The 57671-nt window shown below is 61.1% G+C and carries 47 protein-coding genes and 2 tRNA genes (1 of these 49 cut by a window edge); 31 read left to right on the top strand and 18 right to left on the bottom strand.

Annotated features, from left to right (window positions below; all coding sequences use genetic code 11):
- Nucleotides 1-72 precede the first annotated feature (72 nt).
- From ACQY1P_RS08120 to ACQY1P_RS08140, 5 genes are all read left to right on the top strand, one after another.
- A complete protein-coding gene (locus tag ACQY1P_RS08120; RefSeq protein WP_430255992.1) occupies nt 73-1794 on the top strand; it encodes a methyl-accepting chemotaxis protein in 1722 nt (573 codons plus the stop codon).
- Nucleotides 1795-2051: 257 nt separating this feature from the next.
- Nucleotides 2052-3149, top strand: coding sequence for a polyamine ABC transporter substrate-binding protein (locus tag ACQY1P_RS08125; protein ID WP_430255994.1), 1098 nt, complete (start codon nt 2052-2054; stop codon nt 3147-3149).
- Nucleotides 3150-3225: 76 nt separating this feature from the next.
- Nucleotides 3226-4383, top strand: a complete 1158-nt coding sequence (locus tag ACQY1P_RS08130; RefSeq protein WP_062453769.1) for an ABC transporter ATP-binding protein — start codon at nt 3226-3228, stop codon at nt 4381-4383.
- Nucleotides 4384-4394: 11 nt separating this feature from the next.
- Nucleotides 4395-5306 carry an ABC transporter permease subunit gene (locus ACQY1P_RS08135; protein WP_430255996.1) on the top strand — a complete coding sequence of 304 codons (912 nt, stop codon included), beginning with the start codon at nt 4395-4397 and terminating at the stop codon, nt 5304-5306.
- Nucleotide 5307: 1 nt separating this feature from the next.
- Complete coding sequence (locus tag ACQY1P_RS08140) at nt 5308-6126, top strand: ABC transporter permease (RefSeq protein WP_430255998.1); 819 nt, start codon at nt 5308-5310, stop codon at nt 6124-6126.
- A 16-nt stretch (nt 6127-6142) separates the two neighbouring features.
- Here ACQY1P_RS08140 and ACQY1P_RS08145 read toward each other — a convergent pair whose 3' ends face one another.
- Nucleotides 6143-8026, bottom strand: a complete 1884-nt coding sequence (locus ACQY1P_RS08145) for an AsmA family protein (RefSeq protein WP_430256000.1) — start codon at nt 8024-8026, stop codon at nt 6143-6145.
- Nucleotides 8027-8160: 134 nt separating this feature from the next.
- Here ACQY1P_RS08145 and ACQY1P_RS08150 point away from each other — a divergent pair, with 134 nt between their 5' ends.
- Nucleotides 8161-10137, top strand: coding sequence for an acetoacetate--CoA ligase (locus tag ACQY1P_RS08150; protein WP_430256002.1), 1977 nt, complete (start codon nt 8161-8163; stop codon nt 10135-10137).
- A 230-nt stretch (nt 10138-10367) separates the two neighbouring features.
- Here ACQY1P_RS08150 and ACQY1P_RS08155 read toward each other — a convergent pair whose 3' ends face one another.
- Nucleotides 10368-14420: a PAS domain S-box protein gene (locus ACQY1P_RS08155; RefSeq protein WP_430256004.1), complete on the bottom strand. Its 4053-nt coding sequence runs from the start codon at nt 14418-14420 to the stop codon at nt 10368-10370.
- Between the two features lie 238 nt (nt 14421-14658).
- Between ACQY1P_RS08155 and ACQY1P_RS08160 the strand changes: the two genes are divergently transcribed.
- Both ACQY1P_RS08160 and ACQY1P_RS08165 read left to right on the top strand, forming a co-directional pair.
- Nucleotides 14659-15105, top strand: a complete 447-nt coding sequence (locus tag ACQY1P_RS08160; protein WP_430256006.1) for a phasin family protein — start codon at nt 14659-14661, stop codon at nt 15103-15105.
- 141 nt (nt 15106-15246) lie between these two features.
- Nucleotides 15247-15323 (top strand) — tRNA-His (locus tag ACQY1P_RS08165).
- Between the two features lie 22 nt (nt 15324-15345).
- Here ACQY1P_RS08165 and ACQY1P_RS08170 read toward each other — a convergent pair.
- Entirely contained in the window at nt 15346-15810 is a 465-nt protein-coding gene (locus tag ACQY1P_RS08170; protein ID WP_092661249.1) for a hypothetical protein, read from the bottom strand.
- Nucleotides 15811-16054: 244 nt separating this feature from the next.
- Between ACQY1P_RS08170 and ACQY1P_RS08175 the strand changes: the two genes are divergently transcribed.
- Nucleotides 16055-16300: a helix-turn-helix domain-containing protein gene (locus ACQY1P_RS08175; RefSeq protein WP_062579161.1), complete on the top strand. Its 246-nt coding sequence runs from the start codon at nt 16055-16057 to the stop codon at nt 16298-16300.
- 63 nt (nt 16301-16363) lie between these two features.
- Here the strand turns inward: ACQY1P_RS08175 and ACQY1P_RS08180 are convergent, their stop codons facing one another.
- Nucleotides 16364-17269: a LysR family transcriptional regulator gene (locus ACQY1P_RS08180; RefSeq protein ID WP_062453760.1), complete on the bottom strand. Its 906-nt coding sequence runs from the start codon at nt 17267-17269 to the stop codon at nt 16364-16366.
- 123 nt (nt 17270-17392) lie between these two features.
- On the opposite strand from ACQY1P_RS08180, the gene ACQY1P_RS08185 reads away from it, so the two are divergent.
- The 6 genes from ACQY1P_RS08185 (at nt 17393) to ACQY1P_RS08210 (ending at nt 22362) form a co-directional block, all read left to right on the top strand.
- Nucleotides 17393-18889, top strand: a complete 1497-nt coding sequence (locus tag ACQY1P_RS08185) for a CoA-acylating methylmalonate-semialdehyde dehydrogenase (protein WP_062579163.1) — start codon at nt 17393-17395, stop codon at nt 18887-18889.
- A 108-nt stretch (nt 18890-18997) separates the two neighbouring features.
- Complete coding sequence (locus tag ACQY1P_RS08190) at nt 18998-19129, top strand: hypothetical protein (RefSeq protein ID WP_256413688.1); 132 nt, start codon at nt 18998-19000, stop codon at nt 19127-19129.
- Nucleotides 19130-19251: 122 nt separating this feature from the next.
- A complete protein-coding gene (rirA, locus tag ACQY1P_RS08195; protein ID WP_062453758.1) occupies nt 19252-19728 on the top strand; it encodes an iron-responsive transcriptional regulator RirA in 477 nt (158 codons plus the stop codon).
- 143 nt (nt 19729-19871) lie between these two features.
- The gene (locus ACQY1P_RS08200; protein ID WP_430256008.1) at nt 19872-20942 is read left to right on the top strand and encodes an AbrB family transcriptional regulator; all 1071 of its coding nucleotides are present in this window, start codon (nt 19872-19874) and stop codon (nt 20940-20942) included.
- 57 nt (nt 20943-20999) lie between these two features.
- Nucleotides 21000-21521: a gluconokinase gene (locus tag ACQY1P_RS08205; protein ID WP_430256010.1), complete on the top strand. Its 522-nt coding sequence runs from the start codon at nt 21000-21002 to the stop codon at nt 21519-21521.
- Between the two features lie 196 nt (nt 21522-21717).
- Nucleotides 21718-22362: a TetR/AcrR family transcriptional regulator gene (locus ACQY1P_RS08210; protein ID WP_174196027.1), complete on the top strand. Its 645-nt coding sequence runs from the start codon at nt 21718-21720 to the stop codon at nt 22360-22362.
- Between the two features lies 1 nt (nt 22363).
- Here the strand turns inward: ACQY1P_RS08210 and ACQY1P_RS08215 are convergent, their stop codons facing one another.
- From ACQY1P_RS08215 to ACQY1P_RS08225, 3 genes are read right to left on the bottom strand one after another with little or no spacing between them, the layout of a single operon-like run.
- Nucleotides 22364-23662 carry an NAD(P)/FAD-dependent oxidoreductase gene (locus tag ACQY1P_RS08215; protein WP_430256012.1) on the bottom strand — a complete coding sequence of 433 codons (1299 nt, stop codon included), beginning with the start codon at nt 23660-23662 and terminating at the stop codon, nt 22364-22366.
- A gap of 1 nt (nt 23663) precedes the next feature.
- The gene (locus tag ACQY1P_RS08220; protein ID WP_092661257.1) at nt 23664-25022 is read right to left on the bottom strand and encodes a glutamine synthetase family protein; all 1359 of its coding nucleotides are present in this window, start codon (nt 25020-25022) and stop codon (nt 23664-23666) included.
- Nucleotides 25023-25077: 55 nt separating this feature from the next.
- Complete coding sequence (locus tag ACQY1P_RS08225; protein WP_430256014.1) at nt 25078-26325, bottom strand: NAD(P)/FAD-dependent oxidoreductase; 1248 nt, start codon at nt 26323-26325, stop codon at nt 25078-25080.
- A 286-nt stretch (nt 26326-26611) separates the two neighbouring features.
- Here ACQY1P_RS08225 and ACQY1P_RS08230 point away from each other — a divergent pair, with 286 nt between their 5' ends.
- From ACQY1P_RS08230 to ACQY1P_RS08255, 6 genes are all read left to right on the top strand, one after another.
- Nucleotides 26612-28078, top strand: coding sequence for an MDR family MFS transporter (locus ACQY1P_RS08230; RefSeq protein WP_430256016.1), 1467 nt, complete (start codon nt 26612-26614; stop codon nt 28076-28078).
- A gap of 94 nt (nt 28079-28172) precedes the next feature.
- Nucleotides 28173-28463 (top strand): hypothetical protein, encoded by a 291-nt coding sequence (locus ACQY1P_RS08235; protein WP_062579170.1) that lies wholly within the window; start codon nt 28173-28175, stop codon nt 28461-28463.
- Nucleotides 28464-29070: 607 nt separating this feature from the next.
- On the top strand, nt 29071-29829 hold the full coding sequence (locus tag ACQY1P_RS08240; RefSeq protein WP_113166244.1) for an ImuA family protein: 759 nt from the start codon (nt 29071-29073) through the stop codon (nt 29827-29829).
- The gene (locus ACQY1P_RS08245) at nt 29747-31261 is read left to right on the top strand and encodes a Y-family DNA polymerase (protein ID WP_430256018.1); all 1515 of its coding nucleotides are present in this window, start codon (nt 29747-29749) and stop codon (nt 31259-31261) included. The genes ACQY1P_RS08240 and ACQY1P_RS08245 overlap by 83 nt, the downstream gene beginning before the upstream one ends.
- 10 nt (nt 31262-31271) lie before the next feature.
- Nucleotides 31272-34532, top strand: a complete 3261-nt coding sequence (locus ACQY1P_RS08250) for an error-prone DNA polymerase (RefSeq protein WP_430256020.1) — start codon at nt 31272-31274, stop codon at nt 34530-34532.
- 247 nt (nt 34533-34779) lie between these two features.
- Complete coding sequence (locus ACQY1P_RS08255; protein WP_062453746.1) at nt 34780-35085, top strand: hypothetical protein; 306 nt, start codon at nt 34780-34782, stop codon at nt 35083-35085.
- An 84-nt stretch (nt 35086-35169) separates the two neighbouring features.
- Here ACQY1P_RS08255 and ACQY1P_RS08260 read toward each other — a convergent pair whose 3' ends face one another.
- The 3 genes from ACQY1P_RS08260 to ACQY1P_RS08270 form a co-directional block, all read right to left on the bottom strand.
- The gene (locus ACQY1P_RS08260; RefSeq protein ID WP_092661266.1) at nt 35170-36936 is read right to left on the bottom strand and encodes a putative bifunctional diguanylate cyclase/phosphodiesterase; all 1767 of its coding nucleotides are present in this window, start codon (nt 36934-36936) and stop codon (nt 35170-35172) included.
- A gap of 48 nt (nt 36937-36984) precedes the next feature.
- The gene (locus tag ACQY1P_RS08265) at nt 36985-37641 is read right to left on the bottom strand and encodes a GGDEF domain-containing protein (protein WP_430256023.1); all 657 of its coding nucleotides are present in this window, start codon (nt 37639-37641) and stop codon (nt 36985-36987) included.
- Between the two features lie 473 nt (nt 37642-38114).
- Nucleotides 38115-38188 (bottom strand) — tRNA-Gln (locus tag ACQY1P_RS08270).
- A 223-nt stretch (nt 38189-38411) separates the two neighbouring features.
- Between ACQY1P_RS08270 and ACQY1P_RS08275 the strand changes: the two genes are divergently transcribed.
- Together ACQY1P_RS08275 and ACQY1P_RS08280 are read left to right on the top strand one after the other, a co-directional pair.
- Complete coding sequence (locus tag ACQY1P_RS08275) at nt 38412-40112, top strand: Ppx/GppA phosphatase family protein (RefSeq protein WP_430256025.1); 1701 nt, start codon at nt 38412-38414, stop codon at nt 40110-40112.
- Nucleotides 40109-40912: an RlmE family RNA methyltransferase gene (locus tag ACQY1P_RS08280; RefSeq protein ID WP_430256027.1), complete on the top strand. Its 804-nt coding sequence runs from the start codon at nt 40109-40111 to the stop codon at nt 40910-40912. The genes ACQY1P_RS08275 and ACQY1P_RS08280 overlap by 4 nt, the downstream gene beginning before the upstream one ends.
- Before the next feature lie 2 nt (nt 40913-40914).
- Here ACQY1P_RS08280 and ACQY1P_RS08285 read toward each other — a convergent pair whose 3' ends face one another.
- Complete coding sequence (locus ACQY1P_RS08285; RefSeq protein WP_430256029.1) at nt 40915-42336, bottom strand: MFS transporter; 1422 nt, start codon at nt 42334-42336, stop codon at nt 40915-40917.
- Between the two features lie 211 nt (nt 42337-42547).
- Between ACQY1P_RS08285 and ACQY1P_RS08290 the strand changes: the two genes are divergently transcribed.
- The 4 genes from ACQY1P_RS08290 (at nt 42548) to ACQY1P_RS08305 (ending at nt 46245) form a co-directional block, all read left to right on the top strand.
- Nucleotides 42548-43564: an MBL fold metallo-hydrolase gene (locus ACQY1P_RS08290; RefSeq protein WP_425503192.1), complete on the top strand. Its 1017-nt coding sequence runs from the start codon at nt 42548-42550 to the stop codon at nt 43562-43564.
- 187 nt (nt 43565-43751) lie between these two features.
- Nucleotides 43752-45236, top strand: a complete 1485-nt coding sequence (guaB, locus tag ACQY1P_RS08295) for an IMP dehydrogenase (protein WP_062579261.1) — start codon at nt 43752-43754, stop codon at nt 45234-45236.
- Nucleotides 45237-45369: 133 nt separating this feature from the next.
- Nucleotides 45370-45741, top strand: coding sequence for a hypothetical protein (locus ACQY1P_RS08300; RefSeq protein ID WP_062453741.1), 372 nt, complete (start codon nt 45370-45372; stop codon nt 45739-45741).
- A gap of 84 nt (nt 45742-45825) precedes the next feature.
- Nucleotides 45826-46245 carry an MAPEG family protein gene (locus tag ACQY1P_RS08305; protein ID WP_113167801.1) on the top strand — a complete coding sequence of 140 codons (420 nt, stop codon included), beginning with the start codon at nt 45826-45828 and terminating at the stop codon, nt 46243-46245.
- A 24-nt stretch (nt 46246-46269) separates the two neighbouring features.
- Here ACQY1P_RS08305 and ACQY1P_RS08310 read toward each other — a convergent pair whose 3' ends face one another.
- A complete protein-coding gene (locus ACQY1P_RS08310; RefSeq protein WP_430256031.1) occupies nt 46270-47217 on the bottom strand; it encodes a LysR substrate-binding domain-containing protein in 948 nt (315 codons plus the stop codon).
- Nucleotides 47218-47429: 212 nt separating this feature from the next.
- On the opposite strand from ACQY1P_RS08310, the gene ACQY1P_RS08315 reads away from it, so the two are divergent.
- Entirely contained in the window at nt 47430-47717 is a 288-nt protein-coding gene (locus ACQY1P_RS08315; RefSeq protein WP_062579265.1) for a DUF1127 domain-containing protein, read from the top strand.
- 98 nt (nt 47718-47815) lie between these two features.
- Here ACQY1P_RS08315 and ACQY1P_RS08320 read toward each other — a convergent pair whose 3' ends face one another.
- From ACQY1P_RS08320 to ACQY1P_RS08340, 5 genes are all read right to left on the bottom strand, one after another.
- Entirely contained in the window at nt 47816-48607 is a 792-nt protein-coding gene (locus ACQY1P_RS08320) for a DUF937 domain-containing protein (RefSeq protein ID WP_430256033.1), read from the bottom strand.
- An 88-nt stretch (nt 48608-48695) separates the two neighbouring features.
- On the bottom strand, nt 48696-50069 hold the full coding sequence (locus ACQY1P_RS08325; protein WP_430256035.1) for a glutamate--cysteine ligase: 1374 nt from the start codon (nt 50067-50069) through the stop codon (nt 48696-48698).
- A gap of 152 nt (nt 50070-50221) precedes the next feature.
- On the bottom strand, nt 50222-50959 hold the full coding sequence (locus ACQY1P_RS08330; protein WP_113109536.1) for a 16S rRNA (uracil(1498)-N(3))-methyltransferase: 738 nt from the start codon (nt 50957-50959) through the stop codon (nt 50222-50224).
- Nucleotides 50960-50976: 17 nt separating this feature from the next.
- Nucleotides 50977-52485, bottom strand: a complete 1509-nt coding sequence (locus ACQY1P_RS08335) for an inorganic phosphate transporter (RefSeq protein WP_430256677.1) — start codon at nt 52483-52485, stop codon at nt 50977-50979.
- Nucleotides 52486-52526: 41 nt separating this feature from the next.
- Entirely contained in the window at nt 52527-53033 is a 507-nt protein-coding gene (locus ACQY1P_RS08340) for an NUDIX hydrolase (protein ID WP_174195683.1), read from the bottom strand.
- A gap of 292 nt (nt 53034-53325) precedes the next feature.
- Here ACQY1P_RS08340 and ACQY1P_RS08345 point away from each other — a divergent pair, with 292 nt between their 5' ends.
- The 3 genes from ACQY1P_RS08345 to glcF all read left to right on the top strand — a co-directional run bounded on the left by ACQY1P_RS08345 (nt 53326) and on the right by glcF (nt 57392).
- On the top strand, nt 53326-54759 hold the full coding sequence (locus tag ACQY1P_RS08345) for an FAD-linked oxidase C-terminal domain-containing protein (RefSeq protein WP_430256037.1): 1434 nt from the start codon (nt 53326-53328) through the stop codon (nt 54757-54759).
- Nucleotides 54760-54799: 40 nt separating this feature from the next.
- A complete protein-coding gene (locus ACQY1P_RS08350; protein ID WP_430256039.1) occupies nt 54800-55996 on the top strand; it encodes an FAD-binding protein in 1197 nt (398 codons plus the stop codon).
- A gap of 79 nt (nt 55997-56075) precedes the next feature.
- Entirely contained in the window at nt 56076-57392 is a 1317-nt protein-coding gene (gene glcF, locus ACQY1P_RS08355) for a glycolate oxidase subunit GlcF (RefSeq protein ID WP_430256041.1), read from the top strand.
- Between the two features lie 205 nt (nt 57393-57597).
- Here the strand turns inward: glcF and ACQY1P_RS08360 are convergent, their stop codons facing one another.
- Nucleotides 57598-57671 carry the 3' portion of a L,D-transpeptidase gene (locus ACQY1P_RS08360; protein WP_244473998.1) on the bottom strand. 628 nt of this gene lie beyond the right edge of the window, so the window shows 74 of its 702 coding nt (coding positions 629-702); the start codon falls outside the window, past its right edge — the gene reads right to left on this strand; it ends in the stop codon at nt 57598-57600.

Genomic DNA, 57671 nt, shown 5'->3' on the forward strand with positions numbered 1-57671 from the left:
TGCCTTTTTCTCGTTTCCGTGGCAGCGGCTACTCTTTCCGGGCTTGCCTATGTCAATCTTCGGAACGACGTCATGTCGAGTGCACGTGCCGATGCCTATAAGGCGATGCGCACGCTGGGGCTTCTTTATGAGCTGGAACTGCCCGGTGCGAAGACAGAGATCCGCGACGAAGTCGTCAACAAGGTTCTCCAGGGCGAAGGCGCTCTGAAAGGCCATGACGTGGTCGACCGTGCCGCTGCTGCCATCGGCGGCGTTGCAACGATCTTTGAAAAGCAGGGCGCAGACTACGTCCGCATCTCCACCAACGTGAAGACGGAGAAGGGTGAGCGCGCCATCGGCACGAAGCTTGCTCCCGAACATCCGGCGCAGCCGAAGCTCGGCAAGAGCGAATCCTATTTCGGAAACGCGGTTCTGTTCGGCAAGGACTACATGACCGGGTATTACCCGATCACCAATGCCGTAGGTGCAGTCACCGGCGTCCTCTTCATCGGTGTTCCGATGGAAGTCTATTTCGCCCATATCGCGTCGTCTGCTTATATCCTCATCGGCACGTCGGCGATCGCGCTTCTGGTGCTCGGCTTCTTCAGCTTTTTCGCCATCCGGGCTCTCGTGCGCCCGCTCGGCGTGCTGACCGGCAGCGTCCGCGCCATTGCGCAGGGCGATAACAAGAGTGCGATCCCCTATCTCCAGCTGCCGAACGAATTCGGCAACATTGCCAGAGCCCTTGAGGTTTTCCGCGATAAGGACCGCGAAAAGCAGCTGATCGAAAGCCGCAGCGCCGCAGAGCGTGCCGAAGCGGAAGCGGATCGCCATCGCAACGATACCGAAAAGCAGCATGTCGACGCCCAAATCGAGCACGCCGTCACGCAGCTTGGATCGGCCTTGTCGCGTCTGTCCCAGGGCGATCTGTCCGCATCGATCGACACGCCGTTCTCCGGTCGTCTTGAAGGCCTGCGGACCGATTTCAACAATTCGATCCTGCGGCTGCGTGAAACGATGACGCATATCCGCACCAGCACGCTCTCGATCCAGAAGAGCAGCTCCGATCTCAGCCACTCGTCGACGGACCTGTCACGCCGCACCGAAAGCCAGGCCGCTTCGCTCGAAGAGACGGCGGCCGCCGTGGACGAGATCACCGTTACCGTACGCTCCTCCGCCGAACGCGCTCGCGAAGCCAATGACGCCGTGACGCAGACCAAGAAGAGCGCCGACAGTTCCGGCACCGTGGTCCGCAATGCCGTCGAAGCGATGGGCAAGATCGAGGAAGCGTCCAAGAAGATCGAACTGATCATCGACGTCATCGACGACATCGCCTTCCAGACCAACCTTCTCGCCTTGAACGCCGGCATCGAAGCCGCGCGGGCAGGGGATGCCGGCAAGGGCTTTGCGGTCGTTGCCCAGGAAGTCCGTGAACTGGCCCAGCGCTCCGCCGATGCGGCCAAGGAAATCAAGGGCCTGATCGACCAGTCCAGCCACGAGGTCCATTCCGGATCGACGCTGGTGCAGGAAGCGGGCGAAGTGCTGGCCACGATCAGCAGCGACATCACCATCATCAGCAAGCATGTCGATACGATCGCCACTGCCAGCCGCGACCAGGCCGCAGCGCTTCAGGACATCAACAGCTCCGTCAACAAGATGGATCAGATGACCCAGCAGAACGGTGCCATGGTGGGCGAAACCAGCGAGGCGAGCCGTCGCCTTGCTGAAGAGGCGGATATGCTGCTCGGCCTTGTCCAGCAGTTCAAGATCGACAGCCAGAGATCAATGGCCCGTCAGGATAGCCGGGCAGCCTGAGCGCGGGAAGATGAAATGACAAGGGGCGGCTTTCGGGCCGCCCTTTTTTGTGAACGATGAGCCGGTTGCGATTTCGGCTTGGCACAAGGGCATGGGTTCGGGCGGCGTCGATTTCCGGTAACCGCTGCTGCATTGCACATTCCCCCTTGTGGCCTGGGGAATTCCTTTCTACTCTCCTCAAAATTATAGGGAAATTCGCGCGAACCGTCCTGCCGCGCAGGGGCGGTGGCTGCAGGTGCTGCAACAGGAGAGAATTGATGAAAGCCCATTTGCTCAGCATAGCCGCCGCTTTGGCTGCGACCGCTTTCAGCGTGTCTGGTGTTTCCGCCCAGGAACGCACTGTGCATGTCTACAACTGGTCCGACTACATCGATGAATCGATCCTGCAGGACTTCACCAAGGAAACCGGCATCAAGGTTGTCTACGACGTCTTTGACAGCAACGATATCCTGGAAACCAAGCTGCTTGCCGGCGGCTCCGGTTACGACGTCGTGGTGCCGACCGCCCCGTTCCTCGCCCGCCAGATTCAGGCCGGCGTCTTCCAGAAGCTCGACAAGTCCAAGATCCCCAACCTTTCCAACCTGTGGCCGGAAATCTCGGCGCGTCTTGCCAAATACGATCCCGGCAACGAATACGCCGTCAACTACATGTGGGGCACGACCGGCATCGGCTACAATGTCGATAAGGTCAAGAAGGCACTCGGCGATACGCCCCTCGACAGCTGGGACGTGCTGTTCAAGCCTGAAAATGCTGCAAAGCTCAAGTCCTGCGGCGTCAACATCCTCGATGCATCCGACGAGACCTTCGCGATCGGCATGAACTATGTCGGCAAGGATCCCGACAGCAAGGAAACGAAGGATCTCGAAGCGGGCGGCAAGGTCTATTCCGACATCCGCTCCTCGGCAAAGACGTTCAACTCCTCGTCCTATATCGATGATCTCGCCAACGGCGACATCTGCATCACCATCGGCTGGTCGGGCGACATTCTGCAGGCAAAGACCCGCGCCGAGGAAGCCAAGAACGGCGTCAACGTCGAGTTCTCGATCCCCAAGGAAGGAACCTATATGTGGTTCGACAACCTTGCGATCCCGGCCGATGCAAAGAACGTGGCCGAAGCGCATGAATTCATCAATTACTTGATGAAGCCCGAAGTGATCGCCAAGGCATCGAACTACGTTCAGTATGCCAACGGCAACCTGGCCTCGCAGAAGTTCATCGACAAGGAAGTCCTGGAAAACCCGGCGGTCTACCCGACCGAAGAGGTCACCAAGAAGCTCTTCACGATCTCGCCTTACGGGCCCAAGGAACAGCGCGTGCTGAACCGGCTCTGGACCCAGATCAAGACCGGCAAGTAACCATCGGCTTCGGGGCAGGCAAAACCTGCCCCGATCTGTTTCTGGCAATATTTCTTGAGGGCAGGCGGGGCAGGCGATGGCAAAGACACTCGGACCGGTAAAACGAAAATTCTCTCCGTGGACCGATCCGGCGTCGGTGCCCTTCATCCGCTTTGAAAACATCACCAAGCGCTTCGGCAATTTCACCGCCGTCGACAATCTGACGCTCGATATCTACGAGAGGGAATTCTTTTCGCTGCTCGGGCCGTCCGGCTGCGGAAAGACGACGCTGATGCGGATGCTGGCAGGCTTCGAGGAGCCGACGGAAGGCCGCATCCTTTTGCAGGGCAAGGACATTTCCGGTGTTCCGCCCTACAAGCGCCCGACCAACATGATGTTTCAGTCCTACGCGCTCTTCCCCCATATGTCGGTTGAAAAGAACATCGCCTTCGGCCTCAAGCAGGACAATTTGGCCAAGGGCGAGATCGATACCCGCGTCGAGGAAATGCTGAAGCTGGTCAAGCTGGAGCAGTTCGCCAAGCGCAAGCCGGCACAGCTTTCCGGCGGCCAGCGCCAGCGCGTGGCGCTGGCAAGGTCGCTCGCCAAGCGTCCCAAGGTGCTGCTGCTCGACGAACCACTCGGCGCGCTCGACAAGAAGCTGCGCGAGGAAACCCAGTTCGAACTGATGGATATCCAGCAGACGCTGGGCCTCACCTTCCTCATCGTCACCCACGACCAGGAAGAGGCGATGACCGTGTCCGACCGTATCGCGGTCATGGACAAGGGCATCATCATGCAGGTGGCAACGCCTGCCGAAATCTACGAGGCCCCGAACAGCCGCTACGTGGCGGACTTCATCGGCGATATCAACATCCTCGAAGGCACGGTGACGCAAACCGATAGCGCGCTCGGCGCCCCCGGTCTGGTGCGGATCGACAGCGACGGTCTGAGCGTTGCCGCAGAACAGGAATGCCAGGCCGTCAAGGGAGATCACGTCGCCTACGCGGTCCGCCCGGAAAAGGTGCGCATTTCTCAGGAACAGCCCGCCGATACGTCCCTCAATGCGGCCTATGGCGAAGTCTGGGACATCGGCTATCTCGGCGACTTCTCGGTGTTTCTCGTGAAGATGGAGGATGGCCGTATCGTCCGCGCCGCGCAGGCCAACGTCTCGCGCCTGGTCGATCGGCCGATCACCTTCGGCGACATGGTGTGGCTGACCTGGTCACGCGATGCCGGCCTTGTGCTGACACGATAGGGAGCGCGATCATGGCCGATACGACAGCCGACAATCCGCATGCCAACCCGGCCCGCTGGCTGGTCGTCGCAGTGCCCTATCTCTGGCTGCTGCTGTTCTTCGTCGCGCCCTTCCTGATCATCTTCAAGATCTCGCTGTCGGACACGGCCATTGCCATGCCGCCTTATACGCCGGTCTTCGGCGGCTGGAGCGCCCTCAGCGATTTCGTCTCCGAGCTGGACATCGAGAACTACCTGTTCCTGACCGAGGACCCGCTTTACTTCCAGGCCTATATGTCGTCCCTGCGGATCGCGGCGATCTCGACGATCCTGCTTCTGCTGATCGGCTATCCGATGGCGCTTGCCATGGCGCGCGCACCCAATTCCATCCGGCCGATCCTTCTGATGCTGGTCATCCTGCCGTTCTGGACCTCGTTCCTCATCCGCGTCTATGCCTGGATCGGCATCCTGAAGCCGGACGGGTTGCTGACGCTCGCCTTGCAGACGATCGGGCTGATGGGACCGGATCAACAGGTGGAGATCTTCAGAACCGACACGGCCGTCTTTATCGGCATCGTCTATTCCTATCTGCCCTTCATGGTCCTGCCGCTCTATGCGGCGCTCGAAAAGATGGACAATACCCTGCTCGAAGCCGCCAACGATCTCGGCTGCCCGCCGTGGAAGGCGTTCTGGAAGATTACCTTTCCACTGTCGCTGCCGGGCGTCATCGCAGGCTCGATGATCTGCTTCATCCCGATCACAGGCGAATTCGTCATCCCGGATCTGCTCGGCGGCGCCGATACGCTGATGATCGGCAAGACGCTGTGGACGGAGTTCTTCAGCAACCGCGACTGGCCGCTTGCGTCGGCCGTAGCAGTGGTCTTGCTGCTGATGCTGGTCGTGCCGATCGCCATATTCCAGAACCAGCAGAAGAAGGTGGCGTGAGATGACAAAGAACCGCCTTGATGCCACCGTCCTGACGCTTGGCTTCGCCTTCCTCTACATCCCCATCATCATTCTGGTCGTCTACTCGTTCAACGCCTCGCGGCTCGTCACGGTCTGGGGCGGCTTCTCGCTCAACTGGTACGTCTCGATGTGGTCGAACCAGGGTCTTATGGATGCCGCCTGGGTCACGGCCCGCGTTGGTCTGTTGAGCGCCACGTTCGGTACCATCCTCGGCACGCTGGCCGCGCTGACGCTGGTCCGCTACCACAAGTTTCCGGGAAAGATGCTGTTCTCAGGCATGATCTATGCGCCGCTGGTCATGCCAGAGGTCATCACCGGCCTGTCGCTGCTGCTTCTGTTCGTGGCGATCGGCGTCGATCGCGGGTTCTGGACCGTCATCATCGCCCACACGACCTTCACCATGTGTTACGTGGCGATCGTCGTTCAGTCGCGGCTTCTCACCTTCGATCGCAGTCTGGAAGAGGCAGCGCTCGATCTTGGCTGCCCGCCGGTCAAGACGTTCTTCCAGATCACCCTGCCGCTGATCCTGCCCGCCGTCATCTCCGGCTGGATGCTCGCCTTCACCCTGTCGTTGGACGACCTTGTGATCGCAAGCTTCAACACCGGGCCAGGTGCCACCACGCTGCCAATCAAGATCTATTCGCAGGTGAGGCTCGGTGTGACGCCGGAAATCAACGCAATCTGCACGATCCTGATCGCGCTGGTGACACTCGGCGTCATCGCCACCTCGATCGGCACCAAGCGGGCCGAGGTCCGGCGCATCCGCGACGAGCATATGGCGCTGCGGACCGGGGGCTGAACCGTCAGGGCGTGTGTTATTCGGTGATCTTCGGCGTGGGCTTTGCGACCGGCCAGATCACCGGGTTCTGCCAGGATCCCCCGATGAAAAAGTGGGTGGCATCCGGGCGGCGAGCGGCAGCGTCCCCGCTGGTTGTCCCGCTGGAATCTGTGAGTACGCCGGCAGAAAGCGCGAGGCTGTTATTGGCATAGGGCACGATGCCGTTGAGCGTAATACGCTCGTTGGTTCCAACGATCAGCCCGTTGCGGATATCGGCTAAACCATCAGCGACGGTGACGTTAATATCGACACTCTGGAATTCGTAAGCTCCTGTCCCTGCTTCGCTCAGCGTGAAATAGGGTTTTTGGGTCGCCAGCCGTCTTATGCCTGCCATGTCCACACCGGGCAGAGTTCCGCTGCCGGCACGAAAGCGCAGAGATCCTTTGGCGTTGCGCAGCGTTTCCGCCGTCACCGGTCGCGCCACGTCCAGCGCCAGTTCGAGCGAGCCCGAGGCGCCGGGTAGCGGGGCCGTCAGGCCAAGCCGGCTGATCACGCTGGCGAAGTCGGCGTCCTGTACGGAGAGCCTTATTGCAACGCCGCCCGTTTCCCCGTCCTTGATCGTCGCGATGCGGCCGGTCAGTCGTCCGTTTTCGAAATCGCTGTCGAGAATATCGATCCGTGACTGGTCACCGATATTCATGATGCCGACGGCAACTTCGCTGAGTTGGAAGGGGCCGATCTCGACGCTTTGTGCGGATAGCCTCAAATCCAGCTCGAGCCGGTCGCGCAGTCTTGCGGCGGGATCGCTTTTGTCGAGAAGTCGCGGCGCGATCTCGGCCAGCATCGGCAACACGTCGCGGGTGTTGAGGGCGAGCGTCCCGGTCAGCCGCGGGGGAGCATCCGCCGGCATGGTCAGGTCCAGAATGCCGCTTGCCGTGATGTCGTCGATACCGAGCGACAGGCTTTCGAACCGCATCGCCGTATCGTTGGTGATCAGCCGGGCCTTCACGGAGAGCTGCTTCAGCTTTTCCGTGCCTGGCAGGTCGAACCCCATCCACTGCATGGCTTTGGCGCCATCCGCCGTTGCAAATTCGGCATCTCCGGACAAAAAGCCGTGGCTCGCGAGGTTGACGACGCCGCTGAACTTGGCGTTGAACAGGTCCGACTGGATCGAGCCCGAAGTGCTACTGCTGCGGCCCGAAAACAGAAGCAGAGGCTGGCGCGAGGTGATATCGGCCGTGACCCTGCGGCCGGCAATCGTTGCCTGGCCCTTGAAGCTCGCGCTGCGTGAAAGATAGGACCAGTCGATCTCGCTGTCGATCCGGTCGACCCGGACGATGCGGCCATCCTCTTCGTTGGTAATCTGAAGCGTGCCGTTCTCGATCAGGACATCGCCGATCGGCGCATCATTCGAATTGTCCAGCAACTGACCGGTGCCATCGCTTTTGACAGCGCGAACGGCGCGGCTGAGCAATCCGTCATTGGTCCAGTCCAGTCGCCCATCCGGTTTGCGCAGCACGAAAAGCTGCGGGTCCTTGAGGTGGAAATCCTTGAATTCCGGCTGACCCACCAGCGCGCCCAGAAGATCGAACGACGCCGACAGTTCACGGACGCTGCCAAGCATGCCTTTCTTGCCATGATCGATGTTGCGAACCATTACATCGGAGAATGTGATGCGCGGCTCCGGCCAGAAGGCAAGCGACGGCTGTCCGCCGATCGACACGTCGTGGCCGATCCATTCCTCGACGGCGCGCTCCATTCGTTCCCGTACCAGCACGGTCGAAACAAGGAAGGGTGCCGCGAGCTGGAAGGCGACGAAGAGGCTCAGCAGCGAGACCAGAACGATCAAGGCGATGCGCGTCCGCTTCCCTAAGGGGCGTCCGAAGGTCCTACGCAGCTTTCCGTCTGTCTCGTTGGGCATGGCTCACGCGAATATAGGAAATGCCGGCGTCGCGCAAATGCAGCAAGCGCGCGCTCCAGTGCTTTATCCCCCTCGATCGCATGATATACAGACGGTCAGGGACGCGCCTGTGAACGGCATAGGAGGAGAATTGCATGAGTGAGCAGCAGCCGCTTTGGTCGCCATCGGAGGAGACGTTGCGGACAGCACCGCTTGCCCGCTTCATCGTCTGGTGCAGCGAGCGGTATTCAATCGGTTTTGAGGATTACGACGCATTCCACAGCTGGTCGATCGAACAGCGCGGCGATTTCTGGTCCGCCGTCTGGGATTTCTGCGGCGTCAAGGGCGACAAGGGCGACGTCTACCTGGACGACGATGGCGAGATGCTAGCCGCCCGCTTCTTTCCCCATGCACGCCTGAACTTCGCCGAAAACCTGCTTGCCGGCAGCGGAGCCGACGCGAAGACCTCGGACGCTCTGGTCTTCTGGGGCGAGGACAAGGTCAAGGACCGTTGGTCCTGGGAAAGGTTGCAGGGCGAGGTGTCGAGGCTTCAGCAGGCATACCGCGCACTCGGCATCGGCAGGGGAGATCGCATCGCCGCGATGATGCCGAATATGCCTGAAACGATCGCCTGCATGCTGGCAGCAGCCTCTATCGGGGCAATCTGGTCTTCCTGCTCACCGGATTTCGGTGAACAGGGCGTGCTGGACCGGTTCGGACAGATCGGCCCAAAGCTGTTCATCACCTGCGATGGCTACTGGTACAACGGCAAACTGCAGGATGTGTCGGCAAAGGTCGACGCGGTTTCAAAGACGCTCGGCGTACCGGTTCTGGTCGTGCCCTATGCGGGGTCGCAGCAAAAGGATGCCGCTCCGCTCGCAAAGACCCTCTCCGACGGCCGCGCGCTTGCCGATTTCCTGGCGCCATTTACGGCACGGACCGTCGAATTCGAGCCGCTGCCGTTCTCGCATCCGCTCTACATCCTGTTTTCGTCAGGCACGACCGGCGTCCCGAAATGCATCGTCCACTCGGCCGGCGGCACGCTTCTCCAGCATGTGAAGGAACATCGGCTGCATTGCGGCATCGAGCCGGGTGAAAACCTGTTCTATTTCACCACATGCGGCTGGATGATGTGGAACTGGCTGGTCTCCGGTCTCGCAGTTGGCGCCACACTCTGCCTCTATGACGGTTCGCCCTTTGCTCCGGATGGCAACATCCTGTTTGACTATGCGGAACAGGAGCGGTTCGCCGTTTTCGGCACGTCCGCGAAATATATCGACGCCGTGCGCAAAAGCGGCATCGTGCCTGCGCAGAGCCACGATCTGTCCACCCTTCGCCTCGTGACCTCGACGGGCTCGCCGCTGTCACCGGAAGGCTTTTCCTTCGTCTATCAGGGCATCAAGAACGACGTCCATCTCGCCTCCATCTCCGGTGGCACGGACATCGTCTCCTGCTTCGTGCTGGGCAATCCGCTGAAACCGGTCTGGCGCGGCGAGATCCAGGGGCCGGGCCTCGGCCTTGCCGTGGATGTCTGGAACGACGAGGGCCAGCCGGTGCGTGGCGAAAAGGGCGAACTCGTCTGCACCAAGGCATTCCCATCCATGCCGCTGATGTTCTGGAACGATCCCGACGGCCAGAAATACCGCGCCGCCTATTTCGAGCGGTTCGACAACATCTGGTGCCATGGCGATTTCGCCGAATGGACGTCCCATGGCGGCATCGTCATCCATGGCCGTTCCGATGCAACGCTTAATCCCGGCGGGGTTCGGATCGGCACGGCTGAGATCTACAATCAGGTCGAGCAGATGGACGAGATCGCCGAAGCGATCTGTATCGGCCAGGACTGGGACGAGGATGTGCGCGTCGTGCTGTTCGTCCGGCTGGCGGACGGACTGACGCTGGACGACCGACTGACCAGGGAGATCAAGGCGCGTATTCGCGCAGGCGCCTCGCCACGGCACGTGCCGGCAAAGATCATCCAGGTCGCCGATATTCCCCGCACCAAATCCGGCAAGATCGTCGAACTTGCCGTGCGCGATATCGTTCACAATCGGCCGGTCAGAAATCGGGAGGCGCTTGCCAACCCGGACGCGCTGGAGCTGTTTGCCAATGTCGCGGAGTTGCGGAATTGACGGCCATCAGGTGCCCTGTGCCATTGCGGGTCGCCGTTCCTGCATTGCCGGAACTGGTATTGGTTTTTAACGGCGTGTTAAGCCTCGCCCGCCAAAACTGATCCGGCATGATACTTTTCGTGTAGGGAAGATGAGCAAGGCTCAGGCTTTGCTGATTAGGAAGTCTTCCGTCACTTTTCGAACAGCATCAATTCCAGGCAGCCTCAGGGCTGCCTTCTTTTTACGTGCGTTCAGTTGGCAAGCACCCGCTGCGGCGGAAAGGTGATTTCCACCAGCGTTCCCTCGTTCGGCGCCGAGCTGATCGAGAAGGCTGCCTTGTTTGCATCCACCATCGCCTTGGTAAGCGGCAGCCCCAGACCTGTTCCGTCGCCACGCTTGCGGGCAGCACCGGCAACCTGCCGGAAAGGCTTCATCGCAAGTTCCAGTTCCGCCCGGGTCATGCCGATCCCTGTATCGCGGATACGCAGCGCCACGCTGCCATTCGGCTCATAGGCGGTCGACACCACGATCTGCCCGCCCGATGGTGTAAACCGGATCGCATTCGACAGAATGTTGAGTGCGATCTGCTTGACCGAGCGCAGATCGGCCACGACCTGCGGCACAGCCTGCGACAGCGCGGTGCGGATGATCACCCGTTGGCCGTTTGCCTGCGGCTGCACCAGCGACACGGCTTCCGATATCGTCTCGTTGAGGCCGACTGCGACGAAATCTAGTTCCATCTCGCCGGCTTCGATTTTCGAGATGTCGAGAAGGTCGTTGACGATGTCGAGTACGTGGCGACCGGACCGACCGATGTCGTTGGCATATTCGATATAGCGCGGATGGCCGATCGGCCCAAACCGCTCGCCGGCCATCATGTCTGAAAAGCCGATGATGGCGTTAAGCGGCGTGCGGATCTCGTGGCTGACATGCGCCAGGAAATCGCTCTTGTGCGCGTTGGCTGTCTCGGCGGCGCGCTTTGCCGTGCGAAGCTCGTCTTCGGTGCGCTTCCACTGGGTAATATCGCGGATCACGGCGCAATAACCGTTCGACGAGGTCAGCTTGCCGATCGTCATAAACAGCGGCAAGAACCCGCCGGACGCTTCGCGACCGATCACCTCGCGGCCATCGTTCAGCACGCTGGCAACGCCATGCCCGGCAAGTCCGGAAAGATAATCGACGATCGCCCGCTGGCTTTCATGGGCAAACAGCATCACGAACGGTTTGCCGTCGATTTCTTCCTGATCGTAGTTGAACAGCGCGCTTGCCGCCCTGTTCACCGAACGGATCTCGCCATCCGCACCGATCAGCACGACGCCATCGGTCGCAGTTTCCAGGATTGCACGCAACTCTTCGACTTCCACCTGCAGCCGGACCAACTGGTCGGCAGGGCGGACCGTGCGGGCAACCGTGCGGATTTCCTCGCCCGGGTGATCGGACAGCGAGTTTGCTTCCGACGCGTCGGATGTCGTCGGCATCAGCGCCAGCATCAGGGCCGTCGTGTCGTCCCAGCGAACCGATTGCAGACGTGCGGTCACCGGCAGGATCTCGTCGTCGGCACGCACCACCACCATGCCGCTTGGTCTCGCACCATCGCCATCGAAGTCCTGGCGCTGCAAGAGGGCATCCAGACCGCCGACCTCTTCCAGTTCCTCAAGTGATGCATAGCCGGTCAGCTTGAGGAATTCCGGATTGCAATGGATCAGCGTGTCGCCGTTGTGAACGAGCAGTGCCACCGGCATCTGGTCGACAATCTCGGCGGAGAGGCCGATGCGCTCGCGCACCGGGATCATGCTCAGCAGAGGGACGTCGGATGGCTCGACATGCTCTGGCTCCGGCGCAACATCTGCGGGCTCAAGCATTGCTGCAGCCGGGATTTCCGTGCCAGCGTCGTCCTCGCTGTCGCTCTGGTTCTCGTTTGCAGCGACAGGCGGGAAGTCCGAGGCGAAGTGGTCGTCAACAGCGCTGCCGTCGAGATCCGTTTCGGATGCCTCGATGCTCTGGCCTTCGTCTTCCGCCTGAGCGACAATCTCGGCCTCATCCGACACGTGGTCTTCTGCGGCCGGTGCCTCTTCGGCGGAAAGCACCTCTTCTTCTGATGCCACGTGCGAAGCAGGCTGCTCCTGCCAAGCATTGGTCACATCAGTCTCATCTGCCACTGGCTCTGAAACGTCAGTATTCTCTGCGGAAATCTCGCTTGCGGCGGAAGCTTTGCTCGGCGCTGGTTCAGCCGGCGCAGTCTCGGCGTTTGCTGGCGTTTCTTCCGTTGCGCGGTCGAGCTGGCGCCCAATCTCGCGGAAGGCCGCCTGTTCGACCGGCGTCAGGCGGGCGCGGTGTTCTTCGAGCTGGATGACCTTGTCGGACTGGCGACGGCCGGGATTCTCGACCAGCCGCAGCGCAGGACGCTCACCGGCCGGCCACTCGAGCGGGGCAGCGTCGGAACGGTCGCTATCGGAATAGGTGGTTCCGTAGATGGCGCTATCAGACGGGGACGTTGCTTCCGGCTCCGCCGGTTGAACTTCCGTCTCTACCGGGCGGTCTTCCAGAACGTCGGAGACCTGCTCCGCGTCATCGGATAGCAAACCGGCGGCGTTTACCGCGTCCTCGATGCCCGGTTCGTCAGTCTCCTTGACCGCTTCATCCTCGACCGTCGTTGGCGAGAGCGTCAGGCCGGTGGCGTCAGGATCATCCTTGGCGTCGGCGATCCGCACGATGCCGAAGCCGCGGAAGCCGTCGAATTCGCGACTGCGGGTATAGGTGGGCAGTGCCGCCAGATCGACCGGCACGACAAGTGCCGTGCCCTCTACCGGCCACCAGATAGTTTTGCCCGACCAGGTGTCGCGCTTGCCGAGCAGTTCGGTGATGCGCCCCTCGGGATCGAGATGGAAGAGAGCGGCGAGGTCGGAAAACGCCATGCCGACAACATCTGCCGCATGCGGTCCCACGGCCTTGGCGAATTCGCCCGAGACCTCTGTAAACTGCCCATCGGCATCGATCTTCCAGACGAAACGCACAGCGCGTGAATCGCGGCTGAACACAAAGCCTTCGACGTCGCCGGATGCATCGGGTTCAACGACCGTATTTTCGGGAGCCGCGACCGATGTCAGAGCCTGCTCGCTCCGTGTTTCGGCCGGCTCGGATGCTTCCGCAGCTTCCGGTGCCGGAAAGAGGTTTTCCGCGATCTCGTCCGAGGCTTCCGCGATCTCATGCGCCGGAATGTCTTCGACAACATCCTCCGACACGATGTCTTCGGCAACTGCTTCCGGAGCCGGCTCCAGATCGACTTCTTCACTCTCCGGCTCTACCGCCGCAGCTTCTTCAACTGGTACGTCGCCATCGACCGGCGCGTCAGCAACCGTAGCTGCGTCGTTAACCGCGCTTACCGCAGCCTCTATTTCCGCAACCGGCTCCGGCTGCTCGGCAGGCTCGGAATTTTCTTCGTCCGCCGCAGTCTCTTCAATCGCGACCGTGTTGATCTCGGTTGCCTCTGCCGCCGTCACGGTTTCAGGAAGCTCGAACTCTTCCTGAGCCTCAACGTCGTCCTCGATCGCGGCAAGGGCGTCGATGACGGCAGTCTCGTCATCGGGCACCATCGCAACGACGCCGGGATCAACCAAGGTTTGCGGGGTAACCGCGTCATCGGTCGCCATATCGACAGTGAACAGAATGTAGAGGGCAGGGGCGTCCGAAAGCTTGCCGATGGCAGCCGGAAGGTTGCCCTTGGCGGTCATGATCGGCCGTTTGGCAAGCCGGCTGGGATCGGCGGATGCCGTCGCCGAAAGTGTCGTGATCGCCGCTTCCGATATGTCGAGACTTCCAAACCGCTCGGAGGCAGCAGCAACCTTGCCTGCCGCGTCAACGATAGCGATATGGGTGTCTGCTTCCTCGAAGCCCTCGATCATCCGCTCCGCACGCTCGGCGATCGTTGCAAGCTCCCGCTCGGGTGCTGCCGAAAACAGAATGGCCCGCTCGCCATGGACTTCGACAAGTTCACAGGCCCCGCGAAGCACGACCCGTTGGAAACCGGAAATAACGCGGACTGCGAGGCCTCTTGTATCGCCGACCTTGGCAAGCTGGCGTGCGGTTGCCTCGACTTGGCGAAAGGCCACGTCGGCGCGGTTCGGCCCCTGATCGATCAGGTCGTAGATCGAGCCAAATCCGAAGAGCGCTGCACCGCGTCCGTTCGCCCACAAAGGCATGCGCATGTCGGAGGAAAACAGCACTATACCGTCGCCCGCTGCAAAGCGTTCCCTGACGCGCTCGTGGACGGCGATGTCGATGAAAGGGTACTGTACAGAGGACATGAACGACCTGTCGGTTAACTACCGGCATTCCTGAGAGACTTAATCCTTCGTTAATACCTTGCCCCCCTTCCGGGGTCCACAGGCCGACCGGTTAAACCTCCGTCAGGGTTAACGGCGGCGCTTTTGTGCGCCGCACAAATTCGTTGCGCGGCACAACGTTTGCGATTATATTTCAGGCATCCAACTCCGGCTTTTGCCCATTTAAAAGTCGGGGTAGGGCCTTGGAGGAGCTTTCGCGATGGCACACGGCACAGAAGAGATGTTTTCGTTTTCCGCTTTCGATCCCATGAAGCTTGGCGAACGCCTTCGCGACTTTGCCGGGCAGGGCGCAAGCCAGTCCAGTGAAGCCTATGCTAGGATGAAAGCCGCGACAGAGGAAGCCACCATGGCGGTGGAATCCACAGTTCACACGGCTCAGTCCGGTTCCGTTGAACTCGGGCTTAAGGCAATGGAAGCGTTCCGGTCCAATGCGGATCTGTCGCTCTCGCACATGCAGGCGCTGCTCGGCGTCAAATCAGCGTCGGAATTCTCCGAATTGCAGACCTCGTTCATCCGCCGTCAGGCAGAGGCGGCGGTCGAGCAGGCAAAATCCATGCAGGACATAGCCCGCCAGCTCGCAGAAGACGTGTCGAGGCCGGGCAAGGAAGCTGCCGAAAAGGCAATGGCAAATTTCCGGACCGCTTGATAGCAACCAGCGCATCACGCCCATATTCCATGGCCGCCGACTGGGCGGCCATTCCATTTTTGGCTTCGTTCTCTCAAAAGGGGCTTGCCAAACGCTGCCGATGGCAGTATCTGCACCGGCGACGCGATTTAGGCGTCTCGTGCGGTTGTAGCTCAGTTGGTTAGAGCGCAGGCTTGTGGCGCCTGAGGTCAGTGGTTCGACCCCACTCAACCGTACCACTTTTTTTCCTGGAATTTCAGATCAGTGAAGCGGCTTGTCGCCGGCAATCCGCATGGCGTCCTGAAACACACGGCCGAGCCTGGCGCGTTCTTCGCCCAGTTGGACCAGGGCCTTGTTGAACCGCCGCGCTACGGCAGCATCGATATCGCTCCGCCGGACCTGGTTTGGTTTCTGGCCATCCTGCGATTTGACAATCATCGGGCGACCGATGTTTTCCTGAAACTGCGCCAATGTCATGCCCGCCTTCAGCAACAGCGTGCGCATATGAGTCCTGTTTTCGGTCGCTAGCGTCAACCGGAAAGCATTGACCAGCGAGTCCTTGGAGGCCGGCAGGTCGCGCACGTCGAAGAGGTCGTTCTTCGTCTCGTGTTCGCGCAAATAGGTCAGGTGAAGCTCCACAAGGCGATGCGCCGCCTCGAGAATGTCAGCATCGGTGCTTCCGGGTATACCCAGATTTTCAAAACGTTTCGAACTCGACTGATGCATATTGACGTCCCTATTCGAGCAGAGAACGCGCGAAGACTGTTTTTGTTCGAAAAAGCGGCAAACAACGGGCTCGGATCTGCGACGACGCTCAACACTTTTTGTTGCAGTGCAGCGAATGCCCTTGCCGTGGGGGCATCAATGCATATCTATTGTGCTCTGGCGGCACCAAAATTGTGCAGTCGAACTTCGGGCTGCTTGCCCCCTTCACTGCCTAACGGCAGATTTTGACGGAAGGAAGATTACCATGACGGTTTCCATTAATAACTTTCGTGCCTCGACAGAACAGGTTCTCGCACCGGATCAGGTGGCTGGGTTGATTGCCCAGGCGCGCCAGGCTGCCGGCTACAGCATCGACGATCTTGCCGTTACGACCGGATTGGTCACGGACGAGATCGTGGGTATGGAGAACGGCACGGATTTCGATCCTGCCAAGTTGAAGCGCATCGCAAATGCCCTCAAGATGCCGATGTCGGTTCTGAAGGCGTCGTAATCGCAGACGTCCGGCCTATCAGGCTGGACGCTGTGAATGCTTAAGGCCCGCTTCTCGCGGGCTTTATTTTTGTCCGGACGGCGGTTTCCACACGAAGATCCGCGCTTCCTCCTGAATGACTTCCCGCAGGAAATCCGCGACGGTTCGAACCCGCACCAGGTTCCTGGCCGTCTCGTGATAACTGCTCCAATAGGCCCGGCGAATGGAGATGTCCGGAAGGATGCGGGTCAGGTTCATGTCCTGCGAAGCGACATAGTCGTGCAGAATGCCGATCCCGGCGCCGGACCGCACCGCTTCGATCTGGCCGATTGCGCTCGAAATCTCGAACCCGGCATCCCAGTTGCGCATCACCTCGCCGGTGAAGTTCAGCGACGGGGAAAAGATCAGGTCTTCCACATAACCGATCCGCGCATGGTCCTTGAGCGCCTCGATACTGTCGGGCACGCCTGCGTCCTGGAGATAGGCTTTCGAGGCGTAGAGGCCGAGCGTGTAATCCGTCAGCCGCGATGAGACCAGGCGCCCCTGTTCTGGCCGGTCGATCGTGATTGCGATATCCGCTTCCCGTTGCGACAGCGAAAACGAGCGTGGCACCGGCACCAGTTGCAGTTTCAGCTGCGGATGCCGCTTCGTCAGCATACCCAGGCGCGAGGCCAGGAAGTGCACGCCGAACCCATCGGGCGCGCCGACCCGCACGGTACCGGCAATTGCCGCGTCGATCCGACCGGTACTCGCCTGCGCGTCCAGCATCTCCGTCTCGATCCGCTCGGCGGCCCGCAGAAACACCTCTCCCTCCGGCGTCAACTCGCAGCCATTGGTGCGGCGGATCAGCAGCCGCGTGCGCAGATCCTCTTCCAGCGCTGATATCCGGCGCCCGACCGTCGCATGGTTGATCCCGAGCCGACGGGATGCCGCAAGAATTTGTCCGCTGCGCGCGACAGCGAGGAAAAGCCGCAGGTCATCCCAGTTCATCGTTACCTCCAGGGCGGGTATCGTTGTGTCGAATTTCGCACAACGGATGCGTAAACCATGGCGTTGCCTTGTGCAAATTGACGCGTATCCTCGCCGCTTACAATTTCAAGAAGGAGGATCACCATGTACGAGATCGGTCATTTCATCGGCGGCAAGCATTTTGCCGGCACGAGCGGGCGCACGGCCAATGTCTTCAATCCGGCAACGGGCGAAGTCCAGGCGACCGTGGCGCTTGCGAGCGATGCGGATCTGAATGCAGCCGTCGAGAATGCCAAGGCTGCCCAGCCGAACTGGGCCGCCACCAACCCGCAGCGCCGCGCCCGCGTCTTCATGAAGTTCGTCCAGTTGTTGAATGACAACATGAATGAACTTGCCGAGATGCTGTCGCGCGAGCATGGCAAGACGATCGAGGATGCCAAGGGCGACATCGTTCGCGGTCTTGAAGTCTGTGAATTCGTCATCGGCATCCCGCATCTTTCCAAGAGCGAGTTCACCGAGGGTGCCGGTCCGAACATCGACATGTATTCCATTCGGCAAGCGGTCGGGATCGGTGCCGGCATCACGCCGTTCAACTTCCCGGCGATGATCCCGATGTGGATGTTTGCACCCGCGATTGCCTGCGGCAATGCCTTCATCCTGAAGCCTTCCGAGCGCGATCCGTCCGTGCCGATGCGTCTGGCCGAACTGATGATCGAGGCAGGCCTTCCGGCCGGCATTTTGAACGTCGTCAACGGCGACAAGTCCGCGGTCGATGCGATCCTGACGCATCCGGATATCTCTGCCGTCTCGTTTGTAGGCTCGACGCCGATCGCCCGCTACGTCTACGGAACCGCCGCCATGAACGGCAAGCGCGCACAGTGCTTCGGCGGCGCCAAGAACCACATGATCATCATGCCGGATGCCGATCTCGACCAGGCCGCCAACGCCCTGATGGGCGCCGGTTACGGCTCGGCCGGCGAGCGCTGCATGGCGATCTCGGTTGCGGTCCCGGTTGGCGAGGAAACCGCCAACCGCCTGATCGAGAAGCTGACACCGATGGTCGAATCCCTGCGCATCGGCCCCTACACGGACGAAAAGGCCGACATGGGCCCGGTCGTCACCAAGGAGGCCAAGGAGCGTATTCTCGGCCTGATCAACAAGGGTGTCGAAGAGGGCGCAAACCTCGTTGTCGATGGCCGCGATTTCAAGCTGCAGGGCTATGAAAACGGCAATTTCGTCGGCGGCTGCCTGTTCGACAACGTCACGCCCGACATGGACATCTACAAGACCGAAATCTTCGGCCCTGTCCTGTCAGTGGTGCGCGCCAAGACTTATGAGGAAGCGCTCGACCTGCCGATGAAGCACGAATACGGCAATGGTGTCGCGATCTATACCCGCGACGGCGATGCCGCCCGCGACTTCGCCTCGCGGATCAATATCGGGATGGTCGGCGTCAACGTTCCGATCCCGGTGCCGCTCGCCTATCACTCCTTCGGCGGCTGGAAGTCCTCGTCCTTCGGCGACCTCAACCAGCATGGCACGGATTCGATCAAGTTCTGGACCCGCACCAAGACGGTAACCAGCCGCTGGCCCACAGGCATCAAGGATGGCGCCGAATTCGTCATGCCCGTGATGAAATAAGCCCGGCTGTCGAATAGACACGCTCCGCCGCATTCTCGTGCGGCGGAGACATTGACCTCTTCCTAGGCGCTGCTAATTTACACATTCGTGTGAGGGGGAGTGTTCATCATGAATTACGAGTGGGACGTTTCGCGCGCGCGCCGCATCCGCCTGGCGAAAATTGGCATAACGTTTCTGGCGGCGACCTTCCTGTTTGCAGTTCCAGTCTGGTTTGCGGTACACATGGGTCTTGCCGGATAATGCCGGCAATAAAGCGCGTCATCGGCAACGCAGCGTTCAAGGGCAATTTCGCAAACTTTGGAATTGTTCAAAACTAGCAAACCCACTATGTATGGGGCCGTGACGAGTCTCGGGAGACGAATATGCGCCTGACAAAGCAGACCAACTACGCCGTTCGCATGCTCATGTACTGTGCTGCGAACGAGGGGAAGCTCAGCCGCATCCCGGAGATCGCGCGCGCCTATGGCGTGTCCGAACTGTTTCTCTTCAAGATCCTGCAGCCTTTGACCAAGGCCGGCCTGGTCGAGACCGTTCGCGGCCGAAACGGCGGTGTTCGCCTCGGTCGCGCTGCCGACCGTATCACTCTGTTTGATGTGATCCGCGTGACGGAAGACAGTTTCGCGATGGCCGAATGTTTCGAGGAGGGCGTCGCCGAATGTCCTCTGGTCGATAGCTGTGGTCTCAACTCGGCACTTCGCAAGGCGCTGAATGCCTTCTTCGACGTGCTGGCAGACTATACGATCGACGATCTGGTCAAGGCGCGCCCGCAGATCAACTTCCTGCTCGGGATCGATCCGCCGCCGGCAATCGCCAAGATGGTCGCGGCACCGGCCGCCTGATCTCAATACAGATCTCATCGCAGCATCAGTTTAGCGGCCCGGCAGGTTGACCTCCGGGCTGTCTTCTTTAGGAGTAGGCAACGTTTCCTTTATTGATGGCCCCTTGAGCCTGGCTCCGGGTGGTCACCCAGATATTCGTTGCCATGCCCTTTTCCCAACTGCTTGAATTTGCCCTGACCGCGCTGGTCGGTGCCGGCGGTGCGCTGATCGCCGCGATGATCGGCTTCCCCGCTCCCTATCTGATCGGTCCGGCGCTTGCCGTGTCGCTTGCGGGTATCGCAGGCCTCACCCTCTCGATCCCGAAAATCGTCCGGAACGGCTGCTTCATCGTCATCGGCATCTCGATGGGGGCGACCGTCACGCCCGACATCCTGGTGGCGATCAAGCGCTGGCCGCTAAGCTTTGTGATGGTCATGGTTACCGTCACGGCCCTGCTTTACGTCGCGGCCTGGGTCATGCAGCGTTTCTTCCATTACGACCGCACCACGGCTTTCCTCGCAGCTTCGCCGGGACATCTGAGCTACGTGCTCAGTCTTGCCGCTGACATGCGCTGCGACCAGCGAACGGTCGGCATTTCCCAGAGCGTGCGCGTGCTTCTGTTGACGATCAGCGTACCCCTGATTGTCACAGCATTTGATCTTGGCGGCGGAGATAGTGTCGCTCAGGTCATCGCGATGGACCTGCCGATGCTGTTGGGCATCCTTGCGGTCTCGACCGTCATCGGCATGCTCTTCCTGCGCTGGAAGCTTCCCGCAGCCCTTCTGCTCGCCGGCACACTGGTTTCGATCTCCACCCACGTGACATCGTTCGCCACCGGTGGCGTTCCCTCCTGGCTCATTGTCCCCGTCTATATCCTTCTCGGCGCCAACATCGGAACGCGCTTTTGCGGCTTCTCGCTTCTCGAGGTGCGCACAGCCCTCGTATCCGGCCTCGTGGTCACGGTGATCGTCTCGGTCATGGCAGCGGCCATGGCCGGCACCGTCTCGTATGTCCTGGACATACCGCTCGATGCGGCCCTGATCGCGTTTTCGCCCGGCGGGTTGGAGACCATGGCGGCGATGGCGGTCATGCTGCATGCCGACCCGACCTATGTCGGTGCCCATCACGTCCTGCGCCTGATCTTTCTGTCGATCCTGATGCCGTTTGCGCTCGGGCGCGATGAAACGGGTCCGGGCAAGTCCGCGACTGGCGTTGAAGATCGCCGGGACTTGTGATCTGTCGCTCAATGCGGTTGAAGGAGACCGGCTGTCGATATCAAAGAGGAGCAACCAATGAGCAAACAGGCTGGCAGAGCCATCATCGTCATGGGCGTCAGCGGCGCTGGAAAGAGTTCCGTCGCTGAGCGTCTGGCAGAGAGCCTGAATTGCCGCTTCATGGAAGGCGACAGTCTGCATCCGCAGTCCAATGTCGACAAGATGGCGCAGGGAACACCGCTTACCGATGAAGACCGCTGGCCCTGGCTCGATGTGATCGGCGAGAAGATCGCCGAGTCGCTCGCGCGTTCAGAAGACCTCGTGGTGACCTGCTCTGCACTGAAAGTCGTCTACCGCGAACGGCTGCGCAGCGCTGCGGGTGGCAAGCTGACCTTCGTGTTTCTCAAAGGAAGCCAGGAGCTGTTGAGCCGCCGGATGGGCGAGCGCAAGGGCCATTTCATGCCGACGTCGCTGTTGCAAAGCCAGCTCGCCACGCTGGAAAGCCCCGAGGGTGAAGCAGGCGTCGTGACCGTCGACATTGACGCCACGCTCGACCGCATCGTGGCAGATGCCGTAGCGGGGCTGAAGGATGCGATATGACACGCAATCCTAATTCAAGTTAAACTGTTTGAGTGTCGAATTATTTTCAAAATTCTAATGCTTTCGGTGATCCGACATGCCTGACTTGCCGTACAACGCAAACTTATAATGTAACTATGCTGCCAGGTGCCTCTCTTATCGCCCCGTCCAGTATAGGCAACAGGGCGTACGGAGAGAGTTGCGGATGCGAGATTCGATGCAGAGTGCAGGCGGGAGTTCACTTCGTCGGGTACCGAAACAGGAAAGAAGCCGCGAACGCATTGATGATATCCTGAAGGTCTCGATGGAGCTGATCGGTGAAAAGGGTATCGATGCGGTCACGATGAAGGAGATTGCGTCTCTTTCAGGTGGTCCGATCGCCTCCGTCTACCAGTATTTCCCCAACAAGTCGGCGATCATCGCCATGCTCCATGAGCGCTATGTCGAGGAAGTCCGCGGTATCATCGTCGGACATATTCCGCAGATCTCGACGGCTGAAGACGCGCTGGATGCAACGGACGTTCTTTTCGACCTCTATTACACCCGCATGCGCGAAAAGCCGTCGACCCAGGATCTGTTGAACGCCATCCAGGCCGACAAGGCGCTGGCAGACCGTGATATTACCGAGACCCGCTTCCAGGCCGACCTCTTCTTCGAGATTACCAAGCGTTTCGTCAGCGAACAGCTTTGGGAGAACTACGCCCGCACACTGTTTCTTATGTTCCACATGGCCGCGGCAACATTGCGTCTGGCGCTGATGGTGACGGAAGACGAGGCAGCCAAAATCGTTGCACAGTTCAAGTCGATCGTCCGGGCACAGTCGACCTATTACTTCAAAGGCAGTTTTCCCGCATCGCTGTAAGCTACAGCCCGAGTTTGTCCCGCATGCCGTACCACCAGGCCCCAAGCGCGGTGAGCGGCACGCGGAACGCCCGCCCGCCCGGGAAGGGTAGGTTGGGCAGGGATGCCCAGGTATCGAACCTTTCCGCATGGCCGGCAACCGCCTCACCAAGGATCTTGCCGAGCAGATGCGTGGTGGTCACGCCGTGGCCGCTGTCGCCGTGCGAGAAGAACACGGTGTCGGACAGCTTTCCCACATGCGGAATGCGGGTCAGCGTCAGTGCAAAATTGCCGCTCCACGCATAGTCGATCCTCACATTCTTCAGCTGCGGGAAGGTCTTGAGCATGTTCGGGCGGATCACGCCCGTCAGGTCCTTCGGGTCGCTGCCGCCATAGCCGATGCCGCCACCGTAGAGCAGGCGGTTGTCGGCGGTGCGGCGATAGTAATCGAGAATGTAATTGGCATCCTCGACGCAGTAATTTGCGGGCAGAAGGCGCTCGATCAGGCCCGCATCCAGCGGCTCCGTCGCCATCACCTGGCTCGAAACCGGCATCATCTTGCCATGGATCTCCGGCAGCAGCGGCGATAGATAGGCGTTGCCGCACACCAGTACATAGGATGCCGTGACACGGCCCCTGTCGGTTCTGACCACGGGCTTTGCCGTCTGGTCGATGCCCACCACCCGCGATCCCTCGAAAATCCGCGCGCCCAGGCTTTCGGCGGCTGCCGCTTCCCCAAGCACGAGATTGAGCGGATGGATATGGCCACCCTTCCTGTCGATCATGCCGCCGGCATAGCGGTCGCTTTTCACATAGCGCCCGACGTCAGCCTTCGAGACCATCTCCAGCCCGTCATGGCCGTGCTGTTCCCAGACGGCCTTGTGCAGCTCCATCTCGCGCACCTGCTTGTCCGTAAAGGCCGCGAAGAAACCACCGGGCACGAGACCGCAGTCGATCCCGTAGTGCGCCACGCGGCCGCGGATGATCTCGCCGCCTTCGAGCGACATCGCGCCAAGCTGCACGGCCTTGTCGCGCCCGTAGCGTCCGGCGATCGTTTCCAGATCGCGGCTATAGCCGTTGACGATCTGCCCGCCATTGCGGCCCGAAGCGCCGAAGCCGATCCGCTCGGCCTCCAGCACCACGACGGAATAGCCGCGCTCGGCCAGTTCGAGAGCGGCCGAGATGCCGGAAAAGCCCGCGCCGATCACGCAGACATCGGCCTCGATCTCGCCCTCGAGGGCAGGGCGCACACGCTTGTCATTGGCCGAGGCGGCATACCAGGAATTGGCGTGGCGGGGATTGTCTGCGGGTTTGAAAGCCATCTTACACCGTCCTGATATAGGCGTCGTATTCGACGTCGGTCACCCGCAGAGAAAATTCCGACAGCTCCTGCTGCTTGCAGGCCGTGTAGAGCGACCGGTATTTCGGCCCGAGCGTCGCGTAGGCGAACGTGGAGCGGGAAAACTGCTGCAGCGCATAGTCCCAGTTGGTCGGCAGCGGTTCGTGGCTGATCGCATGGTCGTCGCCGGTAATCGCCCCGCCCGGATTGCGCTTTTCCTTGATGCCGGCAAGGGCTGCACTGAGGATCATCGCCAGCACAAGATAGGGATTGGTGTCGGAACCTGCAACGCGGTGCTCGATGCGGGTCGCCGGCTTCGACGCGGTGATGACGCGCACGGCGGCCGAGCGGTTGTCGAAGCCCCAGGAGGCATAGGTCGGGGCATGTTCGGAAGGGCGCAGGCGCCGGTAGGAATTGGCATGCGGGGCAAACACCGCCATGCTTTCCCCCATGTTTTCCAAAAGCCCGCCCACCGAATGAAACAGCGCCTCGGACGGCCCGTTCTCGCCCATATAGACATTGCGGCCGTCGCTATCGATCAGCGAGAAATGCACATGCATGCCGCTTCCGGCCTGCGTGCCATAGGGCTTTGCCATGAACGTCGCGTCGAGATCGTTGGCGCGCGCCACGCCCTTGACGATCCGCTTGAGGAGCACCGCATAATCGGCAGCCTTCAGCGCGTCTGGCACGTGGTTGAGGTTGATCTCATACTGGCCCGGGCCGTTTTCCCGCAGTGTCGTATCGGCCGGTATCCCTTGCGCCCTCGCTGCAGAGGCGATGCCGTGGAAGACATTCTCGAAATCCTGCAGCTCGGAAATCGAGAGCACCTGTGTCTGGCCCGTATGCCAGCGGCCCTCGCGTGAATTCGGTGGCCGCACCGGGTCGATCGCCGAACGGATCGGGTCGATCAGGTAGAATTCCAGCTCCGTCGCCACGACCGGCGTCAGGCCGATCCGCTCGAAACCTTTGAGAACATTCGCCAGCACCTGGCGCGGATCGCCGTAAAATCCGGTCCCGTCCTGCTCGTTCATGCCCAGTAGAACCTGCGCCGTTGGCCGCTTCAGCCATGTCACACGCGACAGTGTGTCGGCGATGGGAAAGCAGATGCCATCCGGATCACCCGTGCCCTCCGCAAGGCCCGCGGCATTGACGTCGCGTCCCCAGACGTCGAGCGCGTAGACCGAGCGCGGCATCGCCATGCCCTTTGAGAGCACGTCGAGCGCCCGTTCGCGCGGGATCCACTTGCCCCGCGGCACGCCGTTGACGTCGATCACGAAGGCTTCGAGAACCTCGATATCGGGATTGTCATCGAGAAAGGTCCGGGCTGTATCGATCGTATCCATGAAAACACCGGTAGCCCAGACTTTCTCCTGCCGCTAGACCAAATGAAGAAGAGGGTCAGACGTTAAACCGCTCCGGCCTGTAAGCGGATATGTCGATCCGGGTCTTTTCGCCCATCATCGCTTCCGCGATGACCTGACCCGTGACCGGACCGAGCGTCAGGCCGTGATGCGCATGGCCGAAGGCGAACCACAATCCGTCGTGACGCGGCGCCTTGCCGATGACAGGCATCATATCCGGCGTGCAGGGGCGGGCGCCCATCCAGGGCTCCTTGTCCAGCCGCTCACCAAGCGGGAAGATTTCGCGTGCCACAGCTTCGGCGCGGGCAAGCTGAACCGGTGTCTTCGGCGCATCGCGGCGCGCAAATTCGGCACCGGTCGTCAGCCGGATCCCCTGGTTCATCGGGGCCAGGAAATAGCCGCGCTCCGCATCCATCGTCCAGCCGTTGAGCTTGGCATTGCCCTTTGGCGCATAATGCATGTGGTAGCCGCGCTTGACGCCGACGAGGAAATTGTAGCCGAGCGGCTTGGTCACCGTGTCCGACCACGGACCAAGCGCGACCACGACATCCTTCGCCTCGACCACGCCTTCGCCGGCAATGATGCGCCAGCCGGTCGCGGTCTTCGAAAGGCTCTTTGCGTCACCCGTCAGAACCCTGCCGCCAAGCTTTTCGAACAGCGCCACATAGGCACGCGTCAGCGCGAGCGGATCCTTGACCGCCCACGGGTCTTCCCATTTCAGCGCGCCGATGAAATCGTCGGAGAGATTGGGTTCCGCAACCGAGAGTTCTGCCGGGGTCAGAACTTTGAAGGACAGGTCGTATTCACGCTTCAGTCGGTCGGCCTCGCGCACCGTCTCGTCGAGCTTGGCCTGCGAGCGGAACACTTCCTGCCAGCCGTTCTTGGCAATCAGATCCTCGGCGCCCGCCTCGCGGATCAGTTCGTCATGGGTGGCGATCGAATGCTCGATCAGCGGCGCATAGGCGCGGGCGATCAGCTCATGCCTCGGCACGTTGGAATGCCACCAGTATTTTGCCAGAAACGAGGAGACTGACGGCATCGCGCTCCAGTGAAAATGCGCGTCGATGCGGTTGTTCCTGGCATAGCGCAGGATCTGGGCGAACTGCTGGGGAAAGCTGTAGGGGACAACGCCCTCGCGCTGGATCAGGCCGGCATTGCCGTAGGAGGTTTCCATCCCGGGCTCCCTGCGGTCCACCAGGGCGATCGATTTTCCCCGTCGCGCCAATTGCAGAGCCGTCGAAACACCGATGATGCCGGCGCCGAGAACGATCACATCCGCTGCCATGATATTGAATCCATATGAGATAACTGAGCAGGTCACCATGACGCCGGGTCAGGCGCAGCGCAAATGAAAATTGCAGCGGTCGCCTGGATATCCAAGGGGTGAGGATCGCTTGTGGAACTTGATCTAAATCAAATATAGCTTGACGCAACCAAGTTTGCGCTCCTAAGTCGATGACGCACTGACGGCCACCAGAACTTGCAGATGCACGCTTTGCAGACGCAATATCCTGCCGCGACCGCCGAATTTCTCTCTTGTCGCGCCCTCCGTCGGGGCTTCGGATTCATTCATGTCTGAAAAAGTCTCACATCGCGGGCTCGTCGTAGCCGCGATCATGGCAAGCATGGCGATGATCGCCATCGAAGCGACCATCGTCTCCACCGCCATGCCGCAGATCGCAGCCCAGCTCGGGCAGCTCAATCTCTACAGCTGGGTGTTTTCCGCTTTCCTTCTGTCGCAGACGGCGCTGACCGTGGTCTTCGGCAAGCTTTCCGATATCTACGGGCGAAAGCCGATCGTGCTGGCTGGCATCGCCGTCTTCCTGGTCGCCTCCATCCTCTGCGGATTTGCCTGGTCGATGCCGTCCATGATTGCCTTCAGACTGCTCCAGGGCATCGGCGCTGGCGCCATTCAGCCCGTCGCCATGACGGTGGTGGCCGATCTCTTTCCGGGCAGCCAGCGTGGAAAGGTTCAGGGCTATCTGGCCAGCGTCTGGGCGCTCTCGGCCGTGGTTGGCCCGCTGCTCGGCAGCGTCATCATCCATAACCTGCCCTGGGCCTGGATCTTCTGGATCAACGTGCCGGTCGGCCTTGCCGCTGCCGCAGCCTTCATCCTGTTCTACCACGAGGAAAAGCACACCCGGACGGTCTCGATCGATATCCTGGGCGCCGTGCTGTTTGCCGTCTCCATCTCGGCGCTGATGATTGGCCTCACGGTCTCCGAGACCGGATTGTCGACGTCCGCGATCGTCTCCTTCGTCCTGTTCGCCGTGTCGCTTGCGCTGTTCATCTGGCAGGAGCGCCGCGTCGAAGAACCGATGGTCGCGCCGGATCTCTGGCTCTACCGGCCGATTGCGGCCGCCAACATCTCTGTCTTCTTCGCCTCCATGGCGATCATGGGGCTCACCACCTTCCTGCCCATGTATGTGCAGACCGTGCTCAACCAGTCGCCGCTGGTGGCAGGTTTTGCGCTGACGATGCTTCTGCTCGGATGGCCCTGTGGTGCAACCATCGCATCGCGGCAATTCATGCGTTTTGGATTGCGGCCGATCATGCTGGTCGGCGCAGTGCTGGTGCCCTCGGGAACCTTCCTGCTTACCCTGCTGACGCCGTCCAGTTCGGCGGTGCTTGCCGGTGCGGGCTCGCTGGTCATGGGCTTCGGCATGGGCCTTCTCAATATCGGCGCACTGATCCTCACCCAGGGAAGCGTGACAGCGTCACAGCGCGGCAGCGCCACGGCGTCGAACGTCTTTTCCCGCAACCTCGGCAGCACGCTCGGCGCCGCGATCCTCGGGGCGGTGCTGAGCTGGGGCCTGGTCCATACGACCAGCGGACAGGCGATCACGACCGACCAGCTGCGTGCTCTCCTGAACGGAACCGGTCTCGTGAGTGGCGATGCCGAAGCGGTTCGCCTTGCGCTGCAGGACGGCCTGCACGCGACCTTCCTGACCATGCTCCTATTTGCCGTCCTGATCGTGCCCGCTTGCCTGTTCGTGCCCCGCGATGCCGTCCACAAGGACGAGCCCGTGCGGGCCTGAACCTTGAAATATGGCGCCAACATGCCCATTTCGCTGTGAACGGGGCCCTATCGGGACCGATATCGTCACAACGACTATTAAGGTGGGTGGCACGATGCAGCAGATGACAAAGACAATCCGGGACCTGACGATCGAGGAGCGCGAAGACGCGCTGATCACCATGGCGCACGCGCTTGAAGGCGCTGCCAGAGAAGCTCTCGTCGAAGGAAACCGCCAGTTCGCCGCAATCTCCGGCAACATGGCCGAAGCGATCTTCATCAACGCCGACCAGCTTGCACGCGATCACGTCGAGGAAGCCGAACAGGTTCTCGAACAGGCCGTCCAGATCATGGTCGAATATGAAGCTGAACACCCCTACCGGATCGTCAGCACCGCGATCCACTGAGGACGGTGGCACGGCGGGCGACGGGCAACCTTGCCTGCCTCCCGCATTCTCTCGCAGTGGAGAAGACGCCACCTGATGCGGCAAGCCTTCACTGGTCTCCTATAAAAAACGTCTGACATTGAACGCCTGCAAATCCAACGTCGAGTTCCTCGGCGATAGCGCAGATGGTAGCGTTGGGCTCCTTGGTGTCTGCGGGAATGGGAAAGAGCCAAAGGGCGGCGGCTCGTGGGCGGCTGGCCGCAGACGGCCATAGTCCCGCATGAGCGCGAGGGTTCATCCTCTTTGGCTCTGCCACACATCGCCGAGCCACTCTGTTACATTCTTGATATGCAGATTGGCGAGTTGAGAACGGAAAGTTCTCACGGTTTTCGTGTCGCCCCAGCTAAGATCAAGAACATGCAAAAAATCTCAAGCACTCCATCGAGCCTTTCAAGCCGCCTACAAAGCTGATTCAGAACGATGAATCTTCACCGGCGCTAAAATGCCGAGAGTTATCCCGTTCTGACCCCGCTTGACTCTTCTGTCGCGGCGGAACAGAAACAGAACACCAACATTCTTTGGGACATGAAGTCCTGTGCAACGCGAACCTTGAGGAGGGCCGTGAACGATGTCGCATGCCCCTGCCTCAAGGCTTGTCGAGGAACTGAGAGACCGGATTGCGCATCTGGAAGGCAGCGTGTCGCGCAAGGCGCTTGTGCTGCCCTTCGGGGTGCCTGACGTCGACGAGCGATTACCGGGCGGGGGGCTTGCCTATGGCGCCTTGCATGAAATTGCAGGCGGCGGGGCGGGTACAATCGACGGTGCCGCGGCCGCCCTGTTTGCGGCAGGTATTGCGGCCCGGGCCAAGGGAAAGGTTCTCTGGTGCCTGACCCGGCCGGATCTCTTTGCGCCGGCGCTGTCGCAGGCCGGGCTTCACCCCGACCGCGTCATCTATTGCGAAGCCGATAAGGAGGAGGACGTGCTTGCCTCGATGGAAGAGGGGCTGTCCTTCGGGGGATTGGCGGCCGTCGTCGGGGAACTGGTGAGGCTGCCGATGACCGCGTCGCGGCGTCTTCAACTGGCTGCCGAGAAGACGGGGACGCTCGGCCTGGTCGTCCGGCGCTGGCGACGGCAGACGGAGGCCTCCGACTACGGTCAGCCGACGGCGTCCACAACACGCTGGAGGATCAGCACCCTGCCGTCCGAGCCGCTTCCTGTCGCCGGCGTGGGACGGGCGAGGTGGCTGGCGGAATTGATGCGGGTAAAGGCGGGGCAATGTGCCGAGTTTGAGTTAGGAGCCTGCGATGCCGAGGGTCGTGTCTGTTTACTTCCCCTATCTAGCAACGGATCGGATACGTCGGCATGGCGAGGAAGCCGTGTCGGTTGACCAGCCGCTGGTCGTGGTCTCGCGCAGCGGCTCGAAACGCTGGATATCGGCAGCCGATACGGCTGCCCGCAAGCTGGGCCTCAAAGTCGGCATGACTGCCAGCAAGGCACAGGCGATGATTGGCAACCTTCATATGGTGGACGCCGATCCCGTTGCCGACGCCGCAGCCGTCGAGCGCCTGGCGCTATGGGCGCTTCGTCAATACAGCCCCGTCGTTGCCGTGGATGGAACGGATGGCATCGTCATGGATACCGAAGGTGCCGATCACCTTCAGGGTGGTGAAGAGCTGCTGATTTCCGGCGTTGTCAACGGTCTGCGGGGCAAGGGCCTGACGGCGCGTGCCGCTGTCGCCGATACCTGGGGTGCGGCGCATGCACTGGCGCGACTGACGACGAACGAAACGACGGTGGTGCCGCGCGGTGATGTCACCAAGGCCGTGATCGGACTTCCAATCCACTGTCTGCGGCTTGCGGCAGATACGATCCAGGCATTGCGCATCCTGGGTATCGACACCGTAGGAGAGCTGTCGGCACTGCCGCGTGCGCCGTTGACACTACGATTTGGTCCAGAGGTCGGACGCCGTCTCGATCAGCTCTTCGGCCGTCTTGCAGAACCCATCGAGCCGTTGCGCACGCCGGATCTGGTCGAGGTGGCGCGCAATTTCCAGGAGCCCATCGGTGCGCCCGATACGATTGCAAAATACGTCCGCCGGCTGGTGGCGCAACTGACCGCAAAGCTGGAGGAGCGGGGGCTGGGCGTCCGGCGCTCCGATCTGATCATCCATCGCGTCGACAACACACGCCAGTGTCTTCGAGCAGGACTTGCCAAGCCCGTGCGTGATCCTGCCCGCCTGACAAAGCTTCTCTGCGACCGTATCGAGAAGATCGACCCGGGTTTCGGCATCGAGCGGATGGTGCTGGTGGCGGTCATGGCCGAGCCGCTGGAAATAAAGCAGGTCGCAAACGCGCTGGTGGAAGAGGCGGTGGTGGATGTGACGCCGCTTGTCGATATTCTCGGCAACCGGGGCCAGCGCCTTTACCGCATCACGCCGGTCGCCTCCGACGTTCCGGAACGATCTCTCCGGCGGATCGGACCGACGGCCGTCGAGACGGGTGCCGAGTGGGCAGCCAGGTGGCCGCGGCCGTCACGGCTGCTCGCTTATCCCGAAGAAATCGAAACCATGGCTGTCCTGCCCGACCAGCCGCCAGTCGTCGTTACCTGGCGCGGCAAGCGCCGCCGCATCGTTCGTGCCGATGGGCCCGAGCGCATCTTCGGCGAATGGTGGCTCCGGCCGCGCGAAATGCAGGCGGTGCGCGATTACTTCGTGGTCGAGGACGAGCACGGCGATCGGCTGTGGGTCTTCCGCGCCGGCGACGGCGTCGATGCAGGCACGGGGTCACACAAATGGTTCCTCCACGGCATCTTCGGGTAAGGTTTGAACTATGCGCTATGCCGAACTCCAGGTGACCACGCATTTCTCGTTCCTGCGCGGTGCAAGCTCCGCGGAAGAGCTGTTTGCCACGGCCGCCGCACTGGGCATCGACGCCCTTGGTGTCGTCGACCGCAACTCGCTTGCCGGCATTGTCCGGGCCTGGGAGGCGGCAAAGACAACCGGGGTGCGCCTGGTGGTCGGCTGCCATCTCGACCTCACGGATGGCATGTCGCTGCTCGTCTACCCGACGGACCGGCTCGCCTATTCCAGGCTCACCCGGCTGCTGACGCTTGGCAAAAGCCGGGGCGGAAAGGCCAAGTGCGTTCTCGACCTTGCTGATGTCGAGGCCTATAGCGAGGGCCTCATCGCGATCCTCATTCCGGATGAGGCGGACGATGTCTATGCGGGTCAGCTCCGCAAGGTGGCCGCAGTCTTTGGTGACCGCGCCTATGTTTCGCTCTGCCTGCGGCGGCGTCCGAACGACCGGCTGCGGTTGCATGATCTGTCGAACTTGGCGCAGCGTCACAAGGTGAAGACGGTGGTGACCAACGATGTGCTCTTCCACGAGCCCGGCCGCCGACAGCTTCAGGACATCGTCACCTGCATCCGCAACCGCACCACCATCGACAGCGTCGGCTTTGACCGGGAGCGGCATGCTGACCGCTTCCTCAAGGCGCCGGAGGAGATGCACCGCTTGTTTGTCGACTATCCCGAAGCTCTCGCAAGAAGTCGCGAGATCGTCGAGCGTTGCCGTTTCGACATGAGCGAGTTGCAGTACCAGTATCCTGAAGAGGCAATTGTGCCAGGGCTCGACGCCCAGCAGTCGCTGGCCAAGTTCGCCTGGGAAGGTGCGGCGGAGCGTTATCCAGAAGGCATTCCCGACAAGGTCCGCAAGGCAATCCTGCACGAACTCGACCTGATCCGGAAGATGAACTACGCTGCGTATTTCCTCACCGTCTTTTCCATCGTCCGCTTTGCACGCTCCAGGAACATCCTCTGTCAGGGCAGAGGGTCAGCTGCCAACTCCGCCGTCTGCTATTGCCTCGGGATCACCAGCATCAACCCGGAAACAGGAGACCTCCTGTTCGAGCGCTTCGTTTCGATGGAGCGTAACGAGCCGCCGGATATCGACGTCGACTTCGAGCATAACCGGCGCGAGGAGGTCATCCAGTGGATATACGAGACCTATGGTCGCTCGCGCTCCGCCCTCTGCTCCACCGTCACCCGCTACCGAACCAAGGGTGCGCTGCGCGATGTGGGCAAGGCGCTCGGCCTGCCCGAAGACCTGATCGGTCAACTGACCTCCGGCGTCTGGGGCTGGTCGAAGGATGGCATCGGCGAAAAGCAGCTCAGGGAAAACAACATGAACGCGTCCGACTACCGGCTGCGTCTGGCGCTCGACCTTGCCTCGCAACTCATGGGAGCGCCGCGCCATTTGGGACAGCATCCCGGCGGCTTCGTGCTGACGCAGGACAGGCTGGATGATCTTGTCCCCATAGAGCCCGCCGCCATGGATGACCGCCAGGTGGTGGAATGGGACAAGGACGATATCGACGCGTTGAAGTTCATGAAGGTGGATGTGCTGGCGCTTGGCATGCTGTCCTGCATGGCCCGCTCCTTTGAGCTGCTGGCGGAGTACAAGAACGAAGCGATGGGTCTGGCAGACGTTCCGCAGGAGGATCCGAAGACCTACGCGATGATCCGCAAGGCGGATACGCTTGGTACCTTCCAGATCGAAAGCCGCGCCCAGATGGCGATGCTGCCAAGGCTCAAGCCACGCACCTTCTATGATCTCGTGGTTCAGGTCGCCATCGTCCGCCCTGGCCCGATCCAAGGCGACATGGTGCATCCCTATCTGCGTCGGCGGGAGGGCAAGGAGAAGGTGGAGTATCCGACGCCGGAGCTCGAGGCGGTGCTTGGCAAGACGCTCGGCGTCCCGCTCTTCCAGGAGAGCGCCATGAAGGTTGCCATGGTCTGTGCGGGTTTCAGTGCAGGCGAGGCGGACCAGCTGCGTCGGGCCATGGCGACCTTCAAGTTTACGGGCGGCGTGTCGAGGTTCAAGGAGAAGCTCGTCACGGGCATGGTCAAGAACGGCTATTCTCAAGACTTCGCGGAGCGGACGTTCAGCCAGCTGGAAGGCTTCGGCTCCTATGGCTTTCCGGAAAGCCATGCAGCTTCGTTCGCCCTCATCGCCTATGCCAGTTCCTGGATGAAGTGCCATCATCCGGATATCTTCTGCGCCGCTCTCCTCAACTCCCAGCCCATGGGGTTCTATAGCGTTGCCCAGATCGTCACCGATGCCCGCAACCACGGGGTGGAGGTCCGGCCCGTCTGTGTCAATCGGTCTCGCTGGGACTGCACGATGGAGGAGACCGGAAGGCCCGGCCGCTTTGCGGTTCGTCTCGGTATGCGCATGGTGAAGGGGCTGCCGCTGAATAATGCTGCCAGAATTGTTCTTGCCCGTGTTGACCAGCCTTTCGAGAGTGCCGACGACATGTGGCGGCGATCCGGCGTGCCGACAGCGTCGCTGGTCAAGCTGGCAGAGGCCGATGCCTTCCTACCGTCGTTGAAGCTGGAACGGCGTCAAGCGCTCTGGGACATCAAGGCGCTGCGCGACGAGCCGCTGGAACTATGGGCGGCAGCCGCAAAGCGTGAAGCAAGGGTCGTTGCCGAGATGCAGGAACCCGACGTGTCGCTCAAGTCGATGAAAGAGGGCAGGGAGGTCGTTGAGGACTATTCCCATACGGGCCTCAGCTTGAGGTCGCATCCTGTGTCTTTCCTGCGTCCGGAACTGAAGAAAAAGCGGATCGTCACCTGCGCCGAAGCGATGGGTGAGCGCGACGGCCGCTGGCTCTGGACGGCGGGCCTCGTCCTCGTGCGTCAGAAGCCTGGTAGCGCCAAAGGCGTGATGTTCCTGACGCTCGAAGATGAGACGGGCGTCGTCAATGCCGTCGTCTGGCCCTCGCTATTCGAGAAACAGCGCCGGATCGTCATGTCGGCTTCGATGATGGCGATCCATGGCAGGATACAGCGCGAAGGCGAGGTCGTGCATCTGGTCGCCCAGCGCCTGTTCGACTTTTCCGGCGATCTCTCCAGTCTCGGCGAGCTTGGCGGCGACTTCCCCTTGCCGTACGGCCGTGGCGACGGAGCCAAACATGGCAGCGGGCCTGATCCCCGCGACAATCCGAAGCCTGTCATCCCGACGCGCGACATCTATATCCCGGATCTCCACATCGACACGCTCAAGGTCAAGTCGAGAAACTTCCATTGACCGGCAAGGATGTCAAAGACAGCGTTGTTGATATTGCTCTCAAGTCTGTCCCGTTTTGCCTGTGCTCCAGCCCGGTTACGGCTTCCCTCACAGGGTTGGAGCGGCGGGTTGCGTATCCGCAGGAATTCGTCCGTGTCATCCATTCCAGGACTGACCGCGGACGTTGATAGCGTCGGCGCTATGCCCGCTTGAAAGCGTAGACCAGGCGCATGCGGGAGAGGGCGCGTGCTCACGATATGTCTTTTTGATGGATCAAAGTCAGCCCTCCGGTGTTGTTGAAGACAGAACGGATTATGGGATGACCGTTCTCCGGAGGCCCGCTATCGTGAAATCACGTATCGAAGTCGTCAATGCCGTGACGGATGTTTTAAGACGGTTGCGGGTCAGGCCGCCATCGCAGGTCAAGTTCGGGACGATCGCGAACACGCCCGCGACCACCGGATATTCAAGAAACGAACTTCTGAACGCGCTCTACGCCCTGGAACATGAAGGCGTCATAGCATTGCACCATGACAACAGTTTCAGCGTCTTGAAATCATCGACCTTGATCTAGCTTCCGGTAGAGCCGACACGCTTGAAACACGATGCGCGTTAGAAATCCGAGATCCTGTGTTTCTCGTGCCGGCAGCCTATCGGATCAGCATGCGATCTGGTGTTCCATTTTTCTCTCGAAGAACCATTCTTCGAATGCGGCTGGAGACAGCGGCTTTGCAAAAAGATACCCCTGCGCTTCATCACAACCCATCTTGCTCAAAGCCTCGGCCGCCTCGGTCGTCTCCACCCCTTCCGCCACGACCTGGTAGCCCAGGTCGTGCGACAGCTGGATCATCGATCTGACGAGATTGGTTTCGCGAAAGCCATCATCCATGCTGCGGATAAAGGATTGATCGATCTTGACCACGGTGGTCGGCAAGGTCTGGAGATAGGACAGGCTGCTGTAGCCCGTGCCGAAGTCGTCGATCGATAGTCGGACCCCGCCATCGGAAAGCGCCTGCAACTTCGCCAGCGCGTTTGCCGCGTCCTTCATGATCGCGCTTTCGGTGACCTCCAGCTCCAGCATCGCCGGCCGGATACCATGTCTCAAGAGGGACAGTTGCACCCGTTGAACAAAGTCCGGTTCATCGAGGTTTGCCGCCGAGATATTGACCGATACCGGAACGATTACCCCCCTGGATTTCAGGTTGCCGGCTTCGCGCAGAGCGGCATCCAGAACCCACGCGGTCATCTTGCCTATATGTGGAGACTGCTCGATGATGGGAGCGAATTCGCCGGGGGAGATGGCTCCCAGTTCCGGATGGAGCCAGCGCAGGAGGACTTCTGCTCCGACGCAATGGCCATCCGGCAAACTGACACGCGGCTGGAACACGATCGATAGCTGATCGCTGCCTTGAAGGGCGTTGTCGAAATCCTGCAGCAGACGGAAACTCCGCTGGTAGCGATCGTCACTGGCCTGTGAAAAGACCGCGACATGTGTCGCTGTCAGACGAGCGTCCTGCGCTGCGCTGCTCATGGCACGCAGGAAATCCGACGGCGTGGTGTCGGGTTTGAGCGGCGCGACGCCGATTGCCGGCGTCATCAGAAATCTGAGGTCCGACTCGTCGTCCAGGTCACCCAGCAGCTGTCTGAGGTAAACCATGCAGTCGAGACCTGCGATATTCCTGTCCCTTATGAACGCAAACTGCGTCGTAGAGACGTGATAAAGTGTGGTTTTGCCGCCAACGATGGCTCTGAGCCGCTGTGCGGCATCGCGCACTTTCGCATCGATTTCGGCTGTTCCCATCACGCGGGAAAGGTCGTCAAGCTGCCGCGTCTCGGCAAGGTCGATCAGGACACCGGTATAGGCCGTCCGCCAGGCCGGTCCTCTGAGAAGGTCGCTCACGTCCTCGGAAAACTGGGTACGATTGGGAAGCCCGCTGACCGGCTCGATCCTGCCATACGCATGTTGCAGTTCGATCTGGGCCATCACCATTGCCGCAAGGTCCTGGAGACTGGCAATCTCGTTTTCGGTGGTCTCACGCGGCTCGGCTCCAAGGACACACAAGGCGCCGAGACAATGCCCCTCGCGCGTCGTGAGCGGTGCTCCCGCGTAAAAACGCACGCCTGTCTTTGCAAGGACACTGTCGTGGTAGTGCGCATCCTTGGACAGGTCCGGAACGACGAGAAGTTCGGTACTCTCGGCCACTGCCGCACAGGGCGCCTTGTCTCGTGGAATAGACTGGTGCTCCACCCCGACACGCGCCTTGAACCACTGCCTGTCGGAATCGGTTAGCGATATGGCCGCGATCGGCAGGTCGAATATCTGGCTCGCCATGCGCGTGATACGGTCGAAGCTCTCACTTGCTGGCGTATCGAGCAATTTCAGGGAGTGCAAAGCGGCGAGACGGATTTCCTCATTGGTTTTCATGTAATATCTCAGTCGTAATGTCTTTTCGGGATAAAGTTGGGACGGCGTTTAAATTGACATTCTCACAAGGTTGCGGCCTGACGCCTTTGCCTCGTACAGACGGCGATCTGCCGTCTTGAACAGTTCTTCGTAACTGGTGTTTTCGCGGAAGGTGGCCCCGCCGATGCTGACCGACAGCAGCCCTTCGCCAACGTCCCTGGGGAAGGGCAGTGCGCGGATCCTCTGTCTTATCAGTTCGGCCGTGCGCGACGCCGTGTCATCCACAACAGCCGGCAGGAAGACGGCGAATTCTTCGCCGCCGACGCGTCCGACAAGATCTGCCGGCGACAGAATTTCCTTGATCGCCCCAGCAATCAACTTCAGGGCCTGGTCACCCGCCTGATGCCCGTGACTGTCATTGATTGCTTTGAAATGATCCGCATCGACGATCAGAAACGATCCCGTTTGCGGAAGCGATCCCGCCCGCGCTCTTTCCAGATAGGCTTCGACCAGCATTTCGAATGCACCGCGGCTAAGCACGGCGGTAAGACTGTCTGTCGAAGCAAGCCGCTGCAGCTCCACCTTGGCCACGGCGAGTTGCCGGATCTTCTCCAACAGAAAGTAAAAGAAAGGCCCGCCGATCAGGGTCGGGAGCAGGATGTCTGTCGCGAGTGCGCGACGAAAATGATCCTGCGACATCTCCGCGAAATTAAACGAGTCGGCCAATACTGCGGCGACAACGCAAAGAGCTGTACCAAGCAGTGTCCCTGCAAACACACGCAGTCTCGAAGTCTCTTGACGGATAAGGTGGACGAACGGCAATGCTGTACCCTAGATTCAGACCTTCTGAATTAGCATCTGCCTATTAAGAAAAGCGCTATATCAAACACTCAAATCGTCTCGATTTGGTACGTAGATACCCGTACATGGGGGCTTGTTCCATGCGCGGCAAATTCGGATTATCGACAGTGAGATCTGCTCGGGTCATGACCGGTTGAACTGCTCACGGAGTTTGCTGGCAATAGGCTCTTTTCGAAGTTGCGCTAGGACATTGTTCCCAATTGCCGGACGGTCTCTCGGGCAGTCGTCGCGTGGACGAGTTGAAGCTGCGAAGTAATACCGAGAAATGACGCGCAACCAAACGCGACACCATTGGCGCTGAGAGTTTTGCAACGACCGCGATTGTTGTCGGGGAGAATTGGCTGGGGAACCTGGATTCGAACCAAGATTAACGGAGTCAGAGTCCGTCGTTCTACCGTTGAACTATTCCCCAGCAGGAAAAGCCTTGTGGCTCATCGGTGTGCGGCGCTTATAACCAAACACTTGGCGCTTGCAAATACCCTTTGTGAAAAAAATCGACATCATTTTTGGTCCTGCTTGCCGCGCCCTAAAAAGCCGTTGGCGAATGCGCCTGAGGCTGTTATCTTCAGGTCAACGAAACGATCAGACGCCAGCTGCATGCTCCAAAGTGTTGCGCGGCGAGATGGACTTATAAAGTGATGAACCCCGATAGCGGCGGAAAGCCGCCGGAAGGCGGGGCGTCGGCGGAACTGCGCAGGGATGTCAAGAACTCCCGGCGCCGCAAGGCGAAGCGAAACGGCAAAGACCGTGACGCGGCGTCGATGGCGCACGCAAACCCGGCTGAAAAGGCCGGCCAGGCCGGACGCCCGCACGGCATGAAACCGGATGGTGGCACATCCGACGGCGGGCGGCCAGAGCCGGGCTCACCGCATCCGCGCAAGCGCAAGCGCCGTCGCTCCCGTTCGCGCCCCGCGGTCACGGAGAATTCTGCACATGCGCCAAACCCATCCGTGGATGGTGGCGATCGCCTATCTGGCGCCGATGCGCCGGCGGGCGAAGGCTTGCGCGGTGACGCCAAGCCGGCCGGAAAGCAGCCGCGCCAGCAGGGCCCGCAGCAGGATCGCAATCAGAGCCGCAAGAAGAAGCGTGCCGGTCGGGGCCCGCAGGGTCGGCCGCTGACGCAGGCCAAGCAGGGACCGCTGGTCACCGCCAAGACGGTTTCGGCCGCAGGCCACGCCGGTTATGCGGCGCTCGGGCATGAAATCCATGGTTCTCCCGGCGCCGACAAGTTCGCAGGCTTCCGCGACGAACTCTATGCAGCCCTTGATCTCGGCACCAACAATTGCCGTCTCCTGATCGCCCAGCCGACGCGGCCGGGCCAGTTCCGGGTCATCGACGCGTTTTCGCGCATTGTCCGTCTGGGCGAGGGGCTGGCTGCAAGCGGTCGCCTGTCGACGGAAGCGATGGATCGCGCCGTCGATGCCTTGCGCGTGTGCGCGTCGAAACTTGCGCACCGGCCGATCCGCCGCATGCGGCTGATTGCCACCGAAGCCTGCCGCGCTGCCGAAAACGGCGAGGCATTTCTGGCGCGGGTCACTGAGGAAACCGGGCTCGAGCTCGAAATCATCGATCGCGAAACCGAGGCGCGGCTTGCCGTGTCCGGCTGCTCGTCGCTGGTCGGTCGCGAGGCCCGCTCCGTCGTGCTGTTTGATATCGGCGGCGGTTCGTCTGAAATCGCGGTCATCCGCATCGGCGACAGCCGCTCGTCGCGGCTCGCCAACCACATTACCCACTGGACCTCGCTGCCGGTCGGCGTCGTGACGCTGTCGGAACGCCATGGCGGCCGTGATGTCACGCCGGCCGTCTTTGCCGGCATGGTCGATGAGGTCGAGGGCATGCTGTCGAAGTTCGATTGCCCGCCGATCGGTTCCCCGCACCAGCAGGGTGCCGAGGACTTTCATCTGATCGGCACATCCGGCACGGTCACCACGCTTGCCGGCGTCCATCTCGATCTGCCACGCTACGATCGCCGCAAGGTCGATGGTCTCTGGCTGTCGGATTCCGAGGTTTCCGCCATGCAGGCAAAGCTCCTCTCATGGGATTTCGCCGGCCGTGCCGCCAATGCCTGCATCGGTCCTGACAGGGCCGATCTGGTTCTTGCCGGCTGCGCCATCCTCGAAGCGATCCGCCGCCGCTGGCCGAGCCAGCGCATGCGGGTTGCCGATCGCGGGCTGCGCGAAGGTCTTTTGACGGATATGATGGCTGATGACGGTGTCTGGCGCCGCGGCAGGGGACGAAGGTTCGGCCAGGGGTCAGGCAACGGTTCAGGCCAGGGCCACCATCAGACGAATAATTCAGGCCACGGGCAGACGCAGGAAACGGGACGCAAGCAATGACGAAACCATCCGTTGGCGGCAACCGCACCGGTCGCAAGCTTGGCCAGAAGGTCAAGAAGGGCAAGCTGAAGGCGTCTTCACGCCGCTGGCTGGAGCGCCATATCAACGATCCCTATGTCCAGCGCGCCAAACTCGAGGGTTATCGCGCTCGGGCGGCGTTCAAGCTTCTGGAGATCGACGAGAAGCACCAGTTGCTCAAGGGCGCGCGCCGCATCATCGATCTGGGTGCAGCCCCCGGCAGCTGGTCGCAGATCGCCGCCAAGGTCACCGAATCCAGCGATGACGATATGCGCGTCGCGGCGATCGATTTTCTTGAAATGGCGCCGCTTGCCGGCGTCAAGATCCTGCAGCTCGACTTCCTCGATGACGACGCGCCGCGCCAGCTGATGGAAGCGATCGGCGGCACGCCGGATGTCGTCCTGTCCGATATGGCGGCACCGACCACCGGTCACCACCGCACCGACCACCTGCGCACCATGCATCTGTGTGAAGTCGCCGCGCATTTTGCCGTCTCGGTTCTGGGCGAGGGCGGACATTTCCTGGCGAAGACCTTCCAGGGCGGCACCGAGAAGGACCTTCTCGACATGCTGAAGAAGAATTTCAAGCAGGTCATCCACATCAAGCCCGGCTCGTCGCGCCAGGAATCGGTGGAAATGTTCCTGCTTGCAAAACACTTCAAAGGTCAGGCCCACAGGCTCGCCAACGAAGCGGGCGGCGACCATCCCGGCGATGATGCAGCGGACGAAGCACAGGATGATCCGCGGGAACAGGCGGGCGACGAGGGCTTCGGCCGGGACTGAGTTTACTCGCCGGCTCCCGGTGTCGGCTCTACCTGTCCGACGCGCACTCCGCGCCGGTGTCCCGATACGTCGGCGCCGGTCATCGGGTCGAGCTTGAGGATTGGGATCACCGCAAACACCGAAACAGCGGCGACGATAAAGAACGCGAGATGGAAATCCGCGAGCGCCAGCTGGCTGCCGGAAAATGTCGACGACATCTCCAGAATGAAGGCTGCAAACGCGACGCCGAGTGCCAGGCTCACCTGTTGCAGGAATGAGGCCATGGAAGTCGCCTGGCTCGCCTGCTGGTCCGTAATCTCCGAATAGCCGAGCGCATTGGCACCTGTGAAAAACAGGGAGCGGAATAATCCTGCCGCGAGCAGCGCGCCGATGATCACGATATGGGGTGTGTCCGGCGTGAAGAACCCGTTGACCGCCGTCGATGCTGCGCCAAGGATGCCGGCAAAGATCAGCGCGGTTCGAAAGCCTGTCATCGCAAACACCCGCCTTGCAAGGAACTTAACCGTCAGCGCACCGATCGCACCGGCGAAGGTGATGAGGCCGGACTGAAACGGATTGAGGCCGAAACCCAGCTGCAGCATCAGCGGCATCAGGAAGGGGATCGCCCCGGTCGCGATGCGAAACATCGTGCCGCCGGTGGTGGAGGCACGGAAAGCCCGGTCGTTGAAGATCGTGAGGTTCAGCACCGGAAACGGATGCCGCTTGGCATGGAAATAATAGAGAATGCAGGCGGCAAAGCCGGCAAACGTGGCCGTGATGCCGACGACCGGCGGCAGCGCCGGCAGGCCGATTACCGAAAGGCCGAAGACGACGCCGGATGCCGCGACCGAGGTCAGCAGAAAGCCGAACCAGTCCATTCGAGGCGTCTCCACCGGCGGCACGTGCGGCAGGTAGATGCCGGTCAGGATCACGCCGGCGATGCCGATCGGCACGTTGATGATGAAGATCCAGTGCCAGGAAAAATAGGTGGTGATGAAACCGCCGATCGGCGGCGCGGTCAAAGGCCCGACCAGCGCCGGAATCGTCAGAAGCGCCATGGCGGAAACAAGTTCGCTGCGCTTCGTCGTTCGCAGTAGCACCAGACGGCCGACCGGCGTCATCATTGCCCCGCCCATGCCCTGCAGGAAGCGCGACATCACGAACTGCAGCAGTGACTCGGAGATTGCGCAGAGGATCGAGCCCACGATGAAGACGCAGATCGCCAGGCGAAAGATCTTCTTTGCCCCGAATTTGTCGGACATCCAGCCACTCAGCGGAATGAACATTGCAAGCGCCACCATGTAGGATGTCAGCGCCAGTTTCAGCGTGATCGGGCTGACCCCGAGATCGGCGGCGATGGTGGGAAGTGCGGTGGCGATGACGGTCGAATCCATCTGCTCCATGAACAGAGCGACGGCCAGAATAAGCGGAATGATGCGGTTCATGGGGAGGGCCTGCGATACGCGACGCACTTCAACGTCCCCGCTCTAGACCTGTTCCGGCATGAAGCCAATTGCACAATGTCAATTTCCGGGAGACCATGTCACGTCTGCGTGAGGCTTGTTTCCCTTTGCCTGTCGCCTGTTATCTATTCGTGTGCGGGGCTTGGGCATTTTCGGTGCACCCCCGAAAGCTTTCAAACGGAGGGATGAGATCATGACGTTCAAGGACGAACCAAAGGGCATGGAACGCCGCACGCTGCTGGGAAGTGCCGGACTGGCCGTCCTCGCGGCGCCGGCTATATGGAGTGGCCAGGCGCTGATGAGCAGCAAAGCGCTGGCACAGGAGAAGAAATTGGCAATCGATCGCGTAACCCCTCCCGACATTCATAAATTCAAGCTCGGTAGCTTCGATGTTCTCGTGGTGAAGGATGGCTCCCGCGCCTCCGGCACTCCGAACGAGACGTTTGGAACCAACCAGTCGGCCGAGACCGTCAGCGCGCTTCTCGCAGACAACTTTCTGCCGACCGATCAGTTCGTCAACGGCTTTTCCCCGACGCTCATTGATACCGGCAGCGACGTCATCCTGTTCGATACGGGCTTCGGCCAGTCGGGTCATGCCATGGGTGCCGGCCGTCTGGTCGAAGGCATGGCGTCTGCCGGCTATATGCCGGGCGATGTCACGAAAGTGGTCCTGACCCATCTCCACGGCGACCATATCGGCGGCCTGATGGAAGACGGCAAGCCGGCCTTCCCCAAGGCGACCTATATCACCGGTCAGACGGAATATGATTTCTGGGTCGACGGCGCCCGCGCCGGAACGCCCGCTGAAGGCAATCAGAAGTCCGTGCTCGCCAATGTGAAGCCTCTGGCAGACAAGATGACCTTCATCGGAGAGGGCGACGACGTCGCACCCGGCATCACCGGCATGCTCGCGCCCGGCCATACGCCCGGCATGATGATCTTCAACGTGGAATCGCAGGGCAAGCGCCTGATCCTCACGGCCGATACCGCCAACCACTTCGTCCTGTCGCTGCAGCGCCCGGACTGGGAGGTCAAGTTCGACATGGACAAGGCAAAGGCGGCCGCAACCCGCAAGCGCGTGTTCGATATGATCGCCACCGACAAGGTCGCCTTCCTCGGCTACCACATGCCGTTCCCGGCCGTCGGCTACGCCGAAAAGCAGGAAACCGGCTACCGCTTCGTGCCGAAGAGCTACCAGTTCGATATCTGACGAATATTGACGCGGGAAATTCACAGCTATGCAAACCCGGAGGGCCTGCCTCCGGGTTTTAAATGTTCCCTTCCTGTCATTATCGTGTTACCAGCCCTCGCCAACTTCCAAGCAATTGTTGCCGGAACGTCGGGACGTATTCACGGTCCTGAGCGGTCCCGCATTTTTAAGATCGAAGGAATTGGCAATGGCTCGTATTATAGAAACGCCGACCGGTCTCGACGCCCTCACATTCGATGACGTGCTGCTGCAGCCGGGGCATTCCGAAGTCCTGCCGGGCCAGACCAGCGTCGCCACGCGCATTGCCACTGATTTCGAGCTGAACATTCCGATCATCTCGTCGGCGATGGACACCGTCACCGAAAGCCGTCTCGCCATCGCGATGGCGCAGGCCGGTGGTCTTGGCGTCATCCACAAGAACCTGACCCCGGTCGAGCAGGCTGAACAGGTCCGCCAGGTCAAGAAGTTCGAAAGCGGCATGGTCGTCAATCCGGTCACGATCGGCCCCGACGCGACGCTCGCCGATGCGCTGGCCCTGATGAAGACGTTTCACATTTCCGGCATTCCTGTTGTCGAAGCCTCGGGCCGTCTGGTCGGCATCCTGACCAACCGCGATGTGCGCTTTGCCTCGGATCCGGCCCAGAAGATCCACGAGCTGATGACCCATCAGGGTCTCATCACCGTCAAGGAAAACGTCGATCAGCAGGAGGCCAAGCGCCTGCTGCATACCAACCGCATCGAAAAGCTGCTCGTCATCGATGGCGAAGGCCGCTGCGTCGGTCTCATCACCGTCAAGGACATCGAAAAGTCGCAGCTCAACCCGAACGCCTCCAAGGATATGCAGGGCCGCCTGCGCGCCGCTGCCGCGATCGGCGTCGGTGAAGATGGTTTCGAGCGTGCCGAGCGGCTGATCGAAGCGGGCGTCGATCTTCTGGTCGTGGATACCGCACACGGCCATTCGGCCCGTGTTCTCGAAGCCGTCACCCGCGTCAAGAAGCTGTCCAACCACGTCCGCGTCATGGCCGGCAACGTTGCCACCGCAAGCGGCACCAAGGCGCTGATCGATGCAGGCGCAGACGCCGTCAAGGTCGGTATCGGCCCGGGCTCGATCTGCACCACCCGTATCGTCGCCGGCGTCGGCGTTCCCCAGCTCGCCGCCATCATGTCGGCGGTCGAAGCAGCGCAGGCGCAGGACATTCCGGTCATTGCCGATGGCGGCATCAAGTTCTCCGGCGACGTCGCCAAGGCGATCGCATCCGGCGCGTCGGCCGTTATGATCGGCTCGCTGCTCGCCGGCACCGATGAAAGCCCCGGCGAAGTCTATCTCTACCAGGGCCGCTCGTTCAAAGCCTATCGCGGCATGGGTTCCGTCGGTGCCATGGCCCGCGGTTCCGCCGACCGTTACTTCCAGGCTGAAGTCCGCGACACCCTGAAGCTGGTGCCGGAAGGCATCGAAGGCCAGGTGCCCTACAAGGGTCCGGTTTCCGGCGTCATCCATCAGCTCGCAGGCGGCCTGAAAGCTGCCATGGGCTATGTCGGCGGCAAGGACATCAAGGACTTCCAGGAGAAGGCGACCTTCGTTCGCATCTCCGGTGCTGGCCTGCGCGAAAGCCATCCGCATGACGTGACGATCACCCGCGAAAGCCCGAACTATCCGGGCTCCGGCGCCTGAACGTAGCGACGTCCAAAACAACAGGGCCGGGCATAGTAGCCCGGCCCTTTTTATTTCGTGCCCCCAGTATCCGCCAGCACAAATTTTGATATCTTCTCGTCGTCGATAGAGATCGACTTAAGGGGAGACTTTCGTGAAGAGAACAGTTCTTGCTGCGGTGCTTCTGGGCGCCGCTTTCATTGCGCCTGCCCAGGCGCAGACCGTCAAGGCCGGCGCGTACACGGTTGAGGGCACCAATCTCGACGGATCCGCCTATGACGGCACCGCCACCATCAAGCTGACCAGCGAGACGACCTGTGCCATCGTCTGGAAGACGGGTTCGGGCAAGAAGGCCACGTCGAACGGCATCTGCATGCTCTATGAGAACGCTTTTGCCGCAGGCTACGTGCTGGATGGCGAAGTTGGCCTCGTCGTCTATGAGGTGCGCGATGATGGCGTGCTGGAAGGTGCCTGGACGATTTCCGGCCAGGACGGATCCGGCACCGAAACCCTGACGCCGCGGTAGTCCAAGTCTGTGTAAGGAGGGCCGTCGGCCCGTTGTCGGCGGCCTTTGCTTCGTCTATGCATTCTTATGACGACAGGAGGATCAATGCTTTCCACCAATGCAACGCTCTGGCCGATGATCGCGCATGTCGCGCTCGTCTTCTGTCTCTACTGGATGCTGTCGAAGAAACGCGTTGCCGCCGTCAGGTCCGGCCGCGTCGAGGCGGCGCAGTTTCGCGAGAACCTGCAGGAACCGGCAGAAAGCCTGCTGGTTCACAACAACATCAAGAACCAGTTCGAACTGCCGGTGCTGTTTCACGTCGTCTGCCTGGTGCTTTATGCGTCAACCGCAGACAACTGGGGCACGGTGGCGCTCTCCTGGCTCTTCGTCGCCTCCCGCTTTGCCCATGCCTATGTGCATGTGACCAGCAACCGCCTGCGCTACCGCCGGCCGCTGTTTATGCTCGGCTTTTTCACGCTGGGCGCGCTCTGGGTCTGGCAGGCCGTGTGGCTTGCCCTCAACTGAGGGCAGGGGTGCTTTTCCTCTGCATTACCAGCCGGGCATCACCGAACCGCGCGACCGCACCATGCGCGGAAACGCCTTGGTGTCGGCATCGAGATCTTCAGGCACCACGGCCGGCGAGATATTGTCGAGGCAGGCGGTGATATGGTCGGTGATGGCGTTCATCAGCGACGGTGAGACCCCCGGCCGCTTCATCAGGCCGATCTGCACGGGTGGCAGCGGCGGAAAACCGTCGGCAGCCGTCAGAACCTTCATGCCGGGCCGCAGCGCCGATTCCGGCAGCACGGAAACAGCCATGCCGGCAAGCACGGCCGCCGCAACGACGGTCGACGACCAGCTCGTAAACAGGACCTGATATTCGCGGCCTGACGCATCCAGCGCCGAACAGGAAAGCTGGCGCCAGAGGCAGTCACGCCGACCGACCGCAAGCGGCACCGGCGCGTCGTCCTTCAGCGTGTGGTTGGCCGAACCCACCCAGCACAAAGGCTCGGTGCGAACCACGTCGGAGATCCGCTGACGCGGGTTGTGTGTGACGAGCGCGATATCCAGCTCTCCGCGCGCCATCTTCTCGGCAAGGCTGACCGAGGGTTCGCAGACGATGTAGAGCTCCACATTGGGATGCGTCTTCGCAAACCGTCCGATGATTTCGGGCATGTAGCGGTCGGCGTAGTCGTCCGGCGTACCGATCCGGATCGAACCTTCCAGGCGGTTGTCGTCGAAGGCGGCGATCGCCTCGTTATTGAGTCTGATGATGCGCCTTGCGTAATTCATCAGCTTTTCGCCCTCGGCCGTCACCCGGTTGCCGCGCCCGTCCTTGGCAAACAGCTGCTTGCCGATCCGTTCTTCCAGCCGGCGCATCTGCATGGACACCGCCGACTGGGTCTTGAACACCCGATCGGCCGCCTTGGTGAAACTGCCGGTGTCGATGATGGCGATGAACGTGTGTAGCTGATCGATGTCGAGCGGTGCGGACATGCAGGCCTCCAGATGAACGTCATTCATAAGAGCGATTGATGCATATCATTAGAAACATTCGTTGGACTGATCAATAGATTTTCCCGCATAAACACGATGCAAAATCAGAACCAGCGAAGGCCTCCTCCCGGATGCCTTCACAAAGGGCAACCTTTCCGCAAAGCCGTTGTGGAAGGGGTGAGCCTCTCCGTGCCTTACGAAAGGATGATCCGATGAGCACGACCAACTACGGAACCGAACTGAAGCTTTACCCTGCAGCAGCGAAGACCCGCTTTGCAGCGCAGATCATGCTTCGAACGAAATCCGTATGGCGCGCTCTTCGAAATCGCTTCGAGGCCAATTCCCTTCACGACCTCGATGATTACCAGCTCGAAGATATCGGCATTACCCGCCACGATGTGGTGAAGGCGCTCGATCGTTCGGGCGTTCTGGATGACCCGTCGCGGCTTCTGACGCGTGCCGCCCGCGAGCATGCGCGCAACCGCTTCAAGCGGCTCTAGCGAGCCTCAAGTTTCCCCGCAGGGCGATTGCCAATAGCCCTGCCTTTGCCCGGCCGGTTTATCCGCGCCGGGCTTTTTCGTTCAAGTGACTTTTTCGTTCAGGGCTTGGCCGCTTTTCCAGTGCCGAAGTAACCGTCGAACATCGTCTCCAGGCTCTTCTGGTAGCCTTTATTCGCCTCGACGCCGCTGTCGAACATCCGGTTGACGAGATCCGCATAGGTTTGGGCAGCGCCCGGAGCGGTGGCGGAAGGCTGCGGCTGCTCTGGCTTTTCCAGGCCCCACATCGCCCGCATCGCCTGTGCAAAGGGATTGTCCAAGGGATTGCTCGTCGCGTCCGGATTCGGTGCCGCCTTGTCAAAACCCATCGCGGTCATCCACTGCTTCTGCATCGTCTCCAGCGCCGGGCCGAACGTATCGCCGCCGGCCGGAAACTGGGTCGCGAAAGGCGCGCCCATCTGCCCGGTAAACTGTTTGAAGAAGCCGCCCATCAGCGTATTGGCCATGCCAGGCATCATCTTCTCGATGATGTCCTTGCCGATGCCGGTAAACTGCTCCACCTGCGCGGCGACTGCACGGGACACCTCTTTTGAGCCGAACACCTTCTCCAGAACGGCATTGCCGTCGGCTGTGCCCTGCGGCGTGAAAGCCTTGCCCATATCCTCGAAATATTTGCCATAGGCGCCGGAAAACACGGTGCTCATCAGCTCCGAGAGGTCGTAAGGGTTTGCAGCCTTGCGCTTGAAGCCGGAGGAAAAGGCGGGCATCAACGCCGCCATTGCTTCAGAAACCTGTTCCTGGGCAAGATTGAACTGCTTGGCGAAGGCCTCCATGGATGCGCCGCCGCCCTGGCCCCCTCCGGCCTTCATCATCATCTCGAACAATGGCAGCATGGGCATCCTTTCCGGCATGGGTGACACACCCACTATAGCCGGAAAGGCAAAGCCTGAAAGCGGATTATGGAGCAGCGAATGCTCCTGCTCAGTAAGCGTAGTCCTTGAACGCCGGCTCGACCGAGCCTTCCCAGCGCCCGTTGAACAGCGCCAGCATTTCGTCGGCAAGCGTTGCCTTCTTCACCAGAATTTCTTCCAGCGGACGAAGGAAAATCGTCTCGTCGTCGCCCTCGGCATTCTTGCGCGCGCGGGCCTTAAGGCCGGCCTTGGAGATCAGCACGCTCTCGCGGGCGATATCGAGAACCGACACGCCACGGATCTCTGCTGAAAGCCCCTTTGATGGAACGGTGTCGCGCATCTGGACGACGTCTTCGAACGTCCAGTCCTTCGTCAGTTCCTGCGCATCCGCAAGCGCCGTGTCGTCATAGAGCAGACCCACCCAGAAGGCGGGAAGCGCCGAGATGCGATCGAGCGGACCGCCATCGGCACCGCGCATTTCCAGGAACCGCTTCAGCCGCACGTCCGGGAACAGTGTGGAAAGATGGTTGATCCAGTCGCCCGTCGTCGGCTGCCAGTCGTCGACCGTGCCCTTCAGCACGCCATCCATGAACTGGCGGAAGGTGATGTTGGTACAGTCGTGATACTTGCCGTTGCGCACGATGAAATACATCGGCACGTCGAGCGCCCACTCTGCATAATCGGCATAGCCGAAATCGGAGTTGAACACGAAGGGCAGCACGCCAGAGCGGCTGTTGTCGGTGTCGCGCCAGATGTCGCCGCGCCAGGAGGATAGTCCGTTCGGCTTTCCCTCGGTGAACGGCGATGCCGCAAACAGCGCGGTCGCGATCGACTGCAGCTTCATCGACACCCGCATCTTCGCGGCCATGTCTTCCTCGGACGAGAAGTCGAGGTTCACCTGGATCGTGCAGGTGCGGTACATCATGTCCAGACCCTTGCTGCCGACCTTCGGCATGAAGCGGGTCATGATGTCGTAACGGGATTTCGGCATGCGCGGCGTTTCTTCGCGCGTCCATTTGGGGCTGCCGCCAATGCCGAGGAAGCCGATGCCCATCGGCTCGGCAATCTCCTTGACGAGAGCGATATGCTGCTCGGCCTCGGTCGCCACCTCGTGCAGCGTCTCCAGAGGCGCGCCCGAAAGCTCGAACTGGCCGCCGGGCTCGATCGAGATCGCGCCCATGCCAGATTGTTCGCCAAGCCCGATGATGTTCCCGCCATCGGTGATCGGCTCCCAGCCCAGCCGTTCCTGCATGCCATTCAGCAGCGCGGAAATGCTGGCTTCACCGGCATAGGGCACGGGCGAATGATCGGCTTTGAAGAAGACGAACTTTTCGTGCTCGGTCCCGATCCGGAATTTTTCCTTCGGTCGCGGTCCCTCGGCCATGTAGCTGGAAAGCTCGGCCACCGAAGAAAGCGGGGTCTGGTCGGTGGTGTCGCGGGCCATGAAAACTACCTTGTTCGGAGTGCCGTATTTAGAGAGCGAACGTCCGGCTGATTGGACCGGAATGATGTGCGGTGCAAGTGAATTTCTTTCAACGCTGGTTTAGAAAAACAGGCAGCTGTGTGTCAAATCTGTCGCGCCGGTTGGGAGCATGTTCAACGCCAGTCGCCGATCGAAGCCTGGACCACGGCAAGTGCTGCAACCGCTGCGGTATCGGCCCTCAGGATACGCGGTCCGAGCGGAATGGCACTGACAAATGGCAGCGAACGCAGACGTGCCCGTTCTTCTTCGGAAAACCCGCCTTCCGGGCCAACCAGCAGCGCCAGCTTGGTCTCCTCGATCTTTGCGAGGATCGTCAGCGGGTTCTGTCCCTCATCGCCCTCGTCGCAGAAAATGATGCGCCGGTCGGACGGCCAGTGGTCGAGGACATCGCCGAGTTTCTTCGGCGAAAGGACCTGCGGGACTGACAATATGCCGCACTGTTCGGCAGCTTCGATCACGTTCGCCTGCAGCCGTTCCATGCTCGTAATCTTGCCCTGCACGTGCTGCGTCATGACGGGTTGAAGCGTGCCGGCGCCCATTTCGACCGCCTTCTGCACCAGATAGTCCAGCCGTCCCACCTTCAGCGGCGCAAACAGGTAATGCAGGTCCGGTGCTAGCGGCTGCGGGCGCACCTGCTCGATCGGTTCAAGCGCGATCTTCTTGCGGCTCGGAAAGATGAGTTTCGCCAGCCATTCGCCGTCGCGCCCATTGAACGCCAGGATCTCGGCACCCTCAGTCAGGCGCAGCACATTGGCGAGATAGTTGAAATGCTCCGCTCCCACCTCCTGGTGCTCTGCCTTGGCAAGAGGGGCGTCGATGAACAGGCGCTGTATCCGGAAATTGGCACGCATGGGAAAACTTTCGAAACTCAGACGAACAGCGCGAAGATAACCGTCGCGACCAGCGCTGCAAGCGCAGCCGATGCCGGCAGCGTAATCATCCAGGCGGCGATGATCGACAGGAAATGCGAGCGGCGCACCAGAAAACGGCGTTTCACCTCGTTCTCGTCGTGCTCGTGCTCCTGACCGACATCGGGATCCTTGCCGGCCCTGACCCGCATATACTCGTAACGGCGGCGTGAATGGCGCGTGTACCATTCGCGGAAAAACCCGACGCCGAACACGGCGCCGACCGCAATATGCGTGGAAGACACAGGCAGGCCGACCCAGGATGCGACGATCACCGTGAGCGCCGTCGAAGACGATACGCAGTAGGCGCGCATCGGATTGAGCTTGGTGATTTCGGCACCCACCAGCCGCACCAGTTTCGGTCCGTACAGCAAAAGGCCGAGCGAGATACCAAGCCCGCCGATCACCAGCTCCCACAGCGGTATGCCGACAGGTGCGGACATGCCGCCGCGTTGCGCTGCCGCAACGATCGCTGCCAGCGGACCAATCGCGTTCGACACGTCATTCGCCCCATGCGCGAACGACATCAGCGCCGCGGCAAACACCAGCGGAATGCGAAACAGCTTGCGCAGCGACTGGTTGCGGTTCTCCAGTCCGCGCGACTGTCTGGCGATGACAGGGATGACCAGTCGCCAGACGGCAAGACCCGTGATCAGCGTGATGGCGGTCGCGGTCAGTTTTGACACCGTTATCAACTGCCCAAGACCGACAAGCGAGAGGTAGCCCGCAAAGGCGCCCGCCATCAGGCCGATCAGGATCGGCACCCATGTCCGGGCAGAAGCGATCTTGTCCTCGCGGTAGATAATCGTTTCCTTGATCAGGAACAGCAGGCCGGCAGCAATCGTGGCGCCAAGCAGCGGCGACAGGACCCAGCTTGCGGTAATGCCGCCGACGGTCGCCCAGTTGATGGCCGAAAAACCGGCCGCCGCGATGCCTGCACCCATCACGCTTCCGACGATCGAATGGGTGGTAGAGATCGGCGCACCGAGCCATGTGGCGATATTGATCAGGACGGCGGCGGAAAGCAGTGCCGCCATCATCGCCCAGATCATCACGTTCGGATCAGTGATTACGCCGGCACGCATGATGTTGTTGGCGATCGTACCGGCAACGCTGCCGCCGGCAATCACCGCGCCGGCGATTTCGAACACTGCCGCCAAGCCCAGGCCGAACGCCATCGTCATCGCGCGCGCGCCGACGGCTGCACCGATATTGTTGGTGACGTCGTTGGCGCCGATATTCATCGCCATATAAGCCGCAAGCGCAGAGGCCGCGATCACCACCACGGCGCCCGGATGTCCGGTCACATAGGACGCGGCAAAGATCGCCACCAGCACGATGAACAGCAGCGCAGCACCCGGCGCCGCAAGGCCGCGCGACGTCTGGCGCGCGGCGTCTTCCACCGAGGAGAGCTTTTCGAGATCCTTGTCGAGCGTCGGCTTGGCCAGACGCGGCCGCGTTTGGCCCATCATTTATTCCAGTATACGATTTTGGTTGGTCGAGCGGACTGTCAGCCTGCGGCCTTGATCGGCACCGTTGAACGAAGCGGATCCATTTTTTCGGCAAACCGCAGGAAGAGAATTTTCAGTTCCGGCTCGTTGACGCGGTTGGCCGCTTCCTCGCAGGAGACCCATTCCAGCTTCCGGGATCCTTTTTCCGGAAAATTCTTCAGGCAATCGGCAACTTCCAGTGCGTGAACCTGCACGCGCACCAGCACTTTCAGGCCGCTGTCGAGGGTCTTGCGGTAGTGGAAGAAGCCAAGCGCGTCCTTCTCGACCTTACCCTTGACGCCCACTTCCTCGTAAGCCTCGCGTTCGGCTACCTGATGCGCCTTCTTGTCCTTCATCGGCCATCCCTTGGGAATGACCCAACGCCCCGTATCGCGGCTTGTGGCGACCAGAACTTCCAGCTGCGTCCGCTTCTTCGTCAGGCGATAGCACAACGCGGCATACTGCTGTCGCGCAGGGCGCTGCAGCATCAAACGAAGATTGCCGGTCAGTCGGTCCATCAAGCCCAATTTCGAAACGCCTCCAAAAAATGTATGTTGCTAATATAATGCTTGCGCCGGGCTTAACGAGCAAAAGAGGATTATTTTAGGAGAATCATCTCTAAAGGCGCATTCTCCATTCTGAAGCCGGCTACTGTTGCGTCAACGTCTATTTTGCGCGGACCGCGCTTTGTACGCTGATAATGTCGAGAGCGGATCTGTGGTTTATGCGTGGGCAACCCGCATTCGAGTTGATGTGCGACACCGTCATGGCATACGCTGTAACGAGATAGAGAAAGCCACGCGTTCTGAGGAGGAGGCCATGGCCGAGGCAATCGCATTCCTGCCGTCACGCGCGTCCGTCCTGTCGCGGCGGGATAACATCGTGACCGATCTTGCCCGTCTCGTACCGGCGGACTGTCTCATCCACGAAGAACGCGAACTCGCACCGTTCGAGACCGACGCCTTCATCTCCTATCGGCGCGTCCCGCTTGCCGTCGTCCTTCCACGCACCACGGCGCAGGTTGCGGCTGTGATGAAATACTGCCATCGCCACGCCATTCCGGTCGTTGCAAGGGGGGCGGGAACCTCGCTTTCGGGTGGGGCCATTCCGCAGGAGGATGCTGTCGTTCTGGGCCTCTCCAAGATGTCGCGGGTGCTGGAAGTGGACTACAGCAATCGCACCGCCACCGTGCAGGCCGGCGTCACCAATCTCAGCATCTCGGAAACGGTCGGCATCGACGGGTTTTTCTATGCGCCGGACCCGAGTTCGCAGCTCGCCTGCACGATCGGCGGCAATATCGGCATGAATTCCGGCGGCGCCCACTGCCTGAAATACGGCGTCACCACCAACAACCTGCTCGGCGTCCGGATGGTGCTTGTCGATGGCACGGTGATCGAGCTTGGCGGCAAGCATCTGGATGCCGCAGGTTACGATCTTCTCGGCCTCGTCTGCGGCTCGGAAGGCCAGCTCGGCATCGTCACCGAGGCGACGGTGCGCCTGATTGCCAAACCGGAGGGCGCGCGCCCGGTCCTGTTCGGGTTCGATAGCTCGGAAGAGGCGGGAGCCTGCGTCGCCGATATCATCGGCTCCGGCATCATTCCGGTGGCGATCGAGTTCATGGACAAACCGGCGATCGAGATCTGCGAGGCGTTCGCCAAGGCCGGCTATCCGCTGGATGTCGCAGCGCTCCTGATCGTCGAGGTGGAGGGGTCGGAAGCGGAGATGGACGCGACGCTCAAAGATATCGTCGAGATCGCCCGAAGGCATCAGGTCAAGACCGTGCGCGAATGCCAGTCGGCCACCGAGGCGGCGCTGATCTGGAAAGGCCGCAAATCCGCCTTCGGCGCAACCGGCCGCATCGCTGACTATATCTGCATGGACGGCACGGTGCCGCTCGGCAAACTCTCCTACGTGCTCGAAAAGACAGCCGAAATCGTCGAACGCTTCGGCCTGCGCGTGGCGAACGTCTTTCACGCGGGCGACGGCAACATGCATCCGCTGATCCTGTTCAATGCCAACGATCCCGAAGAAGCCATGAAGGCGGAGGAAGTCGGCAACGAGATCCTGAAGCTCTGCGTCGATGCCGGAGGCTGTCTCACCGGCGAGCATGGCGTCGGTATCGAAAAGCGCGACCTGATGCGGCACCAGTTCACGCAAGCCGAACTCGACCAGCAGATGGCAATCCGCTCAGCCTTCGATGAGCAATGGATACTGAACCCGTCCAAGGTGTTTCCGCTCGAGGGGCGCAGGTGAATTTCATGCCCACCAACACCATTCCTGAAGTGGGTTTCCTTTGCTGATACCCCATTCCGAAACCGATGCCGCCTATGTCATCCGCAGCGCCGTGGCCGATGGCCGGAAGTTCGCGCTCTGCGGCGGCAACACCCGCTCCGGCTTCGGCAATGCCACCGAGGGCGCAGAGCCCCTGTCGTCGCGCGGCCTCACCGGCATCGTCGATTACGACCCGGCCGAAATGGTGATGACCGTCAAGGCCGGCACACCCGTCGCCGAGGTGGAAGCGGCCCTTGCCGAAAACCGCCAGATGATGGCGTTCGAGCCGATGGATCACCGCGGCATCATGGGCACGTCAGGAGAGCCCACGATCGGCGGCGTGTTTGCCTCCAATGTCTCCGGTCCGCGCCGCTTCGTGGCGGGAGCGGCGAGGGACAGTCTTCTCGGCATCCGTTTCGTCAACGGCAGCGGCGAATTGCTGCGCGCGGGCGGGCGGGTGATGAAGAACGTTACCGGCCTCGATCTGGTCAAACTTCTCGCCGGTTCGCACGGCACGCTGGGATTTCTGACTGAAGTGACCTTTCGCGTACTTCCGGTGCCGCAGACGGTGGAAACCATCGTCATCTCCGGCCTGGACGACGAGACCGCCGCCAAGGCGATGGCGGCCGCCATGGCGCTGCCGGTGGAGGTGTCCGGTGCCGCCCATCTGCCCCAGACCGTGCGAGCCCGGTTTATCGATGGCGCCTTGCCCGAGAACGAAGCAACCGTCCTGCGTCTCGAAGGCCTCGCGGCCTCCGTCGCGGTGCGCGCCGAAAAGCTTGTCGCCGTGATGGAGGCCTTTGGTCCGGTCGTCAGGCTCGGCATGGAACAGAGCCTTTCGCTCTGGCGCGAGATCCGCGACGTCCACCCCTATGCCGACGGTGCCGGTCGGCCCCTCTGGCGCGTCTCGATGGCGCCGATGGCCGGCTGCCAGCTGGTCGCCGCCCTTCGCATGGAGGCAGCCGTCGATGCCTATTACGATTGGCAGGGCGGGCTGGTCTGGATGCAGATGGAGGCAGATCCCGAAGCCGAGTTCCTGCGCGGTTACATCCGCGCTCTTGGGGGAGGCCATGCGACGCTCATCCGTGCCTCGAAAACCGCCAGGTCCACGACCCCGTCATTCGAGCCGGTGCCGGATGCCGTGGCCGCACTCTCGGCCCGGGTCAAACAGAAACTCGACCCGGCCGGGATCTTCTCGCCGGGCAAGATGGGGTGGTGATCATGAGACCATTATCGGTATCGCGGTCCTGGGCCGCTTGCGGCAGGCGGGGCCAAGTTGACAGGGAAGAAGCGTACTGATGCAGACCTCCTTCACCCCCGAACAACTGCTCGATCCGCATGTGGCGGAGTCCGAAAAGATCCTGCGCCGCTGTGTTCATTGCGGCTTCTGCACCGCCACCTGTCCCACCTATGTGACGCTGGGCGACGAGCTCGACAGTCCGCGTGGCCGCATCTATCTCATCAAGGACATGCTGGAAAACGATCGGGCAGCCGATGAGCAGGTCGTCACCCATATCGATCGCTGTCTGTCCTGCCTCTCCTGCGTCACCACCTGTCCCTCCGGCGTCGACTACATGCATCTGGTCGATCACGCCCGCATCCATATCGAAAACACCTATCGCCGGCCGCTTGCCGACCGGCTGATCCGCAGCCTGCTGGCCGCGGTCCTTCCCTATCCGGAACGGTTCAGGACGGCATTGTCGCTGGCAAGGCTCGGCCGGCCCTTCGGCCCGCTGTTGAAGCGCATCAAGCCGCTTCGGCCCCTCGCAGCCATGCTGGAGCTCGCGCCGAGAGCCGCCCCACCGGCCGGATCAGCCCCCGCGATATCGCAGATGCCGCAACCGGAACGCCGCGGGCGGGTGGCGATCCTGTCGGGTTGCGCCCAGCCGGTGCTCGATCCTGGCATCAATGCCGCGACCCACAGGCTGCTGTCGCGCCTCGGCGTCGAGGTCGTGAGCCCGCAAGGCGAAGGCTGCTGCGGCGCTCTTGTGCATCACATGGGGCGCGAGGAACAGGCACTCGATTTCGCCCGCAGCAATGTCGATGTCTGGACCCGCGAAATCGAAACGGGCGGTCTCGATGCAATCATCATCACCACGTCCGGCTGCGGCACCACGATCAAGGATTACGGCCACATGCTGCGGCTCGATCCGGCCTATGCGGACAAGGCAGCAACAGTCTCGGCGCTCGCAAAGGACATTACCGAATACCTGTTCACGCTTGATCTTGCCAAGCTGGAGCCGAAAAAGCTCACCGTCACCTATCATTCTGCCTGTTCGATGCAGCACGGCCAGAAGATCGTCGCAGCACCAAAGCAGCTTCTGAAGGCCGCAGGCTTTACCGTCCGCGATCCCGCAGAAGGCCACCTCTGCTGCGGATCGGCCGGGACCTACAATATTCTGCAGCCGGAAATTTCAGGCCAGTTGAAGGCGCGCAAGGTCAGGAATATCGAAGCGACGAAGCCGGACGTGATCGCAACAGGCAATATCGGCTGCATCACCCAGATCGCGTCTGGAACAGCCATCCCGATCGTCCATACTGTGGAACTGCTGGACTGGGCCTATGGCGGGCCCGAACCGGCAAAGCTCGCGAAAAAGGCAAAGGCACTCGTCTAGGCGAGGCCGGCCGATCTTACCCTAAAAGGCGACATCGTCGTCTGATTGCCGCCGGCACCGCCCACTCTCCACCCTCATGCCTGTGCTTGTCACAGGGAGTGAGCAGCGTCGCGTCCGCGATGCGGAAGAGTCTCTTCGGTCCGTTAACCTAGACCGACCGCATTCCTGTGACGCGCACAGGAATGCGAGAAGAGATGCCTAACAATCAGCCGCCGAAGATGGTGCGGAAAATGTCGAGGCCGCGGTCTTCGAAGGCGACGTCGCCCGGCTTGCTGCCGG

Source organism: Neorhizobium sp. DAR64872/K0K18 (assembly GCF_050500175.1).
GTDB classification, from domain to species: Bacteria; Pseudomonadota; Alphaproteobacteria; order Rhizobiales; family Rhizobiaceae; genus Neorhizobium; species Neorhizobium soli.

What these genes read in the sequence shown, in the direction of transcription:
- ACQY1P_RS08120 (WP_430255992.1), top strand. Translation starts at nt 73, where the DNA reads ATGTCGAGTGCACGTGCCGATGCCTATAAGGCGATGCGCACGCTGGGG.
- ACQY1P_RS08125 (WP_430255994.1), top strand. Translation starts at nt 2,052, where the DNA reads ATGAAAGCCCATTTGCTCAGCATAGCCGCCGCTTTGGCTGCGACCGCT.
- ACQY1P_RS08130 (WP_062453769.1), top strand. Translation starts at nt 3,226, where the DNA reads ATGGCAAAGACACTCGGACCGGTAAAACGAAAATTCTCTCCGTGGACC.
- ACQY1P_RS08135 (WP_430255996.1), top strand. Translation starts at nt 4,395, where the DNA reads ATGGCCGATACGACAGCCGACAATCCGCATGCCAACCCGGCCCGCTGG.
- ACQY1P_RS08140 (WP_430255998.1), top strand. Translation starts at nt 5,308, where the DNA reads ATGACAAAGAACCGCCTTGATGCCACCGTCCTGACGCTTGGCTTCGCC.
- ACQY1P_RS08145 (WP_430256000.1), bottom strand. Translation starts at nt 8,026, where the DNA reads ATGCCCAACGAGACAGACGGAAAGCTGCGTAGGACCTTCGGACGCCCC.
- ACQY1P_RS08150 (WP_430256002.1), top strand. Translation starts at nt 8,161, where the DNA reads ATGAGTGAGCAGCAGCCGCTTTGGTCGCCATCGGAGGAGACGTTGCGG.
- ACQY1P_RS08155 (WP_430256004.1), bottom strand. Translation starts at nt 14,420, where the DNA reads ATGTCCTCTGTACAGTACCCTTTCATCGACATCGCCGTCCACGAGCGC.
- ACQY1P_RS08160 (WP_430256006.1), top strand. Translation starts at nt 14,659, where the DNA reads ATGGCACACGGCACAGAAGAGATGTTTTCGTTTTCCGCTTTCGATCCC.
- ACQY1P_RS08170 (WP_092661249.1), bottom strand. Translation starts at nt 15,810, where the DNA reads ATGCATCAGTCGAGTTCGAAACGTTTTGAAAATCTGGGTATACCCGGA.
- ACQY1P_RS08175 (WP_062579161.1), top strand. Translation starts at nt 16,055, where the DNA reads ATGACGGTTTCCATTAATAACTTTCGTGCCTCGACAGAACAGGTTCTC.
- ACQY1P_RS08180 (WP_062453760.1), bottom strand. Translation starts at nt 17,269, where the DNA reads ATGAACTGGGATGACCTGCGGCTTTTCCTCGCTGTCGCGCGCAGCGGA.
- ACQY1P_RS08185 (WP_062579163.1), top strand. Translation starts at nt 17,393, where the DNA reads ATGTACGAGATCGGTCATTTCATCGGCGGCAAGCATTTTGCCGGCACG.
- ACQY1P_RS08190 (WP_256413688.1), top strand. Translation starts at nt 18,998, where the DNA reads ATGAATTACGAGTGGGACGTTTCGCGCGCGCGCCGCATCCGCCTGGCG.
- rirA (WP_062453758.1), top strand. Translation starts at nt 19,252, where the DNA reads ATGCGCCTGACAAAGCAGACCAACTACGCCGTTCGCATGCTCATGTAC.
- ACQY1P_RS08200 (WP_430256008.1), top strand. Translation starts at nt 19,872, where the DNA reads ATGCCCTTTTCCCAACTGCTTGAATTTGCCCTGACCGCGCTGGTCGGT.
- ACQY1P_RS08205 (WP_430256010.1), top strand. Translation starts at nt 21,000, where the DNA reads ATGAGCAAACAGGCTGGCAGAGCCATCATCGTCATGGGCGTCAGCGGC.
- ACQY1P_RS08210 (WP_174196027.1), top strand. Translation starts at nt 21,718, where the DNA reads ATGCAGAGTGCAGGCGGGAGTTCACTTCGTCGGGTACCGAAACAGGAA.
- ACQY1P_RS08215 (WP_430256012.1), bottom strand. Translation starts at nt 23,662, where the DNA reads ATGGCTTTCAAACCCGCAGACAATCCCCGCCACGCCAATTCCTGGTAT.
- ACQY1P_RS08220 (WP_092661257.1), bottom strand. Translation starts at nt 25,022, where the DNA reads ATGGATACGATCGATACAGCCCGGACCTTTCTCGATGACAATCCCGAT.
- ACQY1P_RS08225 (WP_430256014.1), bottom strand. Translation starts at nt 26,325, where the DNA reads ATGGCAGCGGATGTGATCGTTCTCGGCGCCGGCATCATCGGTGTTTCG.
- ACQY1P_RS08230 (WP_430256016.1), top strand. Translation starts at nt 26,612, where the DNA reads ATGTCTGAAAAAGTCTCACATCGCGGGCTCGTCGTAGCCGCGATCATG.
- ACQY1P_RS08235 (WP_062579170.1), top strand. Translation starts at nt 28,173, where the DNA reads ATGCAGCAGATGACAAAGACAATCCGGGACCTGACGATCGAGGAGCGC.
- ACQY1P_RS08240 (WP_113166244.1), top strand. Translation starts at nt 29,071, where the DNA reads ATGTCGCATGCCCCTGCCTCAAGGCTTGTCGAGGAACTGAGAGACCGG.
- ACQY1P_RS08245 (WP_430256018.1), top strand. Translation starts at nt 29,747, where the DNA reads ATGCCGAGGGTCGTGTCTGTTTACTTCCCCTATCTAGCAACGGATCGG.
- ACQY1P_RS08250 (WP_430256020.1), top strand. Translation starts at nt 31,272, where the DNA reads ATGCGCTATGCCGAACTCCAGGTGACCACGCATTTCTCGTTCCTGCGC.
- ACQY1P_RS08255 (WP_062453746.1), top strand. Translation starts at nt 34,780, where the DNA reads ATGGATCAAAGTCAGCCCTCCGGTGTTGTTGAAGACAGAACGGATTAT.
- ACQY1P_RS08260 (WP_092661266.1), bottom strand. Translation starts at nt 36,936, where the DNA reads ATGAAAACCAATGAGGAAATCCGTCTCGCCGCTTTGCACTCCCTGAAA.
- ACQY1P_RS08280 (WP_430256027.1), top strand. Translation starts at nt 40,109, where the DNA reads ATGACGAAACCATCCGTTGGCGGCAACCGCACCGGTCGCAAGCTTGGC.
- ACQY1P_RS08285 (WP_430256029.1), bottom strand. Translation starts at nt 42,336, where the DNA reads ATGAACCGCATCATTCCGCTTATTCTGGCCGTCGCTCTGTTCATGGAG.
- ACQY1P_RS08290 (WP_425503192.1), top strand. Translation starts at nt 42,548, where the DNA reads ATGACGTTCAAGGACGAACCAAAGGGCATGGAACGCCGCACGCTGCTG.
- guaB (WP_062579261.1), top strand. Translation starts at nt 43,752, where the DNA reads ATGGCTCGTATTATAGAAACGCCGACCGGTCTCGACGCCCTCACATTC.
- ACQY1P_RS08305 (WP_113167801.1), top strand. Translation starts at nt 45,826, where the DNA reads ATGCTTTCCACCAATGCAACGCTCTGGCCGATGATCGCGCATGTCGCG.
- ACQY1P_RS08310 (WP_430256031.1), bottom strand. Translation starts at nt 47,217, where the DNA reads ATGTCCGCACCGCTCGACATCGATCAGCTACACACGTTCATCGCCATC.
- ACQY1P_RS08315 (WP_062579265.1), top strand. Translation starts at nt 47,430, where the DNA reads ATGAGCACGACCAACTACGGAACCGAACTGAAGCTTTACCCTGCAGCA.
- ACQY1P_RS08320 (WP_430256033.1), bottom strand. Translation starts at nt 48,607, where the DNA reads ATGCTGCCATTGTTCGAGATGATGATGAAGGCCGGAGGGGGCCAGGGC.
- ACQY1P_RS08325 (WP_430256035.1), bottom strand. Translation starts at nt 50,069, where the DNA reads ATGGCCCGCGACACCACCGACCAGACCCCGCTTTCTTCGGTGGCCGAG.
- ACQY1P_RS08330 (WP_113109536.1), bottom strand. Translation starts at nt 50,959, where the DNA reads ATGCGTGCCAATTTCCGGATACAGCGCCTGTTCATCGACGCCCCTCTT.
- ACQY1P_RS08335 (WP_430256677.1), bottom strand. Translation starts at nt 52,485, where the DNA reads ATGGGCCAAACGCGGCCGCGTCTGGCCAAGCCGACGCTCGACAAGGAT.
- ACQY1P_RS08345 (WP_430256037.1), top strand. Translation starts at nt 53,326, where the DNA reads ATGGCCGAGGCAATCGCATTCCTGCCGTCACGCGCGTCCGTCCTGTCG.
- glcF (WP_430256041.1), top strand. Translation starts at nt 56,076, where the DNA reads ATGCAGACCTCCTTCACCCCCGAACAACTGCTCGATCCGCATGTGGCG.